Origin of the sequence: Acanthopleuribacter pedis (assembly GCF_017377855.1) — a bacterium.
Lineage (GTDB): Bacteria > Acidobacteriota > Holophagae > Acanthopleuribacterales > Acanthopleuribacteraceae > Acanthopleuribacter > Acanthopleuribacter pedis.
Genome location: NZ_JAFREP010000008.1, coordinates 57,672 through 115,342 on the forward strand (window position 1 = coordinate 57,672; position 57,671 = coordinate 115,342).

General features: G+C 57.6%; 40 protein-coding genes (1 of these 40 only partly in view). 20 read left to right on the forward strand and 20 right to left on the reverse strand.

Annotated features, from left to right (window positions below; translation table 11 throughout):
• The 5 genes from J3U88_RS10965 to J3U88_RS10985 all read left to right on the forward strand — a co-directional run.
• Window positions 1–1,900, forward strand: partial view of a tetratricopeptide repeat protein gene (locus tag J3U88_RS10965; RefSeq protein WP_207858795.1) — the 3' portion only. 365 nt of this gene lie to the left of the window's left edge; 1,900 of the gene's 2,265 nt are visible here — the last part of the coding sequence; its start codon lies beyond the left edge, outside the window; its stop codon occupies window positions 1,898–1,900.
• A gap of 349 nt (window positions 1,901–2,249) precedes the next feature.
• Window positions 2,250–4,178, forward strand: a complete 1,929-nt coding sequence (locus J3U88_RS10970) for a M61 family metallopeptidase (RefSeq protein WP_207858796.1) — start codon at window positions 2,250–2,252, stop codon at window positions 4,176–4,178.
• Window positions 4,166–5,047, forward strand: coding sequence for an S-methyl-5'-thioadenosine phosphorylase (mtnP, locus tag J3U88_RS10975; protein ID WP_207858797.1), 882 nt, complete (start codon window positions 4,166–4,168; stop codon window positions 5,045–5,047). The genes J3U88_RS10970 and mtnP overlap by 13 nt, the downstream gene beginning before the upstream one ends.
• Window positions 5,048–5,061: 14 nt before the next feature.
• Complete coding sequence (locus J3U88_RS10980) at window positions 5,062–5,967, forward strand: PfkB family carbohydrate kinase (protein WP_207858798.1); 906 nt, start codon at window positions 5,062–5,064, stop codon at window positions 5,965–5,967.
• A gap of 23 nt (window positions 5,968–5,990) precedes the next feature.
• The gene (locus J3U88_RS10985; protein ID WP_207858799.1) at window positions 5,991–7,166 is read left to right on the forward strand and encodes a murein hydrolase activator EnvC family protein; all 1,176 of its coding nucleotides are present in this window, start codon (window positions 5,991–5,993) and stop codon (window positions 7,164–7,166) included.
• Window positions 7,167–7,236: 70 nt separating this feature from the next.
• Here J3U88_RS10985 and J3U88_RS10990 read toward each other — a convergent pair whose 3' ends face one another.
• Entirely contained in the window at window positions 7,237–8,109 is an 873-nt protein-coding gene (locus J3U88_RS10990; RefSeq protein WP_207858800.1) for an alpha/beta fold hydrolase, read from the reverse strand.
• A 453-nt stretch (window positions 8,110–8,562) separates the two neighbouring features.
• Here J3U88_RS10990 and J3U88_RS10995 point away from each other — a divergent pair, with 453 nt between their 5' ends.
• On the forward strand, window positions 8,563–10,407 hold the full coding sequence (locus J3U88_RS10995; protein WP_207858801.1) for a tetratricopeptide repeat protein: 1,845 nt from the start codon (window positions 8,563–8,565) through the stop codon (window positions 10,405–10,407).
• Between the two features lie 308 nt (window positions 10,408–10,715).
• Here the strand turns inward: J3U88_RS10995 and J3U88_RS11000 are convergent, their stop codons facing one another.
• The 6 genes from J3U88_RS11000 to J3U88_RS11025 all read right to left on the reverse strand — a co-directional run bounded on the left by J3U88_RS11000 (window position 10,716) and on the right by J3U88_RS11025 (window position 24,070).
• The gene (locus tag J3U88_RS11000) at window positions 10,716–12,026 is read right to left on the reverse strand and encodes a DUF3667 domain-containing protein (RefSeq protein WP_207858802.1); all 1,311 of its coding nucleotides are present in this window, start codon (window positions 12,024–12,026) and stop codon (window positions 10,716–10,718) included.
• An 841-nt stretch (window positions 12,027–12,867) separates the two neighbouring features.
• A complete protein-coding gene (locus J3U88_RS11005; RefSeq protein WP_207858803.1) occupies window positions 12,868–15,003 on the reverse strand; it encodes a hypothetical protein in 2,136 nt (711 codons plus the stop codon).
• 758 nt (window positions 15,004–15,761) lie between these two features.
• Window positions 15,762–18,854: a serine/threonine-protein kinase gene (locus J3U88_RS11010; RefSeq protein ID WP_207858804.1), complete on the reverse strand. Its 3,093-nt coding sequence runs from the start codon at window positions 18,852–18,854 to the stop codon at window positions 15,762–15,764.
• Window positions 18,855–19,400: 546 nt separating this feature from the next.
• Window positions 19,401–21,401: an FHA domain-containing protein gene (locus J3U88_RS11015; protein ID WP_207858805.1), complete on the reverse strand. Its 2,001-nt coding sequence runs from the start codon at window positions 21,399–21,401 to the stop codon at window positions 19,401–19,403.
• 328 nt (window positions 21,402–21,729) lie between these two features.
• Window positions 21,730–23,394 (reverse strand): response regulator, encoded by a 1,665-nt coding sequence (locus J3U88_RS11020; protein WP_207858806.1) that lies wholly within the window; start codon window positions 23,392–23,394, stop codon window positions 21,730–21,732.
• A gap of 70 nt (window positions 23,395–23,464) precedes the next feature.
• The gene (locus J3U88_RS11025; protein WP_207858807.1) at window positions 23,465–24,070 is read right to left on the reverse strand and encodes an ATP-binding protein; all 606 of its coding nucleotides are present in this window, start codon (window positions 24,068–24,070) and stop codon (window positions 23,465–23,467) included.
• Between the two features lie 206 nt (window positions 24,071–24,276).
• Between J3U88_RS11025 and J3U88_RS11030 the strand changes: the two genes are divergently transcribed.
• Complete coding sequence (locus J3U88_RS11030) at window positions 24,277–25,575, forward strand: radical SAM protein (protein WP_207858808.1); 1,299 nt, start codon at window positions 24,277–24,279, stop codon at window positions 25,573–25,575.
• Window positions 25,576–25,933: 358 nt separating this feature from the next.
• Here J3U88_RS11030 and rsmI read toward each other — a convergent pair whose 3' ends face one another.
• Together rsmI and J3U88_RS11040 are read right to left on the reverse strand one after the other, a co-directional pair.
• Window positions 25,934–26,746: a 16S rRNA (cytidine(1402)-2'-O)-methyltransferase gene (rsmI, locus tag J3U88_RS11035; protein ID WP_207858809.1), complete on the reverse strand. Its 813-nt coding sequence runs from the start codon at window positions 26,744–26,746 to the stop codon at window positions 25,934–25,936.
• Window positions 26,740–27,678 carry an RluA family pseudouridine synthase gene (locus J3U88_RS11040; RefSeq protein WP_207858810.1) on the reverse strand — a complete coding sequence of 313 codons (939 nt, stop codon included), beginning with the start codon at window positions 27,676–27,678 and terminating at the stop codon, window positions 26,740–26,742. The genes rsmI and J3U88_RS11040 overlap by 7 nt, the downstream gene beginning before the upstream one ends.
• Window positions 27,679–28,000: 322 nt before the next feature.
• Here J3U88_RS11040 and J3U88_RS11045 point away from each other — a divergent pair, with 322 nt between their 5' ends.
• Window positions 28,001–28,615 carry a hypothetical protein gene (locus J3U88_RS11045; protein ID WP_207858811.1) on the forward strand — a complete coding sequence of 205 codons (615 nt, stop codon included), beginning with the start codon at window positions 28,001–28,003 and terminating at the stop codon, window positions 28,613–28,615.
• Here the strand turns inward: J3U88_RS11045 and J3U88_RS11050 are convergent.
• Window positions 28,605–29,297, reverse strand: a complete 693-nt coding sequence (locus J3U88_RS11050; protein ID WP_207858812.1) for a hypothetical protein — start codon at window positions 29,295–29,297, stop codon at window positions 28,605–28,607. The two genes, J3U88_RS11045 and J3U88_RS11050, sit on opposite strands and share 11 nt — an antisense overlap.
• Before the next feature lie 124 nt (window positions 29,298–29,421).
• On the opposite strand from J3U88_RS11050, the gene J3U88_RS11055 reads away from it, so the two are divergent.
• The 7 genes from J3U88_RS11055 to J3U88_RS11085 all read left to right on the forward strand — a co-directional run bounded on the left by J3U88_RS11055 (window position 29,422) and on the right by J3U88_RS11085 (window position 39,918).
• Window positions 29,422–30,123 carry a cyclic di-GMP-binding domain-containing protein, MshE-related gene (locus tag J3U88_RS11055; protein ID WP_207858813.1) on the forward strand — a complete coding sequence of 234 codons (702 nt, stop codon included), beginning with the start codon at window positions 29,422–29,424 and terminating at the stop codon, window positions 30,121–30,123.
• Window positions 30,120–30,332, forward strand: coding sequence for a hypothetical protein (locus J3U88_RS11060; RefSeq protein WP_207858814.1), 213 nt, complete (start codon window positions 30,120–30,122; stop codon window positions 30,330–30,332). Before J3U88_RS11055 ends, J3U88_RS11060 begins: the two co-directional genes overlap by 4 nt.
• Before the next feature lie 330 nt (window positions 30,333–30,662).
• Entirely contained in the window at window positions 30,663–31,616 is a 954-nt protein-coding gene (locus J3U88_RS11065) for a DUF6662 family protein (RefSeq protein WP_207858815.1), read from the forward strand.
• A gap of 8 nt (window positions 31,617–31,624) precedes the next feature.
• Complete coding sequence (locus J3U88_RS11070; RefSeq protein ID WP_207858816.1) at window positions 31,625–32,170, forward strand: FMN-binding protein; 546 nt, start codon at window positions 31,625–31,627, stop codon at window positions 32,168–32,170.
• Between the two features lie 7 nt (window positions 32,171–32,177).
• Window positions 32,178–32,981, forward strand: a complete 804-nt coding sequence (locus J3U88_RS11075; RefSeq protein ID WP_207858817.1) for an FAD:protein FMN transferase — start codon at window positions 32,178–32,180, stop codon at window positions 32,979–32,981.
• Window positions 32,982–32,997: 16 nt separating this feature from the next.
• Entirely contained in the window at window positions 32,998–33,456 is a 459-nt protein-coding gene (locus J3U88_RS11080) for a hypothetical protein (RefSeq protein ID WP_207858818.1), read from the forward strand.
• Window positions 33,457–33,783: 327 nt separating this feature from the next.
• Window positions 33,784–39,918 (forward strand): nSTAND1 domain-containing NTPase, encoded by a 6,135-nt coding sequence (locus J3U88_RS11085; protein ID WP_207858819.1) that lies wholly within the window; start codon window positions 33,784–33,786, stop codon window positions 39,916–39,918.
• Between the two features lie 27 nt (window positions 39,919–39,945).
• On the opposite strand, the gene J3U88_RS11090 is transcribed toward J3U88_RS11085, so the two are convergent.
• The 3 genes from J3U88_RS11090 to J3U88_RS11100 all read right to left on the reverse strand — a co-directional run bounded on the left by J3U88_RS11090 (window position 39,946) and on the right by J3U88_RS11100 (window position 45,072).
• The gene (locus J3U88_RS11090; RefSeq protein ID WP_207858820.1) at window positions 39,946–41,157 is read right to left on the reverse strand and encodes a DUF790 family protein; all 1,212 of its coding nucleotides are present in this window, start codon (window positions 41,155–41,157) and stop codon (window positions 39,946–39,948) included.
• On the reverse strand, window positions 41,108–42,535 hold the full coding sequence (locus J3U88_RS11095; RefSeq protein WP_207858821.1) for a DEAD/DEAH box helicase family protein: 1,428 nt from the start codon (window positions 42,533–42,535) through the stop codon (window positions 41,108–41,110). The genes J3U88_RS11090 and J3U88_RS11095 overlap by 50 nt, the downstream gene beginning before the upstream one ends.
• 227 nt (window positions 42,536–42,762) lie before the next feature.
• Complete coding sequence (locus J3U88_RS11100) at window positions 42,763–45,072, reverse strand: PAS domain-containing sensor histidine kinase (RefSeq protein ID WP_207858822.1); 2,310 nt, start codon at window positions 45,070–45,072, stop codon at window positions 42,763–42,765.
• 510 nt (window positions 45,073–45,582) lie between these two features.
• Here J3U88_RS11100 and tadA point away from each other — a divergent pair.
• Window positions 45,583–46,083, forward strand: coding sequence for a tRNA adenosine(34) deaminase TadA (tadA, locus tag J3U88_RS11105; RefSeq protein WP_207858823.1), 501 nt, complete (start codon window positions 45,583–45,585; stop codon window positions 46,081–46,083).
• A 117-nt stretch (window positions 46,084–46,200) separates the two neighbouring features.
• A complete protein-coding gene (locus J3U88_RS11110) occupies window positions 46,201–46,680 on the forward strand; it encodes a GNAT family N-acetyltransferase (RefSeq protein ID WP_207858824.1) in 480 nt (159 codons plus the stop codon).
• 55 nt (window positions 46,681–46,735) lie between these two features.
• Here J3U88_RS11110 and J3U88_RS11115 read toward each other — a convergent pair whose 3' ends face one another.
• Window positions 46,736–48,133, reverse strand: coding sequence for a leucyl aminopeptidase family protein (locus J3U88_RS11115; protein ID WP_207858825.1), 1,398 nt, complete (start codon window positions 48,131–48,133; stop codon window positions 46,736–46,738).
• Window positions 48,134–48,545: 412 nt separating this feature from the next.
• Here J3U88_RS11115 and J3U88_RS11120 point away from each other — a divergent pair, with 412 nt between their 5' ends.
• Together J3U88_RS11120 and J3U88_RS11125 are read left to right on the forward strand one after the other, a co-directional pair.
• On the forward strand, window positions 48,546–48,707 hold the full coding sequence (locus J3U88_RS11120) for an Rdx family protein (protein ID WP_207858826.1): 162 nt from the start codon (window positions 48,546–48,548) through the stop codon (window positions 48,705–48,707).
• Window positions 48,697–49,224 (forward strand): NUDIX domain-containing protein, encoded by a 528-nt coding sequence (locus J3U88_RS11125; protein WP_207858827.1) that lies wholly within the window; start codon window positions 48,697–48,699, stop codon window positions 49,222–49,224. The genes J3U88_RS11120 and J3U88_RS11125 overlap by 11 nt, the downstream gene beginning before the upstream one ends.
• On the opposite strand, the gene J3U88_RS11130 is transcribed toward J3U88_RS11125, so the two are convergent.
• The 5 genes from J3U88_RS11130 to J3U88_RS11150 all read right to left on the reverse strand — a co-directional run bounded on the left by J3U88_RS11130 (window position 49,221) and on the right by J3U88_RS11150 (window position 54,977).
• On the reverse strand, window positions 49,221–49,709 hold the full coding sequence (locus tag J3U88_RS11130; protein WP_207858828.1) for a hypothetical protein: 489 nt from the start codon (window positions 49,707–49,709) through the stop codon (window positions 49,221–49,223). The genes J3U88_RS11125 and J3U88_RS11130 overlap by 4 nt on opposite strands.
• 323 nt (window positions 49,710–50,032) lie before the next feature.
• Window positions 50,033–50,392: a PilZ domain-containing protein gene (locus tag J3U88_RS11135; protein WP_207858829.1), complete on the reverse strand. Its 360-nt coding sequence runs from the start codon at window positions 50,390–50,392 to the stop codon at window positions 50,033–50,035.
• A 272-nt stretch (window positions 50,393–50,664) separates the two neighbouring features.
• On the reverse strand, window positions 50,665–51,159 hold the full coding sequence (gene rraA / locus J3U88_RS11140) for a ribonuclease E activity regulator RraA (protein WP_207858830.1): 495 nt from the start codon (window positions 51,157–51,159) through the stop codon (window positions 50,665–50,667).
• A gap of 81 nt (window positions 51,160–51,240) precedes the next feature.
• Window positions 51,241–53,256 (reverse strand): penicillin-binding transpeptidase domain-containing protein, encoded by a 2,016-nt coding sequence (locus J3U88_RS11145; protein ID WP_207858831.1) that lies wholly within the window; start codon window positions 53,254–53,256, stop codon window positions 51,241–51,243.
• Window positions 53,253–54,977 carry an FtsW/RodA/SpoVE family cell cycle protein gene (locus tag J3U88_RS11150; protein WP_207858832.1) on the reverse strand — a complete coding sequence of 575 codons (1,725 nt, stop codon included), beginning with the start codon at window positions 54,975–54,977 and terminating at the stop codon, window positions 53,253–53,255. Before J3U88_RS11150 ends, J3U88_RS11145 begins: the two co-directional genes overlap by 4 nt.
• Window positions 54,978–55,416: 439 nt before the next feature.
• Between J3U88_RS11150 and J3U88_RS11155 the strand changes: the two genes are divergently transcribed.
• Window positions 55,417–55,647, forward strand: a complete 231-nt coding sequence (locus J3U88_RS11155) for a hypothetical protein (protein ID WP_207858833.1) — start codon at window positions 55,417–55,419, stop codon at window positions 55,645–55,647.
• Between the two features lie 75 nt (window positions 55,648–55,722).
• Here the strand turns inward: J3U88_RS11155 and J3U88_RS11160 are convergent, their stop codons facing one another.
• Window positions 55,723–57,186, reverse strand: a complete 1,464-nt coding sequence (locus J3U88_RS11160; RefSeq protein ID WP_207858834.1) for a protein kinase domain-containing protein — start codon at window positions 57,184–57,186, stop codon at window positions 55,723–55,725.
• Window positions 57,187–57,671: the final 485 nt, after the last annotated feature.

The following is a 57,671-nucleotide window of genomic DNA, read 5'->3' on the forward strand; positions in this document are numbered from 1 at the left end:
GCGTTTTGAGCCGGGTTTTGTGGATGCGCAAGCCAATTTGGGTTATTGCCTGCTGCGCGCGGGCCGTCTCGGTCAAAGCAAAACCGCGCTGGAAAAAGCGCTCGCCGCCAACCGAGACCATTTCGATGCACTCAGCCATTACGGTCGCTACCACATGACCTTGGGCGATTATGATGCCGCCGGCAAATACTACGAACGGGCCCACGCGGTGGCCCCCAACCATGCCATGGCCCACGGTAACCTGGGCCTGATTGAGGCCTTAAAAGGGCGCTTGTCCGAGGCCTTGGTCCATTACCAAAAGTCACTTTCGCTGGAGCCCCGCGCCGAGGTGCACAACAACACCGGCAACTGTTTAAAAGAACTGAAGCGTTATGACGAGGCTGCCGCGCAGTTTCGCCTCGCGGTGACCCTGGACCCGAGCTACGTGAAGGCCCGCGCCAACCTCGGTGATCTGTTACAGGATCAAGGTGATTGGCAGGCCGCGCGCGCCGAGTATCAGGCGGCCTTCGAACAAAGCGGCGCCGCGTGGTATCTCTTCAAAGCGGTAACCGTCCTGCCGGTCATTGCGGCCGACGCGGCCGAGATCGAAAGCGCCCACGCGGCCATGCGCGCGGGCCTGTCTCAGCTCGAAACCATGGACCTGAACTTCCCGGAACCGCTTGGGAACCTTAACCGCACCTTGTTTTTTCTGGCTTACGGGGGCGCGCCCGTGCGCGATCTTCAGTGCCAAGCCGCGCGGGTCCTGCGCCGCGCCTGTCCGGCGCTTTCCTACCGAGCCGAACACGTGGCCGCGCCGACCCCGCGTCAGGACGGTCGTATCGCGGTCGGTTTTATTTCGCGCTACCTGCGCAACCACACCATCGGTCGTCTGTACCGCCATCTGATCAGTGGGTTACCCCGTGACCGGTTCCATGTCACCCTTTTTGTCCACGAGCAGTCCCACGACGATTTGGTGCAGGGTTTGGCGGCCGAGGTCGACCAGACCCTGTCCTTTCCTTCGCATTTGGCGCGGGCGCGGGATGTGGTCGCCGGTGCCCGCTGCGATCTGTTGTTTTACCTGGATATCGGCATGGACATCGGCACCTACCTGCTGGCGTTTATGCGTTTGGCGCCGATCCAATTGGCGACCATCGGGCACCCCGTGACCAGCGGCATCGAAACCATCGATTACTTTGTTTCTAGTCGCGGTATGGAACCGGAAAATGCCGCCGAACACTACAGTGAGGAACTGTTGCTGACCGAGGTACCGGCGATGGTGATCGAGCCACCGCGGTTTCAAACCAAAACCCGCGCCGATTTCGGTTTGGACCCGGCGGGCCGTTACTTCGTGTGTCCCCAGAGCTTGTTTAAGTTCCATCCCGATTACGATCCCATCCTGCGCGATCTGTTGGCCGCCGACGAAAAGGCCGAGCTGCTGCTGATCGAGGGCGCTTTCCCGCGCTGGCGCACGCTGCTGATGCAGCGTTGGGCACGCACCCTCGGCGACTTAACCGCGCGCATTCGGTGGTTGCCGCGTATGTCGCAGTCGGATTTTGTGAGCCTGATCCAGTTGGCCGACGTGATGTTGGATCCCCACCACTTTGGCGGCGGCATGACCTCTTACGAAGCCTTGTCCGTCGGAACCCCCGTGGTGACGCGGCCGGGTAGCATGATGTGTGGTCGCGTGACCGACGCCATGTACCGACGCATCGGGTTGACCGGATTGACCGTCGCCGATGACGCGGCCTATGTGGCGCGGGCGACGACACTTGCCGCGGATCCGGGGGCGCGCGAGGCCGTGGTCGCCGAGATGACCCGCTTGAAAGACGCGGCTTTCATGGATGGGGAGGCCGTGGCGCAAGTGGCTGAATTGTTGCGATCTGTCTACGAACGGGGACCGCGACCGCGTGAGCTTTGGTAGCCCGTGTTTTCGGATCAACACCTTTAACAGCAGGCGCTTGTCTTTGTGTTAACGCTGTGTTTTCGCCGCCGCGCGGCTTGATCCCGTTGAGCAAACCCGGTCTGCGCGGGAAAAACGTCTACACGGGGTGCGCTTTTTAGGTAGAATCGTGGGTTGTATGAAATCGAGTAGAGGACCGACGTTCGTGGAATTGAGGCCCTTTTGATCGTTAAGTGTCTGAAGTTTTTCAAGTTTGGCTTACGTGGGAATGGGTTGCCCGCATGGGTTCCCCCGTCGTTGCGCCGCGCTTTTCAGGCACCCATCGTCGACGCGTCCGACTCGGTTTGGGATCTCACAGGGAGGCATCCCTTTGTTGTTTAGGACTTTTTTTTGTTGGTTGATGATCGGCTTTGCGACCCTTTCGCTCATGAGCGCGGCGCCTCTTTCCCTTCCCGTCGCACCCTTTGCGGCCGGTGTGGCGGCGCAAAACCAAGCGGCCCCGGTCATTCAGGCCAAAATCGCCATGCCTTTGGCGACCCAGCATTACTTCGATCTTGAAATCACCTTTCCGCCGCAAAACGAGGCGGGCACCCGACGTTTGCAAATGCCGGTCTGGACACCGGGCTCCTACAAGGTACGCGATTACGCCAAAAACGTCGAAGCCTTTGCCGCGCGCGACCCCAAGGGGGAACCCCTGCCGTGGCGCAAGGGTGATAAGTCCACCTGGTTGGTGGATGTTCCCGCCAAAACACCGCTCACCGTTTCCTACCAGTTGTTTGCCTACACTTTTTCCGTCCGCACCAGCTACATCGATTCGTTCTACGGGTTTATCAATCCGGCCTCGGCTTTTCTTTACGAACCGGGCCGCGAGAAAGTCAGTTACCAGATCGCCGTGACCACCCCCGAGAACTGGACCGTTGCGACTGCCATGCCGCGCATCGCCGAGCAGGTGTTTTTGGCCGATAACCTCGATGTTTTGGTCGACACCCCGATGGTGTTCGGCCCCTTGCGCCGCCACGAGTTTGAGGTCGCCGGGATTCCCCACTACTGGGTGATCGCCGGCGACGTGAACATGAACGAGGCGGGCATGACCGAGGCGCTTAAGAAGATCGGTGAGGTTGTGGGCGATCTTTTCGGTGGTTATCCTTTTGATCGCTACTACTATCTTTCCCAGTTTCGTTTGGACGGTGCCCGCGGCGGTTTGGAACACGCCAACAGCACCATGGTCCAAGCGTCTTCTGATTATTTCCGTACCGACAAAGGTTGGGACTACTTTCTTGGTTTGTTAATTCACGAGTACTATCACGCCTGGAACGTCAAAGCCTTCCGCGATAAGGCGCTGGAAACCTTTGATTACCAAAACGAGCAGTACACCGACATGTTGTGGCTCCACGAGGGCTGGACTTCCTACTACGACAACCTGCTCATGGGTCGTGCCGGATTTTGGGACGAAAAGCAATTGCTCAAGGCTTTTTCTAAGGAACTCAACCGTTATTACCAAACGCCGGGCAACACCCGCCAGAGCTTGACCGAGGCCTCCTTCGACGCCTGGATTCACCTTTATCAGCGCGACGAATCCTTCAAAAACGCGCGGAGCCATTATTACGCCACCGGCGCCTTGGCCGCGTTTGCCCTGGACCTGGTGATTCGCCACCGTTCCAAAAACGAGGCGAGCCTGGACACCGTCAACCGTCGTCTCTACCAGGACTACGGTGCCAAGGGGCTGCCGATTGATTGGGATATCGTGCATGCCCTGGTGAGTGAAGTCGGCACCAAAGCCGCCGGCACCTTTCTCGACCGGCATGTGCGCCGCGCTGAAGCCATTCCCTTCGACAAAATTCTCGGTTACGCCGGCATGACCTTCACCGTGCCGGAAGAAACCGACAAAGCCGCGGAAAAGGCCTACAAACCGCCGCCCGAGGTGAGTCTGGGGATCGACACCGAAACCCGTACCGAGGGTTTGTTTATCCGCCACGTCTACCGAGAGCGCAACGGTTGGAGCGCCGGTCTCGATTTCGGCGATGAACTCTTGGCCTTGAACGGCCGCCGCGTGACGCCCGACAACTTCCAAAAGTTGTTACAGTGGTCCCATCCCGGTGATGTGGTTGAGGTTTTGGTGTCGCGTTCCAACAAGATTTTGACCATTCCGGTGAAGTTGGTTGCAAAAGAGAAAGCCAAAGTGCTTGTCTTTGACGAGGAAAACGCAACCGCTTCCCAAAAAAGTATTTACCGAGCTCTGTTCCCTGAAGATCCCGAATTGGACAAAACCAAACAACAGGAGAAGTCATGGCAACCCTAGAGAAAATTGATATCGGTATTGTCGGCGGCAGCGGTTTCTACAATATGGAAGAACTGACCGACCGCCGCGAGGTTGAGGTTGAGACCCCCTATGGGAAACCCAGCGATTCTTTTTTGGTTGGTCGCTTGGGTGGCAAAACCGTCGCCTTTTTGGCCCGCCACAACCGCAAGCACCATATCCTGCCCACCGAACTGAATTTCCGCGCCAACATTTACGCCTTCAAGCAACTTGGCGCGCGTTACCTGATCTCGGCCAGTGCCGTCGGCTCTTTGAAAGAAGCCTATGCGCCGACCCATTTTGTGTTTCCCGATCAGTTCATTGACCGCACCCGTCATCGTGTCGATACCTTCTTCGGCGAAGGCATTGTGGCCCACGTCTCCCTGGCGGAGCCGATCTGCACCTACCTGCAGAAAACGCTGTACAACGCGGCTCGTGAAATCGGGGTGAATACCCACCTTGGCGGCACCTACGTCAACATGGAAGGCCCGCAATTTTCGACCCGTGCCGAATCTTTTATGTACCGTTCTTGGGATGCCGACGTGATTGGTATGACCAACCTCCAGGAAGCCAAGTTGGCGCGTGAAGCCGAAATTCCCTACGCCACCATTGCGATGGTGACCGATTACGATTGCTGGCATGAGGAAGAAGAACACGTAACCGTCGACATGGTGGTCAAGATTTTGCGCCAGAACGCGGAGGCCGCCGCGGCAACCATCGCCAAGGCCGTGACCTTGATCGATCTCGATCACGTCAACCCCATCCACGAGGCGCTCAAATTTTCCATCCTGACCCAAGCCGAAAACGTACCCGCCGAACGCAAACAGGCGCTCGCCGCCATCATCGGCAAATACATGGACACTGATTCCTAAAACAAGGTGATGTTATGAACATTTTAACCGTTGGTTCTGTTGCATATGACGAGGTCATTACCCCGTTCGACCGCCGCGAGCGCGCCCTGGGCGGCTCCGCCACCTTTTTCTCCATTGCCGCGCGTCACTTTGCGCCGGTTTCCATCGTTGCCGTGATCGGCAGTGATTTCAATTTGGCCGACGAGCAATTACTCGAACACAAAGGCATTGATCTGACGGGTCTCGAAAAGGTCGACGGTAAGTGTTTCTTCTGGAAAGGCGAGTACCTGGCCAACTGGAACGACCGCATTACCCATGACACCCAGCTCAACGCGTTTGAGCACTTCAAGCCAAAGGTGCCCACCGCGCAACGCAACAGCGACGTCGTGTTTTTGGGGAACATCCACCCGACCCTGCAACGCGACGTGTTGAATCAGGTCGACAAACCCAAAATCGTCGCGCTCGACACCATGAACCTGTGGATCAAAGAAACCCGTGCCGACTTGATCGATACCCTCAAACACGTGGACTTTCTGCTCATCAACGATTCCGAGGCCGCCATGTTAAGCGGCAAACGGCAGTTGGTGGAAGCCGCCAAAACCATCGCCGAAATGGGCCCCAAAACGCTGTGCATCAAACAAGGTGAACACGGTGCGATTCTGATCCAGGGCGATCAGATCTTCATTGCACCTGCTTACCCTTTGTGCAACGTGGTTGATCCCACCGGCGCGGGTGATTCCTTCGCCGGCGGGTTCATCGGTTATTTGGCCGCCCAGCAAGATTTCAACTTTGAAACCCTCAAAAAAGCCGTTATTTACGGCAGTGTGATGGGTTCTTTTACCGTTGAATCTTTTTCGGTTGACCGATTGGCTTCGATTTCCGATGCGGATATTGAGGCGCGCTACCGCGAATTCATTAAATTCACCCATTTCGAGGGTTAACCCGTTTCTCGAACAGGACCGCCATGCTCCGTTTCTCCCGCATCATCTTCCTTTTCTGCATGATCGGCTGCACCTTGCTTGTGGCCGAAGGGGTCACGCCGACCGAGCAGCCGGAGGAACTGGAGCAGGTCCGTTCCAAAATGAGCCGAATCGACGCCAATGTGACGCGCCTCCAGGCGCAACTGGCGTCGATTCGTCAGGACTCGTCGAAGGTTTCCGAGGAGATTTCCGCGTTGGAACTGGAGCGCGCCCTGATTTCGGCCAAGGTCCAAAAACACGAGCTGCAACTGGCGCAGACCCAGGTGCGTTTGGACGAAACCGAGTCCCATCACCAGGTGCTCGACCAGCGGGCCGTCCGTCAGAAAGAGCAAATCAGCAATCGGCTGCGGCGTCTCTACAAACGCGGCAACTTGGGTTACGCGCAATTGCTGCTCAAGGAATCGCGTCGCGCCGACCTCATTACCGCCTACCATTACGCCAAGATGCTGACCGAGCGTGACGTGAACCTGCTGGCCGATTTTCGCCGTACCCAGGCCGAGCTGCAGGAAACGGCCGCCTCCTTGCGGGAATTTCGCGATTCCGCCGCCAAAACCCGCGAGGAACTGGCCGCCAAACGCGGCGAGCTGGACGATTTACTCAAAAAACGCGCGCGCCGTTTGCGGCAAATCCGACGTACCTCAAAACAGAAGATCAAGCTGTTGCAAGAGTTGGAACTGGAAAAAGAAGAGCTTGAGTTGATGGTGCGGCGGTTAACCGAGGAAGATGCCGACCCGATGGCCTTACGCGTCCCCATCTCCCGTTACAAAGGCCGACTCGACTGGCCCGCCTTGGGCAAGGTCCTGCGCCGCTTCGGCGTGTACGTGGATCCCGAGTACGCCACCAAACGCCGTCAAAACGGCGTGACCCTGCGCATCGACAAGGGGACACCGGTCAAGGCGATTTACAGCGGCAAGGTCCTTTACGCGGACTGGTTCAAGAACTACGGGAACTTGATCATCATCGACCACAGCGAGCGGATTACGACCTTTTACGCCCACTGCGATCAAATCCTGGTCCAAAAAGGCGACTTCGTGGAACGCGACCAAGAGATCGGGACCAGCGGCGATTCGGCGTCCTTGGAGGGCCCGGTACTCCACTTTGAAATTAGGAACCGAACCAAACCGGAAAACCCCAAAGCGTGGCTGAAACGCCGCCGATAGCCGGCGCTCATTCAAGGACCTGGGCATTGCAGAAAAGGGGTATGGCTAAATCCGGCAACGTTTGGTTACCTCAATTTTCACCGCGTATCGTTGCCAACAAATGATCGCGGATCAGGACGTGGTGGGACCACAGAATAAAATGGTTTTGATCCTCGAGTTTGATGATGTTTACCGGGGCCGACGTCATCATTCGCTTTGCAAATTCGGCGTTTTCGTAGGGGACCAGCTTGTCCGCCGTGCCGTGGAACACCGTGGTCGGCGCCTGGATCGCGGGCCACATCGGGATCATGTGTTCCAGTTCGCCTTTGAGGGGGAGGATCTCGCGGTTGGTGGTGAGCAGATCGATGGGGATCATCCAATTGAGGACGCGCCATGTAGCCGGGTATTGGAACCACTTGATTTTTTCCAGCTCGGGATCGATGGAGGGCGCGACCATGACGAGGTGCCCGACCAGGTCCGGGTAATCCATGGCGACCCGGGCGATGACCGGCCCGCCCAGCGAGTGGCCCACCAAGATGGCTTTCCGAGGTGAGGGATAACGTTTGATGACGGCGGCGACGGCGGCGGCCTGCACGGCCTGGCTGGGTTGGACGGCGCCGCGGTCGGAAAGACCGAAGCCGGGTCGGTCGATGGCAACCATGTGGGCCTCGGCGAGGAGTTGTTCGTCGGTGAGGTAGGCGAGGTTGTTGTGCCATCCGCCCGGCGAGCCGTGGACGAAGATGACCAGCGGTTTGTCCGCGCTGCCGGTGGCGACGGTGTGGACCTTGCCGGAAGCATAGGTCAGGGTCTCCCTGACCGGGGTCACGCCGGCTTGATCGAAGGTGGTCTGAATTTTTTTAGCCGATGGTCCGAACGACATGCAGTTCACCATGATCAGTGGGCTGAGCAGCAGGAGCAATCCCGCGACCACCCCTATTTTTACCCATTTACGGCGAAACACCATCGTCATATCCTCCCGCGTGGGTTCTTATCGGCGCGACCCGGCACCCGTTGTGCGGCCGACGCATGGACCTTGCGCCGAGTTCCCATGGGGATGCATCGGCATTCAACCTAAGAAGCACTGAAGCGAGGGGTTTTGGCTAAAGATCTGGAGCGAAATGGTTTGGAGAAAGCGGGCCCGGGTCGCGCACGACCGCACCCCGTGGGTGCGGTGAGCATTTTTACAGGCCGTTGCAGCCCAGAGATTTAGCTAAAGTTACCGCGAGTTATCGCGCTTCTTAGGTTCAATGCTAGAATAACCCATCAATCCTATGCCGAACTTCTCGGCTTTCCCAAAAGACTGCTCACCTCCCCCGGGATCCTGTTTTTGGCCGTCCTTTTTTAATGAATCGGATGGATACCCAACGTTTTGCGCCTACACCGCGATGCCCGGTATTTGGTTTTGTTGGATGGTTTTGTGACGCTCGAAAAGACAATGTTCCGTTTCCGCGATTTGCTCCAGTTTCCCACCTTGGTCGATCACATGCGCGCCCGCGCCGAGCAGGGCTTTTTTGTCATTGTTTGCAGTGAGACTGAGGCGTTGGAGCATGTAATTGTGCGCCGCTTAGAGGCCGATTTGGCCGACGAATTTACCTTGGACCGCGTGTCGATGTGTGGTTCCGGTTACAACCCTTTGTACCGAACCTGGGATGAGGACCGGCCCGACCACCGCATTCATTTATTACGGGGTTTTCCCTACGAACGTTTCCAGGCCAATCCCGAGGGCATGGAAGAGGAAATGGGTCTGCTGTTTTCCCACATGGAAAGCGAGTACGAAACCGTCACCGGGAAAAAGCAATGCTGGGTCCTGTTTTGCCCGAAAGCGATTGAATCGCAACTGTCTTACGCGGCGCCCAACTTCTACCGCACCGTGTGTTACACGGCTGGTTTTATTGATTTCTCCCGCTACGAGCGGTTGTTTGAAATGCAGCCGCAAAAAGCCGAGGGTGCGATGAAACGCGCCCAAAACGCGGTGGCCGACGCCAAGGAACGGCGCCGACGGGGCGACGCCTTGTACCGACTTAGCCGCATCGCCGCCAAATACGACCACCTGGAGGCGGCCAAAAAGCAATTGGCCTCTGCCGCCGAGGTGACCTTTGATCCCGCGGAACGGCTGCGCATTACGTTGCAACAGGCGCGGGTTGCACGTTGGCAAGGTGAACGGGCGCGGGCCCAGGTATTTTTGGAAGAAGCCTCCCAGGTTTTGGCGGCGGTCAAAAGTGGTGCAGAAAAAGCGGCCTTGGCCTTGGAATGGGGCTGGTTTGCCTTAGGCGGGGGTTCCCCCGACCAAGCCAACTTCTGTTTAACCGAAGTCATTGAAGCCGGTGCAACCCTGCATGATACCGGCCTGGATCGCGCGATCCACCGCCTGCGCGCCGCGATTTACGAGCGGCAGGGTTATTGGCGCGAGGCACGCAACGAGTTGTTGGGCACCCAGCAAGTCGACGAAGAGAGCCTGATGATGCAGGCGCGTTCCCTGTTTAAGTTGGGGGAAACCAGCGCGGCGCTGGACGCCTTGGGTGCGTTGTTCGGCAGCCACGGTAACCGTCTGAGCCAGGTGGTGCGCGGGCGTTGTTTGGGTTTGGTTGGCCAGGTGTTGTCGCGCCTGGGTCATGTGACCAGTGCCTATGAGCACGCCCTTAATGGTCGTAACTTGTTAGAAGATAGCGGCTACCGCGAATATTTGCCCGAAGCCTACCTCGGTTTAGGTAGTTTGGTGCGTGATGAACGCGCCGCCGAATATTTTCAGAAGGCCTTCCAACATGCGGGCGAAGTGGAAGATCACTACATCCAAACCAAGTCACTGGTGCGTTTGGCGGAATGCGCCGTGGATCGCAACGACATGGACGAAGCCAAGGATTTGGCCGAACAAGCGATGAGCTTGGCGCAGGTCGGCGGGTTCCGTGAGGCGGAAGGCATGGCGCGATCCATCCAGTGTCATGTGTTGACCCAATCCGGGCAATGGGCACTGGCCTTGGGGCAAGGATCGATGGCCTTGGATATTTTTGACAAATCGGGTGTGGCTTCCCCGATGGCGCGTTTGTTGTTGCGTCTTGCCAAGGTTCACGCCTTTTTACGCAACAAACAACAGTCGATCAAATTCCTGAGCATGAGCTTGGAGACCTACCGAAAGATGGAACACTTGCCCGGCGAAGCGCGGACCTTAGAGGCCCTGGCCACCTTCTACAAGGAACAAGGGCGGGCGAGCCAGGCCGATTCTTATGCGACACGCGCGGCGCGTGCCGGCGCGCTGGTTGGCTAGCTCGCATTTCTCACCAGAATTCGTCTCGAGGCTTTGAAATATCTGTGAGTACACAGGTTACGGCCGAGGGAAAACCTGGTGGGGCCGACCTTTCGCGGGGCCGACCTTTCGCGGGGCCGACCTTTCGCGGGGCCGACCTTTCGCGGGGCCGACCTTTCGCGGGGCCGACCTTTCGCGGGGCCGACCTTTCGGCGTAGCAGCGCTACGTCGAGGCTGTTGCACCGTTGCTTTGCAACGGTGCGACCAAGTAACCTAAGTAATCGCAGTTGTTTCAGCGCTGGATCAGAACTTCTGGTGAGAAATGCGGGCTAGATCATAAAGATGCTGCTGATTAAAGCCGTGCCCATGGCCAGGTTCAAGGTCATCCCATAGATCAGCCAGAGCAGAATGAACTTGAGCAAGGTTTTTAGGTGGGATTGACCGTAAATGCACTTGAGCATCAGATAGAGATAGAGATGGATCGCCCCTAGCGCACCAAGCAGGCCGAACACATTGAGGACCAGGTTGTCGAAGACGGCTAGCCCGAGAATCACCAGGGATAAGAAACAAAAAACGAAGGCGTGGAAGTGGAATGCTGTGATCAGGTGATCAATGTACAAGGGGTCGCGGCGAAGGTAAACCACCTTGAGGAAAAAGGCGAACAGGGGCATGAGCACAAACATCACGTTGGGTAACAATTTGAAGAAGGTGTCGATCAGGGTGGCGTAGAAGGTGTCGGGGTCCATGTGTTTGAGGCGGGCGACTTGGTCGTCGACTTTGTCTTCCAGCCACTTTTTCCAGGCATCCTCGCTTTTTTCAAAGCCACGGGTGATCCGAATATGGCTATTCAATTTAAACGTACCGTCGCGCAATGCCGCGACCCGTTCCATGCGCTCCTCGTAGCGTTCGAAGGCGATCTCGTATGTTTCGGCCGCCTCGTTTGCTTCCGGTTCCGTTTCTTGCTCCGCGAGGATGTTGGGATCGGTTCCCAGTTCAATGGGGTTGAGGCCCAGGGCGGCCCTGGTTTGGTTAAATTCGGCGTGGGCTTGCTGTTCAACCATTACCGCGGCTTGGTTGGCGTTGGTCTTGCGCAAATCGGACGGCAGTTCTTCATAGCCGGTAACGATCATTAACGCTTTGGCGGCGGGCGCATCCGCGTGGGGGTCGATATTGCTGTCGCGGGTGAGGTTAATTGTCAAAAAGAAAAGGATGCTGAAAAACAGGTACATCCGCAGTGGTGGGATGTATTGCGCGCGGCGTCCCCGCATGAATTCGCGGGTGAGGAAGCCGGGTTTGAGAAAGAGGGGGCGCATGCTGCGAAACAGCTTGGAATCGAAGGTAAAGGCGTCGCCGAGAAAATCCATCACCAGGCTGCTGATGGAAACCCGCACGTCGCGCAAGCTTTGACCGCAATTCGGGCAATACAGCAGCGCCACGGGGTGGCCGCAATTCAAGCAATCGGGGACCGCGGGCGGTTGATCCGGCAAAACCACCGCGTTCGGTTGGTGCTCCGGTTGCGGTGTCGGAGGTGCCGCGTCGTTGCCTTGCCCCGCCGCGGGGTCCACCGCGGCGACGGCGGTTGATGCGGGGCTGTCGGCGGCGGGTGAGGATTTGGGTTGTGGCTCGCTTGCTTCCGTCATGGTCGTTCTCGGTCATTGCGTGTTACTTGGGGTACATCGGGTGGATGTCTATTTTTGGTTAACGGATGTTGCGGTGCAACGTTTATTGGGATTTTTTCTGTTACCCGCTGCTTTCGGCGGGAGGTGGGTGGTGATTTTCCCCGCGGGTGGTGAGTAAAACCGATGGAATCGGTTCCAAAGGCGTGGTGAAGGGTGGGCGGTTGCCGCCGTTTCTCCAGGGTGATGAGAGAAAACCAGGAGGAATTGGTCCCATGGGCCTGTAGTTCCAACCAATTCTTGGGGCTCTTTTGGAATAAAAGTAGGTGTTTTGCAGCTAGGAAGGATTTATAACAATGTTATGAATTGCTTTGATGTATTTAAGTATCTATTTTTTCTAAGTCTGCGTTATTTAGGTGTGAAAAGATTGTGCAAGTTGAGCAAAAAGAGGTTCTTGCAAAAAATTAACATTTATTGGCCCCTTTTCTTGACTTTGGGTTCCTCAGAAACCATATTGGGTAGTGCAAGGTTCCAAAGAAGGAGGTTGGGATTAACCCGCCAGATAAGGAAATACATTGCTATGTTCAGAGATGTGGAGGCGACACTGAGCCCTCCATTTAAAGTACTTGCTACTTACCTGCCTAAGGTACTCAAACAGAAAAAGAGCCGGCCGTCGTCCTGACCGCCTGGCTCTTTTTAGTTTTGGGGCTTCTTTTTTTCGGGTGTTTTCTGATGTTTTCTTTTTTAACCTAACCCGCATTTCCCAACGAAAAATGCACCGGCCGCCAGGCGACCGGTGCGTTGAAACCTGAATGACTTCCTTCCAGGTTGCATTTCCCGAGGATCGGGTGCTTAGGTGAAGGCTTTACTCTTCGATTTGGCCGACGTTGGCGACTTCACCGGAATACTGAAAGGTCCAGGTTGCGACGCTGCCGACGCCTACTTGGGCGCGGTCCAGATCAACCCGGGCACGGGTGTCGGCTGCTTGGGGCAGGCCGTTGGCATCGTTGATTTTCATGTTGGCGGGCAAGTTGGCCAAGCCCGCGTTGTACTTGCGCAGGAAGCTGCGCAGGGAACCGGAGGCGGAGTTACCCAGAACCATGCGGACTTGGTTTTGCTCGGAAGGCGCAACCAATTGGCCGTTCAAGCGCAGCCACTCGTCGGATTTTTGGTTAACATCCAGAATAATGAATGTTTCACCGGCAACCCAGCGGGTGATGGTGACCGCGTTTTCAGCCGCAACCATCTCGATACCGGCCTCGGCACCGTTGCGTACTTTCAGTGCCACGTTGATGGGGGCGTCGCCCTCGCCAACCAAGGTTTTGCTCAAGGAGAAACCGGGAGGCAGGGAAAGGGGGAATTCACCCTCGGTGTTGCGGAAGATATCACCAGTGAAATCTGCTTTAACCGCGCCCAGACGCTGGTTGTTTTTGTCGTAGTCAAGCGCCCGAGAATTACCGCTCAGGGTCATGTTGCTACCGAAATGGGAAGCAAAAGCGCGGGCAATCACACGATCATCGGAGAAAGGAATGGGTTGGAGTTGGCCAAGGTTGATGCCGGTAGAAGCGTCTTCTTGTTCAACGCCCTCGGTTTGGCTGTCGAAAGCGATGGGGTCGAAGCCCAACGCGGACACGTCTTGAGGCGCGGGCAGGGGTTCGAGGTAGGCTTCGCGCAGGTCAACGGTGAAGGACAAATCGGAAGGCAGGTTACGCGTGCCTTTGGTGGTTTGGAACGGCAGGTTGGCGTGGCCTTGCTGGAATGCGTCTTGGGCGTCGTCCATGGAACGCGAAGCGCTCAGGCCGATGTTGAAGAACACGGGGTTGTCGTAGCTGGGGGATTCGAGTTGGCCGGTGCTAGAATTGCGCAACCAAGAGCTGGTCGCCTCGGTGATTTTAAGCCAAACCTCATGTTCACCGGCTTTCCAGCGAACCACGGAAACGGCGGTAGCGGGAGCGGCGACCGTGTAACCCTCGGGGCCGTCCAAAATGATCGGCAGGTAGATGGGGGCGTGATCGGCGCCGGGCTCGACACGATCATCGGCCAAGGTGGCACCACGTTCCAAGCGCATGCGGATGTAGATGGGGTTCTCGGGAGAAGCTTCGGCGAATTCGTCGGCGTCAAGGTAGAACTGAACCATGCCGGTGGTTTGGTTGTCGTTTTGGATATGGACTTCGCGAATGGTGGTGCGCAATTCGACGTCGATGTCGCCGGTCGGGGGTGGATCAATCACGTCATCGTTAAAGGCACGCGCGATGGTGCGGTCGTCGCTAAAAGCCACGGAAGTCAACTGGCCGAGGGTGATGTCACGGAAGCTCGCGCTGCTCTCAACGTTGCTGGTTTGGCTGTCGAACGTGATCGGGTCGAAGTTCAGCGCGGAATCTTCCAGGGGTGCGGGCCGGGGCTCGAGGTTGGAATTGCTCAGGTCAACGTTTAACAGGGTGTCGGCAACCGCGTTGTTTTGCAGGCTGGCGGCCAAGTTGGCGCGTTGCATTTGGAACAACATTTCGTTGGTGGCTTGTGAGGTTGCGCCGTCAATGCCGATGGTGAAAGAGATAACGCGCTCGGGAGAAGGCGGTAACAGTTGGTCGCCGGAACGGATCCAGTCGTTGGAGTCGTCGGTTATCTTGATCCAGATTTCGGGTTCGCCTTGAACCCAGCGAACGATGGATACGCCGTCTGGAGCAATGTTTACGGTGTCACCTTCTGAACCGTAGCCCAGTTCCAGGGCGGCGGGCAGGTGGATGGGGGCTTGGCCGCCGTTTTCAGAGACCAAGGTTTGGCAGAGTACCGCGCCGTGGTCCAAGCGGAGGCGCATGTAAACGGGATCGGTTTCGGAGGCTTCGGCGAATTCATTGCCGTCAACGTTGAAGTTGATGACGCCGGCGCGTTCGCACGCGCCGCGATATTGAACATCGGTGATGGTGGTGCGCAAATCAACATCGGCAAATGCACTAAGGGAACTCAAGGCAAATACAGTGGATAAAACGAGCTTACGGAACATGTGATAGTACCTCTCTATGATGGTGGTATGTGATTGAAATGCCCACACGGGGTCCTTGCGTCCCGGCAGACGTCGGTAATCAACGTGGCCGTCGGTACGATTCACGATCGCTGTGAGCTGGTAAGTTGGCGCTTAGGGGTATGGTTGGGGAGTCTAAGTGCTTTGTTTACCGTTGTCTGAGTCGAAGGTGGTCGTTGTCTGAGCGGTTGCGGAGGGTCCGGCGCCTGCCGGGACGTGGCGTGCTAAGCACCCCGTAACGCTTGATGATTCAAACGCTGGGTGGTTTTCTATGATTCAAACGCTGGGTGGTTTTCTATGATTCAAAAGGTAGGTTTCGTTATAGTGGTTAAACCGGAAACTTTGGGTTCAGGTTGAGAAGGACGGGGTTTTGTGAAAACAAAACCGGGTGAAACCTATCCGAGGTGAAACGACGCTTTTGGATGCTGTGGCTGACGTTTTGACGATGATGATCATCATCATGAGTGTCGGTTAATGGAACCCTTGGCGGCTTCCTGATCCGCGATGCGTTATTTCGTGTCGACCGGTGGGGCCTTGCCTCACCCGTGCTGACAAAAGCGATTCTAAGCGAGGCGTGGTTTTCCCTCAATAGAGCCAAAGTCATGTTTTTGGGTCATGACTTTTTGGGACCTCAAGCCTGTTGTTTTATGTAAGCGTCTTTAGATATTGCCCTTATGGGTGGTTGGAAAAGGGAAAGGCTCCCGTGTTCGGGAGCCTTTGTGTCATAAATTGGGTTTTTACTAGCGACAGGTCGTCTTGAAGACCTTGTTTACCAGGCTGTAAGGGTTGTCGTAGTTGTCGGCAAGTACCACAAAGTAGCTCAACTGACCCGGTGCCAAGTCCGCGTGGGCAATGGCCGTTTTCAGGGTGTTGCCGCTCACGGTAAGCGGCACCGTGCGCGTGGTCCCGCCGTTGGTGAAATGCAGCTCGGCTTTGGTGATCGGGAAGGGTGTGCCGTTGGGATATTGGAAGGTCAAATCAAGCGAGCGACGTCGGCGTAGCTTGACCCGTTTTTCCGGGGTGTGCTGCAGCGTCTCGGATGCGGTACGTTCCCGTTGGTCCATCAGCTTGACCAGGGCGGCGCGAACGCGTCGGGTCCGCGTGGCGTTTTTGTTGCCCCACTTTTCCAGGAAGGCCTGGAGGCGGTCGAAATCACCCGCGTTGAGAATGGTTTCAAAACTGGAGGAGGACAAGTGCAAGCCCTGCATGTCGGCGAAACGTCCCTCCGCCCAGCGGACATAACGGCGACTGATTTTGTCGGTGTTGTCCAGCATGGTTTGGGCGCGGTCAATGTCACTCGAGTCAAAGGCCTGTTGGAAACGATCCTGAAACTCCATGTCCCGCAAGGCTGTTTTGGCTTTTTGGGTATTTTTCAAGGAGGGATGTTGTTCCAACACCTTTTCCAGCTGGCTGAGTTTGCCGCTGGAAATGGCGGCTTCCAGTTTGTCGTCGATGCGCAGATCCTGAATGCGTTTGTTGGCTTCCGCGGTTTTATTACTTTGCGGGAAGGCGCGCAGGAAGCGGTTGTAACCGCGAATGGAGTTGGTGCGGCGGGCGGCGGCCCAGGCTGAATCTTCGTCGGCCTTGGGATCCGGCTCGGATGATTCCAGCAAACTTTGGTCGCCGGTCCAGTTCGGGTCTTGGAACAGCAGTTGTGGATCGGTTTTGTCCGGTGAAAGTTCAAGGGTCTTGTAGCCCGCGTCCCAACTGTAAGCGGGCAAGATTAAGGTATCGGCGTCGTAACCGGGACAGTAGACGGTGACATTGATGTCCTGGTCGCCCCAATCGTGGGGGAAGAGGAACAGGGGTTCGGTACCGATATATTCGTCATTGACCCAAACGACCGCATCTTCCGGGGATACGCTGATCACCAGGGGTTCGTCCGCGTGGTCGAAGTAGGGATCGTGGTCTTCCCAGTAACGGGCCGGCTTGCCGGGTTTCAGTTCGGGTGTTTGTTGGGCGGGTGTTTCGGCGTCAAGCGTGATGGACTGGGCTTGGAAGCCGGAGCAGAACAGGGTGACGACCAAGTCGTCCGCTTCCGTGGCATCTCTTTTGACCGTCATCGGCATGGTGCCGACAAAATTGCCGTCTATATATACGGATGCCCCGTCAAAGGCGCCGGAGAGGGTCCACTCACTTTGTGAGGCGGGTGGCGGGGTCGGCGGGGTTTCCGGTCCTTCCTCCGGCTCCGAGCCCGTGAAGAGCAGGGCAACAACCACAAGAACGAGCAGAACCACGGCCCCCGCGGCGGCGGGAATCAGCCAAGGCGGTTTGCCGCCGGACGCCGGTTTGTTCGCGGGCGGCGGCGGTGGTGCCGGTTCCTGGGTCGGGGTTGGTGTCGGGGGCGGCGGTGGTTCCGGTTGGGGGACCGGTAAGGGCTGTTCCGCGGGTTTGCTTTCCGGCATGGGCAGCGGCAAGGGTTCGGACTTGCTCGGTTGCGGCCGTTCTTCCAACTCGGGGATCTCGTCCAAACCCAGCTCGCTAAAATTCATGCGGACCGTACCCGGAACCGGGGCTTCCGGCGGGGGTTCCGGCTGTTTCTGATCCGCCTGGAATTGATCGAAGGCGTCTTGATCAAAGACCGGCATTTTAACGGTGCTGCCAACTACCGGTTTGTTATCCCCGGGTTGGGTGTCCTCCCACATGGTGTCGTCGATGACGTCCGGGTTGGAACTTAAGGTGCGTTGTTGGGCGCCCGGCGGGATGGTGTCGCTTAAATTGGGAAGCTCCGGTGGGTTAGGATCGGGCATCGCCGTCATTTGTACGGTTGGCGAGAGGTGGTCGTCCTCATCGAAGGCGTTGGGGTTGGTGTCCTCGAGCGGGTCCGGCTCCGATTTGACTTCCGGCTCTGGTGCCTTGCGTCCCGGTGGCGCGGTGGGCCCACCAAACAACATTTCCTTCATGTCGTCGGTGAACTCCAGTTTGACCGTGCCGGTCATGTCGGGCGGCGTGCCGGCACCGACCGGGGTCTCGGGTGCCTCAAAATGGTCAAAGGCGTCCTGGTCCCAGGCATCGAAGGCATCGTAGATATCGGCACAAAATTCATTGCCGCTTTGGAAGCGTTCGCCGGGCTCTTTGCTCAGGGCGCGTTGGAAAAAGGTTTTGAGGCGTTCCTGCTTGTCGGGAGCCAGGCCTGGCACATCTTGGATTTGGGCGTCGCTTTCGGCGATTTGGTAAATCATGGTAACGGCGCTGGTGGCGGCAAACGGGGAAGCGCCCGTCAGTACCTCGTGCGCCAAGATACCCAAGGAGAACAGGTCGGAACGCGCGTCAACCTCTTTGCCTTTGACCTTTTCGGGGCTGGCATAGGCGGGCGGCAACATGTGGTTGCCCAGTTTGGCCATTTCCTCTTCGCTAATGCGGTTGAGGGCAAAGTCGATGAGTTGGACGTCGGCTTGGTCGTTGACCAAGATTTGGCCGGGATTCAAGGCGCCGTGAATAAGGCCTTGTTGGTGGGCGTGGTCCAAAGCTTGGGCCACCTCGGCCAGGACCTTGATTTTGGCGTTGAGATCAAGCGTTCCCTCACGCAGGCGACGCGTGAGCGGCTGCCCTTCCCGGGCGACCAGGGCCATGTAGGGTTTTTTATCGGCGATGTCGATGTCGTAGACGGCGGAAATACGCTCGTCCTTTAGGCCGGCACAGACCCGCGCCTCCTCTTTCAGGCTGGATAAAAAGGCCTGGCGAGCGGCTTGATCGGCGAAGTTAATTTCGATGAGTTGAAGGGCAACCAGTTGTCCGTTGACCGAGTCACGTGCGAGGTAAGAGGAGCCAATCGGCCCGTCTTCCAAGAATGCGGAAACCGTGTATTTACCGATTCTTTCAGGATGATCCATATCTGTCAGCGCAACCTCACGACACAAGAATAAAGGAATTCCGTATAGACGGTCTGTACGACCAAAGCGACTTCACAATATCGGGCCTGACACAAGGGTGACATCTAGACTAGCAAAAACTAGGCTGAGAAGCACGCACACAAATCAATCGATTGGAAGAAGAGCGCGAATGCAGGGGTCGGCGTGAACCCCGACGGTCCGTTCGGGTGACGTCCCCTTCATCAAGATAGGTGGCGTTATTGGGTACACGCGTTGCGATTCCGGCGTCAAAATATTCGCAACAAGGGGCTTACCTATGCGCACAGCATAGCAAATATCCGCGGGCCGTGGGGCGCCGCGGTCCAAGAGAAACGGGATTTGTGGGATTCGCTCCTCTTGAGCGAATGAATCGCCCCGGAGGAGCGAAGGGATCGCCCCGGAGGAGCGAAGGGATCGCCCCGGAGGAGCGAAGGGATCGCCTGGGGAAGGCGAAGGGATCATCCTGTTTTTGTCCGTGCTATCGCAGGATCGCCGACTTGGGGATGTCGTGGGTTCAGGGGATGCCCGTTAGGAGGGTTCCTGGGCGCCGACCCGTTGTGAGCGCCACGCTTCCAAAAATTTCTGGCCGAAGAATTCGTGGAAATGATCCTCGGCGTAGTCGGCGTCAATGGTTCGGGCGTGGTTTTCGAATTCGCTCCACAGGCGACGGGGGTTACCGGAACCCGATTCCTTGCGCAGGGTTTCGGGATCGACGCGTCTCCAGAACTGCTCGAACCATTTGCGGAAGCTGGACTCGTAAGTCGACAGCAGGTTGACCAGGTGGAACTTGAGTTCGCCGAGTTTTTCTTCGCGACTGAGGCGGCCGGCCTCGTAGAAGTGGCGGGTTTGGTCGCCGTAATTGATGTGCACTTTGAGGATGTGTTTTGCGAAGTTGTGAACCAGGTTTTCTACCTGTTTGAGCACTTCCTCTTCCACGCCGCCGCCCTCGGCGCCTTTGGTCAAGAAGTTGCCGTGGTTCTCCGCGATGTTGCGCAGGAACCCTTCGCCAATTTCTTTTTGGGTGCCGCCGGTTTTGACCGGGAAGGCGTTTAACTCTTCTACCTCGAGTTGGCAAAGCATCAGGAAGGAACGGAAGCGGCCGATATCGGTGTTTTCGCCGGCGATGTGTTCGGTGAGGAAGGCACGTGCTTGGCGGGACAGGGTTTTGTTGGTTTTTTTCTCAAAACCGTTGACGAGGCTGTCGTAAATGCGTGGTAACACGGACTCGAGATGGCGGTCCATGTCGATCACCCGCAGGTTGTCGACCGCGGAGGTGACCATGTCGAGGTTTTCTTTCTTAACCGAAAAAACCAGGGTTCCCTCGGGTTCCCGCAAGGCGGCCAGGAAATCTTTGGCGTGTTCTTCGCCTTCACCCAGGTGCATGAGCAAGGCGTCGACGTGGTCGATACCAATCACGCCGCCGCCGCGAATCGACGCGGCGATGCCCGAGACGTAATCGTCAAAAACGTCTTTGCCTTCCATCGACAAAAACAGCAGTGGGTCGAACAGCAGTTTGTCTTCGACCTTAAACGCCTCAGGCAAGGCGGGTGACGAACTTTTTTCGCCGAAACAAAAACGCAACACGCTGGACTTACCACAGCCGCGGCTGCCCGAGATGGCGACAACGGTGTGCTGTTTGCAAGCGCTTTCCAGGGTGACCCAAAACTCGAGCGGGAGTTGGAGATGGGAGGCGAAACCCACCAAGCTGGATTTTTTGCGGGGGCGGTTGACCTTGCCGGCAATTTTTTGGGAGAAAACGGAAAAGCCCCGTTGCCAGGCGTCTTGCGTGCGTTGCCAATCGAGCATCGGGTAAATCAAACTGAACTCGTCGCTCAGCATGGTTTTCAGCAGGCGAATCGGATCGGGGGTGCGGCTCTGCTGGACGTCGGCCATGAACTGGCGCACTTTCGGGGTGACCTGCTGGGCACGGCCTTTGACCAACTTGTGGTGAAAAATCAGGAAGTTGTTAATCCACTGGTAATCGCCGTTAAAAACTTGGTGGGAACGCACGCCCTCGGCGAGGCGTTCGATGTCCATGTCGTAACCAATGTCTTGCCAAAAGGGGGCGAGTTCGTCTTTGAAATTTTCGATTAAAGCCAAAAACAGGTGGATCGACTTGATAAAGGGATCGTCGTCGGCAATTTGTAACGCGGTGGCAAATAGCGGTTGCGGCATCCAGGAGTGGGCCAGCTCGGAAGAAACCGGCAGGGGTTCGCCCATGTTGCGAACCGGGTTGTCGGCGATGCGCATAATGGTGCTGCCGACCACGAAAAAGTCGCGAATTTCTTTGTAGACACCCGGCTCAATCCGCACCCGACCGACAAAAGAACCGTTCGACGACTTCAAATCGTTGAGGTAGGCCTTGCCTTTCTCCAGCTTCAGCAAGGCGTGGCATCCCGAAACACAAGGATCGTAGGCCAAGATCATGTCGTTAAAGGGGTCACGCCCAATACGAATCTCCATGCCTTCCTTGAGATCGTAGGTTTTGCCTTCAAAAATGCCGGAAACAATCAAAATGGTGCGTGACATTAGCAGCCTTTCTTCAGAGGTGAAAAGGACCGGGGATTGCTGGAGACAGATGATGAATCCGCTGAGCGGAATGGATGTCTAAGAAGAATCAGTGATGCGGCGTGAGGGCCTCGGCTTACTCCGAAGGGATTGCGCTTGAAACCGATGTTGCATGGCGGCGAAGCCTTCGTCGCGGGAGGTAACGCGCGCGGTGCTCAGAAACACAGGTTCTTGTTTGCAATGAATGTCGGAGAGAAAACGGGCCGGCCCCCAAGATTGTACCTCTTTGCGGCAACCTTGACCAGTTTCGTGCGGCGATTTTTCGCGGGAAATCAGTGACAGACGCGGATTACGCTTGGGCTTTCGGCAAAGCGAGGTGGAAGGCGGCGCCCTGTCCATGGTTTTCGGCCCATAGTCGGCCGCTGAGTTTGGCAACCGTTTGGGCGCAAAAGGCCAAGCCGACGCCGTGGCCGTCGGGTTTGGTGGTGAATCCCTCTTCAAAAATGGTGTCCATCGCGGCTGATGGAATGCCCGGCCCGTTGTCTTTGATGGTGGCGATCACCTGGCTTTCCCCATGGGTAGCGACGCTTAATTTGAAGGCCGGCGCGGCGGTTTCCTGCATGGCTTCCACCCCGTTTTTGAGCAGGTTTACCAGAACATGGACCAGCGAAATCGGATCGACGAGCACGGCCGTGTTGTCGCGGGTACCCCAGGCAACGGCTACGTCGTGATCGGCCAGAATTGGCTGAACCACGGCCAAAGCTTGGTCCATCAACTGGACAAGCGGCACTTCCTGGCGGCGTTGTTTGAGGGTGTTTTGGTTTTGCTGGGCGATGACGACGTCGCGCGTCAGGTTCAGCTTTTTGCGCAGTTCCTCGACTTCCTCGACCAATTGGCGGCGTTCGTCGCGAATTTGTTCGCCGGCGGCGTGGAAGTACATGGGCAGTCTCTTACCCTTGGGGGATTCGGTGAAAAATTCGGCGAGGGAATCCTTGTTTTGTTCGATCAATTCCAGGCCCAGCAACAGTTGTGGCAGGCGGGAGCTGGTCAACAGCCCCTCCAGTTGGGCCACACTCACGGAAATCGAGTTGATCACGTTGTTGACGTTGTGGAGCACGGTGTTGGCGTTTTTCCCTTTTTTGATTTCGGTCTCGCGGGCCTGGACCAATTCCCGCTGTTGGGCCAGGCGAATTTCGGCTTGGCGCCGTTCCGAGACCTCGCGGGCCAAGGTCGCGTACATCTCGCGCATCACGCGTAAGCGGGCGATCAGTTCTTCTTTGACAAAAGGTTTGACCAAATAATCATTGGCGCCGGCTTTGAACAAATCGATGAGCACGCGGCGATCCGGCACCGCGGTGAGAAAGATGACCGGTAACTCTTTGAGGTTAAGTTCGCTGCGAATTTTTCGGCAAAAGACGTCGCCGTTCATGATCGGCATTTCCAGGTCGGTAATCACCATGTCGATCCGGTCGCTTTCCCGTGCCAAAACCTCGTAGCCTTCCTTGCCGTCGTTGGCGGTGATCACGTCCATGCTTTGTTCCAGCAACATTTTGGTGACGAGCTCACGCACCAACTGGCTGTCGTCGACGAGGAGCGCGGTGAGGCCTTCGAGCGCATTGCCCGGCCGCAGGAATCGGTTAACCGTGGCCAGCAATTCCCCCGGCTTAAAACCCTTCAAGATGAAATCGGTGGCACCGGCGCGAAAGCCTTTTAGGCGACTTTCCTTAGAATCATCCGAGGTAATAAAAATGATCGGTAGGTAGTTCTTTTCCTGCTCGTGGATTTGCTGGTTGAACTGTTCGCCCCGCAGCCAAGAGCACACCTGGTAGCCGTCCATGTCCGGCATGTCGATATCGAGGGTGACCAAATCGATCTGGTGGTTGTGAATGAGGTGGAGCGCTTGAAAGCCGTCGGAAGCCTCAAGTGTCTCGTAGCCGCCCTTCTGTAGTTCGCGCTTAAACATGGCGCGGGAAACGCGTTCGTCGTCGACAATCAGTACCTTCATGGGTTTCATCGGTTCCTCGCTGTGGCGGGTATTCCGTGGTGGGCGTGATGTGATCGCAAAGGGAGCCGGTGAAATCTATTTAATCATTCTTTCCGGGTTCTTCGTCAATTTCATTTGCCTTGAAAAGCCGATTTCTCGGTTGTGTCGTTGCTTTCTGGGGAAGCGAATCGGTTTGGGGAAGGGCTTTTCGCCGGGGGGACGGGTACGCTTCGGTGGTGTGGCTCAAGAAATAGAGGCGGGTAAAAGGTTCGCGATGCAAGGCCGGGCGGTCCGCGGTCCACTGGGCGAATTGTTCCGTCAGCACGTCCGCGGGAACCTGGCGGGACCGCGTGCTGTTGCGCATGCGGCAGGTAGCCAAATCAGTGGTAAAGACGAGGCCGTAGCAGGGACGCCGCCGGCGCGCGGCGAGCGCGAACCAGGGCGCGCGATAGATGGGGTTCAAGTTGGTGGCGTCGATTACGGTCAACAAACCATGGGCCAGCCGGTGATCCGCGATTTGCGCCAGCAGCGCAAAAACCGCGGGGCTGCAATCCTGGTTGGCGGCGTCGTTGCGCAGCATCAGCCGAAGGTGATCGGAAGACAAAATTTCGTAGTGGGGGAACCAACGCGCCAACGCGGTCGATTTACCGGCGCCGGCGCAACCGATGGCGAGAATCAAAGCGTCAGGGGCAAAAAACAACTGCATCGTCGGTTTGGTGCTCCTTTTTGTTGATAGAGGTGAAGATTTTGGGGTTGGGCGCTGTTTCTGATTTTAGCCTGAACTTCTCTGGAAAATGACGCGCGGGTCGTGCTCGGCTCGGGTAACATGGGATCACCTGTTCCAACCATGCCCTGCGCGACCTTAACGACACCCTTTTCCCCACCGCCGGTGGGTTTGCTTGAGGTGGTACCATGCTGTCACTCGTTCGCAATGTGCTGAATCCTTATGATACGACGCGCCGCGACGCCCTGGCCAGGCGTTGGCGGGACATGCCGGGTGCGCTCAAAACCGAAACCCAAGTGATCGGTCGTTACGTCTGGGGCTGCGGGGCGACCCACGGCATCCACGAACGCTGCAACTTTGGCTGTACCGCCTGCTATTTAGGAAAAACCGCGAACCACCAGCCGCCCTTGCCTTTTGCGGCGGTGGCGCGCCAGATGGATGTGTTGGCGGAGAATTTGGGTGCCGGTGGGAATATTCAAATTACCTCGGGTGAAGTGACCTTGTTGCCGGCGGAGGAATTGGTTCGCATCTTGTTGTATGCGCGCGAAAAGAAGTTGGTGCCGATGGTGATGAGCCACGGCGATGTGTTGTTGCACCAGCCGGACTATTTGGATCGCTTAATTACGGAAGGCCGGCTCACCAAAATCAGCATCCATGTGGACATTACCCAGCGCGGTCGCAAGAACTACAGCCGGGTCGACGAGGAGAAGGCACTAAACCCGCTGCGCGACCAAATGGCGGAGTTGCTGCGGGGGGCGCGGCAACGCACCGGACGCAAGCTCAAAGCGGCCACCACCATGACGGTGAACCGTCAGAACATTGGGCAGTTGGGTGATGTGGTGCATTGGTTCTTGGATAACGCGGATACCTTTCGCATTCTCAGTTTCCAGCCCCAGGCGGAAACGGGGCGAACGGATACGGGGGACGGCGTCGACGGCGCGGCGGTTTGGACGGCGTTGGAAGCGGCGCTTGGGATGAAGTTGACGCGTCATCCCGCGATGTTTGGTCACCCGGACTGTACCTGGTTCAATTTGATCCTGATGTTTGATTTCGGCGACAAACGCGCCTTGTTGCCCGCGGTGCGGCTCAATAAGGCGCAGGACCAGCGTTTGATGGTGCGTCTGCTGGAGGCGTTGGGTGGCGTGAACCTCAATGATCAGAAAGCGGGTGTGAGTGTCGGCCGGGTGCTGGGGATATTGTTGCGATCACCGGTGTTGTTGATGCGGACCTTGGCGTACGCGGTGCGGCGTTCGTGGGACGAGCGGCGCTGGATTCCCGCCACCATCTGGGCGGCATTGCGGCTGAAGCTACGCCTGCGGCCGACGGCTTTTGTGGTGCACAACTTCATGGATCGCGAGACCCTGGATACGGAGGTCGGCCGCGAGCGGGTGGCGGCGTGCGCGTTTAAATTACCGGTCAACGGGCGCATGGTTAGCATGTGCGAAATGAACGGCACGGAGCTGCGCGAACAGACTTATGTGGTTTGATGCAAACATGTTTTGGGTTGAGAGGTAGGTTTTGTCTCTTTTGGCGTGTTGGTAGGTGAAAATGAAGCATCGTCCTGTTTTTCGTTTTGAAGTAACCCTTTTGGTTGGGGATTTATGCGAACGATTTGTGGTGTCGGCCCTGTCAGGGCCTTCCCTTTCGTGAACCCCATGGACCCAGGGTACGACCATTTTCAATGGTCGTACCCTGGGCTAAATTATTGCATCCCTGTGGGATGCGTCCAAAGTGGCCGGGCTGCGCCCGGCGTTTCATCAAAGCATGGTCCTTGGATGGGGTGGTGCGACCCGCTTCGGGGTTCGCCGGGTCCATTGTCGGCCCTCGTGTTGGGTTTAAATTTTGTTAGCGCCCGCCGTCCAATTGCAGGCGGCGGTACAGCTCTCGTTTTTGGATGCGGTGGGCTTTGGCCAATTCGCGCACGGCTTGGGACGGTGATTTGCCGCCTTCGAGCAATTGCTGGTACTGCTCCTCCAGGGAGCGTTCTTGCACCGTATCCTCGGCGAAGGGGCCGACCACCAGCACCATTTCACCCTTGGCGACAGTCAGGGCGGCGTCGACCTCGGACGGGGTGCCGCGCAGCACCTGTTGGTGCAGCTTGGTGAGCTCGCGGCAGAGGGCGACTTGGACCTCGGGTGCCGTCTCCGCCAGCCAGGCCAGGCTGTAGTGAATGCGGGTTGGGGCCTCGAAAAAAACGGCCGTCATTTGCAGGGTGGCCAGGCGTGCCGCCAAACGACGCCGTTTTTCGTCGGTGCTGGGCAGGAATCCCAAAAAACAAAATTCGTGGCTGGGGAGGCCGGAAAGAACCAGCGCATTCAGCACCGCGGAAGGGCCGGGGATGACGTCGATATCGACCGATTCGGCCAAGGCCAGTCGGACCAGTTCGTAGCCGGGATCGCTGACCGCGGGCATGCCCGCGTCGCTGACGTACACCACTTTTTTTCCGTCGGCCAACAGGCGACGAATCCCTTCCAGGGCGCGTTCGTCCGAGAACTCGTGAAAGGCGCGCAGCGGACGCTCTAGGTCGAAGTGTTGTAGGAGCTTGCGGGTTTGGCGGGTGTCCTCGGCGAACAGCAGGTCGGCATCGGCGAGCACGGAACCCAGCCGCGGTGAGGCGTCCTGTAAGTTACCAATTGGGGTGGCGGCTAGGATTAACATCGCGGTTCCTCCGGGTCGGGATCGGGTTGGGCGGCGCGGGCCGCGTCTCGCAAAGGGTTTGGCAGCGTGTCCCAGGCGGGGCTGTTGGGCGCCGACCACGGCGCCCCGGCCGGCACGCGGCCGGTCTTGGGCCATCGCAATCCGGCGCAGTGTAACAGAAAGGATCCGCCGTCACGGGGGGCGCCGTACAAGCCGTCGCCCCACAGCGGAAGGCCGAGGTGGGCGGCGTGGACGCGAATTTGGTGGGTGCGGCCGGTGATGGGTTTGGCGCGGAGCAGGAGCAGGCCCTCACGCTGGGCCAGCAGGGTGAACTCGGTTTGCGCGGGTTTGCCGGCGGGTGCGACGACCTGGCAGGTGCCGGTTGCGGTGCGTTTGCCGAGGATGGGGGCGTCGACGCGAAGCCTGGGGCCCGCGTCTTTCGGCCAGACGCCTTGCGCCACCGCCAGGTAGGTTTTGTGGATGCGTTGCTCGCTGAACAGGCGACCCACGTCCTTGTTCCAGCTTTTATCGCGGGTGAACAGCATCAAGCCCGAGGTGTCTTGGTCGAGGCGGTGGTGCAGGCCCACGTAGCCGCCGCAATAGGTTTTGAGGCATTCGTAAAAAGCCAGGTAATCCGCGTCGCGTCGACCCTGGGTGGGCAGGCCCGCCGGTTTGTCGGCCACGATCAGGCCTTTCTCGCGACGGTGGATCCAAGCGGACTCAAAGGCAATGGGTTCGTAGACCAGTGGCAGGCGGAAGTAGATCTGGACCGCTTGGCCGGCGCGGATCGCGCGTTCGGGATCCTTGCAGCGGTGTTTGCCGAGGTAGGCCCCGCCCATGGTGATAATCAGACGGGCCTGGTCGTTGCTCAGGCCCGTCAGCGTGGTGACCACCTGGTGGAAGGGTTGCGGGGCGCCGCGAAAAACGCGTTGGATGTGGTGTAACCGAGACAATCATTCCTCATTTAGGATGGGTGGATGGGGTGGGGTCCGCTGGGCTGGGGTTTGTTTACGATTTCTTAGGATAGCAGGATGGTTTGAGGATGCGGCCTGTGATTCGCACCCTCTTTGGCGCATCCCCGCCGCGGATGATGCCGTTGCTTCGACGGGGTTTTTACCTAAGAAACGCAAGTTTTCGCGCTTCTTGGGTTTTATAATACGCTGCCGCGGTTTTATTTGCGTTCCGTGCCTGCCTCGATTGACAGGGCGCCTTGATCCGTGGTCAGGTTGGGGCCTGTTAACGGACCGTCTGGATGACGGCGAAGGGATGTGCCGGATGACGCGTGATGGTTTCCGCTGGGTGGTTTTTTTGGTGTGTTTGGGCATGTTTGCCTGTGGGCGGCCTGCACCCAATGCCGCGGCCGAAACGGAACCAAGCGCACAGACCGAGCCGGTTGCGGCCAAAGCCACCCCTTTTCTGCTGAATCCCAAGGTTTTGGAGAAGGCACCCCACGCCCAGCGCGACCTCAACGAACTCCTACTGTATGTGAGCGAGCGTTTTCAAATTAAACCCGAGTTCGCCTTTATCGACGAAACCCCGGAGGCCAAACACCTGGGACGCATGAGCTCGCTGACGCAATGGTTGCAGTTCTACCACCTGAGTTATTACCAGGGGGAGACCCTGGTTTGGAGCGGGTCGGTGGTGTTAGGCGAAGGTAAAAGCGTGGGCCTCACGGCCAAGCGCGGTTTCCAGTGGGAACTGACCGCGCTCGAAGGCGATCGCACGGCGCTTCGTTTTCGCGACGGTTCGCAGGAATGGCGGCACACCTTTCAGCCCGGCACCTCGGCCGATATCATGCTCGGCCTCGGTGAAAAGCGGGTGTACCTGGTGCATCACTACCTGTCGCAGGCCGAAATCACCGGGCGTACCTTGACCGCGCCTAATCCGTAGTGGGCAGAAACTCGATTTTCCCAAACGCCATTTTGATGACCTTGCCGTTTTGGGGGTTGAGGTAATAATCCTGGTAATCGTCGCTGTCGGCACCCATTTGGACCTGGTAATGGCGGGCCGGGACGGCGATGCTTTTGACGTACGCTTTGGTTTCGCCGATGTAGCGCACCTTGATCGGGGCGACCTTTTCATCAACCTCGAAGTAAATGTTGTATGCGATCTCGTCGCCTTTGTTGCGCAGGTCGCGGTAAAACATCAGCGGAAACACATTGCTGTAGACCGGGCCTTCCACGGGTATTTTGACCTCGCGGGTTTCGCCGCCTTTTTTGGTTTCGGTGGTGACAATAAAACCGTCCTCAATTTTGGAGTCCCAGGTCGTTTGGCCGGGGCCGCGAATTTCAACCGCGTTGGTATGGACCATGTGGTAATCGGCGTTCACCAGGGTGGTTCGTTTCTTGGACCGACGTACTTTGGTGCCTTGAGAAAATTGAAACAGGTAATCAATTCTCATGGAGGCGCCCTCTTGGGACGATGCCTTGGTTAGGTTGTAGGTCAGCTTCATGGTGCGTTTGCCGTTATCAAAGCCGTCCAAGCGGGTTTCGTACAGGTTGGCGTTGCCGCCGCAGGCGACGGCCAACAGGGCGAGGGCCGCAATAAGCAGGATCTTCAATTGAGGTTTCAAGGCTTCTCCTTGATCGCGTTTTGTGTGTGCGCTTAGAATTTGAGGTAGGTGTGAAGATGGGCGGTGTGTTTTTTTACCCGGGTCGGGTGCCGCTTTAGGTCACAACGCTGAGAGGGGTGTCCTTGTGGTGGAACGACAAAAACGATTGGGTGAGATGTTGCTGGAAGCGGGAACCATCTCTTCCTCGCAATTGGAACGGGCCTTGGCGCGCCAGCGGGATTGGGGTGGCCGATTGGGTTCCAACCTGGTGATGACCGGCGCGGTCTGCGAATCCGAGCTACTGCGGTTCCTGGCGGAACAGACGGGGATCGAGGAAGTCGACCTCTTCGAAACCAGAATCCTGCCACATATCCTTAAAAAAATGCCACAAAAACTCGCGGAACAGTACAATCTGATCCCGCTTGATTTGGTTGGGAACCGCCTGTTGGTGGCTTGTGCCGACCCAACCGACGATGAAGGGCTGAGCGCCGTCGCGCGGATAACCGGCCATGTTCCCAAACCTTACCTCACCACCTATTCGTCGATTCTGCGGGCGATCCACCAGTTCTACCTGGGGATTCCCGTACCGGAACGTTCGGCCGGCATGCCGGGCAAGGTCGACGCCTTCGATCCCTTCATCACCGTTACCGTCCACGATTCCACCCAGCCCAGCCGCGGCTTGGTGAACCGCTTTAACAACGCCCCGCCCGGAGATCGCTTGACCGCTTTATTTAACATTCTTATTCGCAAAGGCCTGATCACCGAAAACGAATTAGCCCATGAGCTGGGCGCTCTTGCCGCCCAACGCCACGCGCTTCAAGTCGAACAAACCGAGGCAGGCACGTGAGCCCTACCCCGCGCTACGACGCCATTTTGCAGGATGGCACTTATTTAATTGATGTACCGGTCTCCGAGCTGAGTGGGGTCGTTGTTCACCACCGTCTCAAGCTGGGCCCGTTCGAACGACTGCCCTGGCTGGGAAAAATTCGCCGCAACATGTGGGCCAAAAAACGCGGCGGTCGCGTGGATCACACCATCAAATACAAGCGCTTATGATCGGAAAACATGAGGTGGGGATGCCGGCATGTGCGCCGCGCTTGTTGCCGCCTTAATCGCGACCCTGCGTGGGTGGGGAGGCCTTTGACGGCAGTGCCTGCCGAGGCACCCCTGCGTGCTTTTGTCTTGGACGCTTGTGTCATCTCGACGACGTCCCCGGGTGCTGTCTGTCTCTGGTTTCGTTTTCATTTTAAGAAGAGCCGACACAAAAAAAGACTTTGTTCTTGACGGTTGACAAAGGGGGTTCGGTCCGAGATAATGGCGCGAAAAATGAGAATCAGTATCAATATTGATTTCTTGTAACAATATAATCGCGCTTTTGGAGGCCTTATGCTTAGGCACTCGGCTCGGATTGGTTCCCTTGCCTTCCTCGTTTTTTTCTTTTTCTCCGGCTCCGTTTTTGCGGGAGAAGGACTCTGGATCTACGCCCAGGGCACCGATACCCGACCCAAGGGAACCCTGGAACTCAAACTCGCCAACATTTCACGGTTGGGCAAAGATCGGGGTGATTACGCCTTTCACGATCTTCGCCCCGAGGTTGAATACGGCGTCACCAACCGCTTGACGCTGAGTTTTGAGGCGATTCTGTTCAGCCATGATTATTCAGTGGACGACGACACCCTTAATCCGATGTTTGAGAGCCAGGGCGGCGAAGGCGGTTCCTTCAAAAGCAGCCAAATCGGCGGCTTTGAAACCTCCTTGAAATACAACCTGTTAAGCCCTTACAAAGATCCGGTCGGTCTGTCCGTCGGTTTTTCCTACGAGTACCGCCAACGCTACCGTTTGGACGGCGCCGAAATCAGCCAAAACAGCTATGTCCCCACCTTGTACCTGCAAAAAAACTTTTTGGACGATACCCTGACCCTTGCTCTGAAAAGTAAGTTGGAGTTTGAGCTGCGCAAATCGCCGGGTGTGCGCGAGGAAGAAATCGCCCCGGACATCGCGCTTGGTCTTTCCTACCGTTTCAAACCCCGCTGGACGGTGGGTTTTGAGTCGCGTTACCAATCGGACTACTTGGAACCGGAGGAGGAAGGCGAACCCGCCCCCGAGGATCCTTCCGAGTTCACCTCGTTGGGGAACTTTCGCTTTGGCTTGCGTTACCAATACGGCCTTTACGCCGGTCCCTCGATTCACTATGCCCAAAGGGGTTGGTGGGTCACCTTGGGTTCCGTGTTCCAGGTGAGCGGCGGCGGCGATGCGTCGAACCCGTCGGTACGGGACGGTCGCTCGTGGGACGAACACGAGCGCGCGCACGTGGGCCTTACCTTTGGTTTTGAATTCTGAGGTGATCCATGCATCGACGTTCTTTTCTCGGAAACGCCGCCGTGGCGGCCGCGGGCGCTTTTTGTTTAAACGGTCAGGTCGTTTGGGCCGAGACCTTCCTCACCGTGGAACAAGCCCAAAAGGTGCTGTGGGGGTCGGCAAACACCTTCACGCCCAGTCATATCCAGTTAACCAAAGACGAGATGAAAGCTATCGCCAAGGCATCGAAGGTGCGCGTGCGGCGGTCGCGGCTTCAGGTATGGCGAACCGCCGAAAAGGGTTGGTTTATCGTGGACCAAGTGATCGGCAAACACGAAAACATCGACCTTGCCGTGGCCATCGATGTGAATGGGAAAGTTAAAGGTTTGGAGGTGCTTACCTACCGAGAAACCTACGGTCACGAGATTCGCAACGACCAATGGCGCGCTCAGTTCCACGGCAAAGGCACCGAGGCGGATCTGCGGCTCAACAAAGAAATTCGCAACATCTCCGGGGCGACCCTGTCCTGCCGCCATGTTACCGACGGTGTGAACCGTTTGCTGCATACCTGGCATCACGTCTTGCGGCATCTGTGAGGCGGCTTTGAAGACGCTTTCCCGTTGCAAACCTGCCTTGGGCACTTATGTCAAACTGCACCTCGCCCAAGAAACCGACGACGACAGCCTGCTCCAACTCAGTGAAGCCGTGTTTGCCGAAATCGAGCGCATTGAAGCGATCATGAGTTTTCACCGGTCCGAAAGCGAATTGTCGCGGGTGAATCGCGATGCGTTTCGGCAACCGGTTGTGCTTTCATCGGAGATGAACGAACTCTTGTCTTTCTGCGCCGAACTCTACGACCGGAGCGGTGGTACCTTCGACGTAACCGTCGGTGGCGACATGGTCAAACGCGGCGCGCTCCCCGGGCAGAACGGCTTTGCCGAACCGAGGGGGCGTTGGGATGCGGTGCGTCTGGAAGCCGGGCGGATTTTCTTTGGGCAGCCGGTGTTGCTGGATCTGGGTGGTGTGGCCAAGGGTTATGCGGTAGACAAAGCAATGGCCGTGTTACCGCCGGATTGTCAGGCCGTCCTCAACGCGGGTGGCGATTTGAAAATGCGGCCTTGGCGGCATCGGACGGTGGGTGTTCGCGAACCCTCGGGCGGCGCGTTGCACCATCTGGACATGCAAGCCGCCGCGCTGGCCACCAGCAGCGCTGAATTTCACGAGCAGGGCCATCCCGTTACCAATCCCAAGTCGGGCCGGCCCCTCGAGGACGCCCGTGTCATTTCGGTGTTTGCCTCGAGCTGTATGGTGGCGGACGCCCTCACCAAATGTGCTTTCCTGCAAGAGGATACCCACCATTTAACAATGATGTATGACGCGGAATGCGTTTGCCTCGGTTCACCGTAAAGGGGAGTGTGTTTGCGTGGCAAAATCAGTCAAAGTTCCAAAGAAAACGCGATGGTTTTTTTATGCGGTGTTGGCGACCAGTTTCATCTCGGGTTTGACCTTTTTTATCCTGAACCGTTGGGTTACGGTTGAGGGCGAATTCGGACCGGAGAAACATCCCTGGCAAATGAATGTCCTGCGGTTACACGGCGCGGGCGCTTTTTTGATGATGGTGTTTTTTGGTTACTTCTTGGCGAGCCACGTTCAGGTAAGCTGGCCGGTGAAGCCGATGCGCCCGCTCGGGATCGCCCTAACCGCGGCCGTGAGCCTGATGATTCTCTCCGCCTACAGCCTTTATTACCTTGGTGATATGGATGTGCGGGCCGTGGTTGCTTATGTTCATACCGGATTGGGTGTTACCCTGCCGTTTTTTTTAATCGCCCATCTTGTTCAGGGATCGCGCCGCCGCAACAGCCGCAAAGTGAAACACGCCTAACCCGCATTTCTCACAAGGAATTCTGCTACGAAGCAGAAACCCATGCGATTACTTCGCTTACTCGGTCGAGCCGTCTTCGCCGTAGCGCTGCTACGCCGAAAGGTCGGACCCCTGTGCCGTCTCTCGGTCGTAATCTTCGTACTCACAAGGCTTTCTGCTTCTCGCGACGAATCCTTGTGAGAAATCCGGGCTAACCCGCCTCGCGGGAGGGAAAACCGCGTAATTGCAAGGGTTTCAGCGTTGCATTGGTTTCATGGCGGCCTCTTAATTGATGCCTATTTTTTGTGTTATGCTGGTTTTTTCGAAAAAACATAATCAGGTATTAATATGGAACCACGGGATCGAGGCGAAACGCCGGTCATCGGCGCGCGGTTTGGGGCTTATCGTGTTTTGCGTGAGTTGGGTTCAGGCGGCATGGGTTCCGTCTATTTAGCCGAGCGTGAAGATGACGACTTGCGCATGAAAGTTTGCGTGAAGCTGCTTCACGCCGACCTGGATTCACCGGAAATCTTGGCGCGGTTCCATCGCGAACGCCAGCTTTTGGCCGACCTCCGCCATCCCCACATCGCCACCTTGTTAGACGCAGGCCAAACCGAAACCGCCCGGCCCTACTTCATCATGGAGTACCTTGACGGGCAGCACATCGATACCTGGTACGACCAAACCCAGCCCGACTTACCCAACTTGCTGGAGACCCTTATCAAAATGGTGCAGGCCGCGGCCCATGCGCATCGCCGCGGAGTGGTTCACCGCGATATCAAACCCGGCAACATCCTGGTAAACAGTCAGAATACGCCGACCCTACTTGATTTCGGGATCGCGCATATCACGGAACCCGGCGGCATCGATGCGCCGGCGCGCGCCGGGCGAGGTCCCATGACCCCGGTTTGGGCCGCGCCCGAACAACAATTTGGTTTCGAGATTACCCCCGCGACCGATGTTTATGCACTTGGTTTGGTGTTGCTTAAGCTTTTTAGCGGACGGATGCCGAACCGCTTGGGATGCAGTCCGCGCGAAGCCGTGGGTTTTTTGGTGCAGGGCAAGCCGCTTCCCACCGCTTGGACCTTGGCGATGGACGTGGAAACCGTGGAATCACCCGGGCCGGCGACCGCGGCGCCGGTCGTCCCCGTTGCCGAAGCAGCGCCGGCGCCGTCCGCGCCTCTGCCCGAGGCCTTGGGTTACGTTTTGCGACGCTGTCTGGCCGACGAACCGGGGGAACGTTTTGCCGATGGCTCCGAATTGGTCGCGGCCTTTAAACGTTTGCAAGAGCAAGGTTTTCAAACGACCGATCCCGTGAAGGACGAACCCAAATCGCTGGACGCCGTTTTTTGGTTTCACGAGTTGGATCGAATCCGAGCGCGCGCTTTAATGACGGATCTCGCGGCCCAATCGGTTTTGCGGATGTGGCCCGACGAATCGCTTTCCGACACCGTTCGCCTCGTCGACGCGGAATTTGAAAATGCGTTGACCCAAAGCCGCACCTTGGTGGTGTGTTTCGCCAGCTTTGAACGCGCGCCTTGGAAGACCCACCCGGCACGTCGCGACGCCGCCGCCTTTTTTACACGTGATCTCGCCGTTATTCCGGTTCTGCTCGACGACACGCCTTATCCCGAACGCCAAAGCGCGTTGCCGGGATTCTTGCGGGGCCGGAGTTGGTTGCGGGTCGGCGGCGCGGGTGATGCGGGCTTGCAAAAACTGGCCGCCGCGGTAACCGGTTCACCCATTGACGAGGCGGATCGCCCACAACCGACCGGTTTGTGTCCGTTTCGTGGCTTGGAAGTGTTTCGCGAGGCGGACCAACATCTGTTTTTCGGCCGCGAGGCCGTGAGCCGGCAGATTTTTGAGCACCAACAACGTTTCTATTTTTCCGCCGTGATGGGACCGTCCGGCAGTGGCAAATCTTCCATCGTGCAGGCCGGTGTGATGCCTCGATTGCGCAAGCGCGGCACCGCCGTGGTACAGCTGACGCCGACGGCACAACCCCTTGCCGAGCTTGCCTTTACCTTGGGAATGTTGCGCAAAGAACAAGGTGGCGGCGCGCCGGTGGCGCAGCTTCATCAGCGTTTGCGCGCCGCGCCGGAAGGGCTGTATTTTATTGTGCGCGAGCTGCTGTCGCCGGGAGATGCGACCCAAATCTGTCTGGTCATCGATCAATTCGAGGAGTTATTTACCCTGGCCTCCGCCGATGAAGCGGCCACCTTTGCCGAGGCCTTGTGTTTGGCCGTTGAGCGCCTGGATGGTCAATGTCGGGTTTTGCTCACCATGCGCTCCGACTTTTTGGGAAAATGTGTCGCTTTTCCGAACCTCAATAAATATGTGGTTGACCACCTGATCCAGGTGGAACCCATGACCCGTGAGGACTTGGCACGTGCCATTGAAGCCCCGACCCATTGGGGCGGGCTGCGTTTGGAAAACGGGTTGCTGGAACGCCTCTTGGACGACGTTACCGGGGCCGCCGGTGAGTTACCGCTTTTGGAACACGCCCTGATGGAGCTTTACGAGCGACGCGAGGAGGGTTTTTTAACCCTGGCCGCTTACAACCGGATCGGGGGGATCGCGGGTGCCCTGGCCCAACGGGCCGAGCACGAATTTTCCCGCCTCAGCGCCGCCGAGCAACAGGCGCTGCGCAAAATGTTCACCTTGTGTTTGGTGCAACCCGGCGAAGGGGCCGAGGACACCCGGCGCCGCGCCACCAAGGCCGAGCTGCTCGCCGTCGGCGGCGATCCGGCCGAATCCCTCTTGGCCCATTGGACCGGTGCACGTTTGCTCTCCGGCTCCCACGATCCCGCCCGCGATGTGACCTTCCTCGACGTGGCCCACGAGGCGTTGATTCGCAACTGGGAGCGCATCGGCGAATGGATGGCCGAGGATCGAGAAACCGCGCGACGGTTCAATCGGTTGCGCCGTGCCGCAACCGAATGGGACGACGCCGACCGTGACCAGGACCGTTTGTTGCGCGGCGGTCCGCTCCTGCAAATGATGGAATTGCGTGAATCCCACGGCGACATGTTCGGCTCACTCGAAACGGCGTACCTCAACCGCGCGGTTGAACTGATGGAACGCGAGGCGCGCTGGAAACGGCGCCGTTTGGCCTTTATGACCGTCTTGGGTTTGGTCAGTACCCTGCTCGCGATAATCTCCTGGGTGTTATCCGTTCAATCACAAGAGCATGCTGAAGAAGCGGTTGCCGCCAAGGAACGCGCGGAGGCGGAAGAGTCCCGTGCCAAAGCGCAAACCCTCGCCGCCAATTACAACCTCGCCCTGGCTTTCAACGAAAAAGCGGGCATCGCTCTGGATGATGGAAAACCCAAGGATGCCTGGCTTTACACCTTGGCGGCATTGAGCCGGGAAATTCCTCCGAATCAGGTCCTTCCTGAACCCGTTGGTCGTTTTGCAGATCCGCGCATGGAAGCCAAAACGGATCTTTTGTGGACTTCTCCCGTCGCGGTGCCCGCGACTTTATTAACGGCCACACCCGATGGCAAAATCTTGGCTTTGGTCGGTCGGGACGGGGGCATTCGCATTTTGAATACCGAGACCGGTGTTCAAGTTTCAACATTCGGCCCCTTGCGCCAGAGTATTTCGGATGTCGCGATCCGTTCGGATGGAAAATGGCTGGCGGCAGGCACCCGCCAGGGAGAGGTTGTGGTCTGGAACCTCTTGGATTCAAGTTTTTACCAATTGGATGGTAATCATAAAGATCGAGTTGTTGCTTTGGCGTTTTCCGAGGTGGCGCCCTGGCTGGCCTCGGCAGGTAACCAAGGGATTGTTAAGTTGCATCATCTGGATTCCGGGGACGTGATTCCCATATTGGATTTGCAAGAGCCCGCCCATCTTGCCTATCAAGGCGGAACCTTGTTTATGTTGAATCGCGCTGGTGAACTTTATCGTTTGGTGATGGAAGCTGGGCGCCCAAAACCCGCTCACCTCATAAAACGAGAGGCGCGTGGTGCGCCTGTTGGATTGGTAAGTCTGGGCGAAGCTAGGTTGGTGACCGCCGATAAGCATGGGATCTTGGATTTTTATGACGAGCAGGGCCGCTTCCTTGAACACCAAGATTTGGGGCGAACGATTTCAAGTATGGCGGCCGGCAGTCATCCGTATCAGCTTCTTGTTGGTGGTGAGAAAAAGCGCCCACTTGTTTGGGATAGCCGTCGGCAAAAAATGCAGCCTCGGGGTTATTCAAAGGGATTGCGTTCGATGGTTTTTCACGGTGATTCCTTGAGTGGGCTTGATCGGTCTGGTTCTCTCCAGCGTTTCCAAAGGCCAAGTGGAGAACGTATGTCTCAACCCTTGGGCCATGGGCGGGAGATGCTGAATCTGGCCTTTTCTCCAGATGGAAATACGCTGGCGGGAGCGGCTAGAGACGGTGGGGTAACCCTTTGGGATCTTCAGACAGGCAAGGCGAAGGTCATTCAGGTGCCCCAAGCAATCCATGTTTGGAGTGTTTCTTTCTCCCCTGACGGGGATTTCTTAGCCATTGGGATTGCCGACGGCGCGATTCATCTCTGGGACCTGCGGGGGGCTGCACCTCAGGAATATGCTTTGTTGATGGGACATGAGGGTGCGACTCGGTCGCTCGCCTTTGCGTCTGATGGCTCATGGTTGGCCTCGGGATCCAGCGACAAAACACTGCGCATATGGGATCTGCGTGGTATTTCTTCCCGTGGAGGGACCGTTGAGAACAGCAGGGTGCTGCGGGGCCATACCGGAATCGTATACGGGGTTGATGTCTCACTGGATGGGACCTGGATGGCTTCTGCCTCAATGGATGGAACCGTCCGACTTTGGGATTTAACTGGTGGTGTCGAAAACCTCACCGACGAACAAGCCGTGGTGTTGCGTGGCCATGGCGGCGATATCTGGGGATTGGCTTTTTCACCTGATGGACGGTTGTTGGCTTCAGGTTCAACGGACTTTACCATTCGTTTGTGGGACTTATCTTTAGGGCGTGAAAAGGTTGCGGCTTCCCAGCCGTGGATCCTAGAAACGCCCGGCGGGTATGTGTCGAAGGTAGCCTTTTCGCCGGACGGTCATTGGCTGGCGTCTGCCCATGGCGACAATCGAGCGCGACTTTGGTCGCTTCGGGATGGGCCGCGGGCGGCGGTGTCCCGGAAGCCGCGTATCTTTGAGGGGCATAACGATTCGCTTTCAGGAGTAGTCTTCTCCCCTGATGGGCGCCGAATTGCGACTTGTTCCAATGACCTTACTGTTCGTTTGTGGGATGTGAAGGCTGCTGAGTCGAATGTTGGACTGCTCGATCAAAGTCATGAATTACGTGGTCACTCCTCGGTTGTTGTCTCCGTGGCTTTTTCGCCGAACGGTTCGCTCCTTGCCTCTACCTCCGCCGATAAAACCATTCGTTTATGGCGAAATGCGCGTAAGGAGGGGCGTCCCTTTTTTTCCGAACATAGCGTGCTGCAGGGCCATTCGGGTGTGGTCATTGGGGTTGCTTTTTCTCCCGATGGATCGCGTTTGGCTTCAGGCTCATTCGATTCAACCGTGCGTTTGTGGGACCTGGCGGAAAACGTGCTGACAAAGGAAGCTCTTATACTGCGAGGCCATAGGCGGTTTGTCCATGGGGTTGCCTTTTCACCGGATGGTTCTTTACTTGCCTCGGCGAGTATGGATCAGACAGTACGCCTCTGGTCACTTGATGAGGAGACCTTGGGGGAATCCGTGGTTTTGCAGCGGGATGAGATGCATTCTTTTGGTGTGGCCTTTTCTCCCGATGGGACGCGGCTTGTGTCGACCAGTCTTGAAAATAAGACGCGGATTTGGGATTTGCGTGAAGGATGGAAAAAGGCCTCATCCAAACCGGAAATCGTTTTGCGGGGTCATTCAGCGATTGTGATTGGTGTTTCCTTTTCGCCGGACGGGCGGCTTTTAGCCACCGCTTCGGGAGACCACACGGTGCGTTTATGGACCTTAGGTGACGACATTGACTCAGCACGTACCATTCGCAGCATGGTTTTGCGTGGACATTCGGAGGTCGTCTACGGGGTTAACTTTTCGCCGGATGGTACGCTCCTGGTGTCTACCTCTCAAGATAAAACCGTGCGTATTTGGGACCCTCGAGACGGGCGACCTTTAGCGGTTTTTTACGGTCACACCGCTTCCGTTAATCAAACACCGGCTTTTCATCCCTCCGGCCGCCTTTTGGCCACGGCGTCCGACGATCACACCATTCGCCTTTGGCACATGGATCGCCTGCTTTTTCCGCCGGATGGCGTTCAACCCCATGGGTGGTACCGCACCCTACTGGACCGCTCGCTCTACCAAATGGGACGGCATTTGGATGGGTTGTCTCTGATCCACCGGCCCCACCTCCGTTTGCAAGGTGTAGATATGCAGCTCAAACCCTCACCCTTGGACCATTTGGACCGGCCTTATCAGCCGGGGACCGATTACGCGCGCTGGTTGCTTGGCGAAGTGGATCAAGGCGCCGATCAGCCGCGCTGATGCGTCCATTGATGAGGCTGGGTTTGCTTACTCAGCCAGGCGTTTGAGGATGGGTTTGAGTTTGGTGACCGTGGGGATGTCGCGGAAGCTGAAGCCGAACGACTGGAAATAAGCATTGGCCGCCAGCTCTTTTGCCATTTCTTTGTCGCGGGTGAGGTGGGTGTCGACGCCGAGAATCAGGCATTCCCCGCTCTCGGCCAGGTTCGCCTTGAGGCGGTTGCGCAGTGCGCCCCGGTGCCAGCGGTGGAAGAGTTCCAAGTACACGCGCATGTCGCCATGGGTCAGCACGAAGTCGGGGAACACGAAATCACCGTTGGGGAGTTGCAGCGACTTGGTGCCCGCCTCCGCCTGCCAGCCCGGCACCTTTTCCTGTACCGATTGGATCAGCAGCTCGAAGCTTTCCGGCACGTAGGCACCGGTCGCTTGAGTGTAGGGCTGCAATTTGTGGCTTTGGTCCACCAGCAACACGCCGGGTTTTTTGCCGCGGATGCGGATCTCCGCCGCCAGCGACCACTTCTTTTGGTGCAGCAGTGCCGGAAAAAACCGGGCCAGGTTCATGCCGTAGCGTTTGGTTTGCTGGAACAGGCTGAGCGGGCCGTCCAAGGTGAGTTGGTAACCCTCCGCCGTGTCTTTGACCGCCACCATCAGTTGGTGGAACTTCAGGTGGCGGAACAGGTCGCGCAAAACCGCTAAATCTTTGACCGGCAAGGTGATGGTTACCGATTCAGCTTGGAGTAGCAGACTTTGAACCAGTGCCGCGTTGTACCGGGCGATCAGTTTATCACCCGTAATTTCGCGGACCGCTTCCAGGGGTTGATACATCTCCAGGTCGCTGTAAAGCTGTTGGTCCAGTTCAGCCGGCTTGGTTTGCTGTTGTGCCGCCACCGCTTCGCGGTAGGCTTCCAAGCTTGGCCAGGGTCCTTGCGCCATCAGCGCGTTGGCTGATTCGAATACCTGGTCGCGCTGGGCGATCATGTCCTCGTTGGCCGGCTCCGCGAATCGGCAGCGGTCCCACATCAACTTGGTCAAACCTTTGGCGACCTGGTTGTTGAGCGGGCAGTTTTCCAGCAGGCGCCCCGTCTGTTCCTGGAGCGCGCGTTTGGTGCTGCCGATGTGCTGCTCAAACAGGGTCACCAAGCAGTCGGCGAGGGAAAAGGCCGTGTCGTCGTTTTTTTTGATCCAGGTCGGTTTAATCGTGCCCTTGAGGTTGCGGAAGCGGATCAGGTCCTTGGTAAGCATGGTGTTTTTTCCTACGTTGGTTGACGAAATACTCGCGTGTATCCTTGGCGATCAACTCGTACAGTTTCGCGGTTTTACCGGGGCGGGCGCGCAAGATGCGGCCCAGCCGTTGCACGTGTTCGCGCACGCTGCCGCTGCCTGAAACCACCACCGCCACGTTGGCCTCGGGGACGTCGACGCCCTCGTTGAGCACTTTTGAGGTCACCAACACGCGGAAACGGCCCGAGCGGAAGGCGTCCAGAAAGGCGACCCGCTCCTTGGGTTTGGTTTGGTGGGTCAGCACCGGCAGCACAAACAGGCGACCCAGATCGTACGCGCTTTCGTTGTCCTGGGTGAACACGATGATGCGGTCCTCCACGTGGCGTTGCAGGATGGCCCACAGGGCCGCGCGTTTGGCGTGGGAGGCCAAGCTCAGTTTTTTCTGGGTTTGGTAGGCGCGCAGGGCCGCCCGCCCGTGGGGCGTTTTGCTCGCCTGCCAAATGAATTTGGCCCAGCCGTTGGGTTGGCGGAAATCAATGCCCGAGCCGCGCAGGAAACTAATGTATTCCGTGTAGGCCGCCTCGTAGGCCTCGCGCTCGTCGCTGTCCATTTCGACCTCAACCGTTTCCACCTCATAAGGCGCCAAGGTGTAGCCGGTCAAATCGTGAATGTACGCACGGTAGACCTGGCCGCCGCACAAATCGTAAAGCTGTTCCTCGCGGCCGTCGCTGCGTTCCGGGGTCGCCGTCAGTCCAAGCCGAAACGGGGCCAAGCTGCCGATTGCCAGGAATTGGTATTGGTCGCCCGGTAGCCGGTGGCATTCGTCGAAAATGATCGTGCCGAAACGGTTGCCGATCCGTTCCAGGTGGATCAGCATGCTGTCGTAGGTACTGACCGTGATCGGTTCGATCTCGCTGTAGCCGCCACCCAGTCGTCCGATCGGCATGTTGAAGAATTTTTCAAGGACCTGGTGCCATTGGATCAACAGGTCGATGGTGGGCACGTGAATCAGCGTGGGCCGTTGCGCGACCGCCATCGCCATCACCGCGAGGATGGTTTTGCCCGCGCCGGTCGGCAGCACCACCACCCCTTGGTTGCCGTTCTCGCGCCAAGCCGCCAGCGCTTCCGCTTGGTAGGGGCGGGGTGTGATCGCCTCGCGCTGTTGGAAGGGGAGCGGGCCGTAATCGCGGGCCTCGTCGCGGTAGTTCACGCCGGCCTGGCGCAGGGCCGTGACCAGTTCGCGGTAACGGCGGGCCGGCGCACGCCAACACAAGGCGCGTTTGTCCCATTTCAATTCGGGACAGACCAACTCGTGTTGCGGCGATAAACCTTTAAGCGTCAGGGTGGCGCGGTGGTAGGCGAGGATCGCCGTCGCGCCCTCGGTGGGTGTGGCCGACATATGGTGGGGACTCCCGTGCAAAGGTAGCCCATCCTAACACGACGGGCCTCGCCCGCATTTCGGCTTCCAGCAGAATTCCTTGCGATTACTTTGCTTACTCGGTCGAGCCGCCTTCACCGTAGCGCTGCTACGCCGAAAGGTCGGACCCTTGTGCCGTCTCTCGGTCGTAATCTTCGTACTCACAAGGGTTTCGGCTTCTCGCGACGAATCCTTGTAAGCAATGCGGGCTAGTTGGGGATTTGGATCAGGAAGGTGGTGCCCACGTCGGGTTTGGAGGAAACCTCAATGCCGCCTTTAATCAGGTCGAGGTACCCTTTGGCCGTGGCCAGCCCGAGACCGAGGTGGCCGTTGTTACCGCGATCCGTCGGGCTTTGGTAAAAGGGCTCGAATAACTTGGACAACTCGCTGACATCCAAGCCGGGGCCGCTGTCCTGGAAGGTCATCGCCAGGCCCTGTTCCGTGAGCGTTGCCCGCACGCGGACCTTGCCGCGGCCGGAGAAACGGACCGCGTTGTCGAGCAGGTGGCACGACAGACTCTCCAGCAGGTGGATGTCCACGCTGATTTGCGCCTCGCGCGAGGTCACGTCGTTCACCCATTCGCACTGGGCCGAGGTTTCGCCGGTACGTTCCTTCAGGCGGGAGAACAGTTCGTCGACCATCACCCGTACGTTGCACAACTCGGGTAGCGCCAGAATTTTGCCGCCTTTGATTTGCAGGAATTCAATCGCCGTTTCCAGCATGCCCAGCGTGAAATTGATCTGCTCTTCGACGATTTTGACGTCTTGTTTCTGTTCGTCGCTGAGCACGTTTTCCAAATCGCGGCGCAGCAGGCCCGCGTAACCCATGATGACGTGGATCGGGATTTTGAGGCGTTTGGCCAGCGTTTCGGCAAAACCGCGTTGGTCACGGGTTTCGCGGATCAGGGTGGCCAGGTCCGTTTGGAGTTGCAGATTGGTTTTGCGGAAGTACTGCAGTGAGTCTTGCAACGCGGGTGTGTCCACCGGGGCAAGGTTCTCTGTGTCGCCGAAACGCGGCGTGAGGAATGCCAGAAAACCCGCTTTATCGTCGTCGTCGAAGTGGTAGGTCGCCGTGTGGAGGAAAAACGACAAGGCGCTCCCGTCCTTGGCGCGCAACTCAATTTCTTGGTTGGCCACGTGGTTGCCGCGTAGGAAGCGGCGAATGTACTTGTTGAATTTGAGCCGTTGTTCCTCGCGCATGAACAACTCGTTGATAAAGGAAACCCGTCGCAAATTGCGGTTGGAGTAACCCATTTTTTCGAGGAGGAAACGGTTCACCAGTGCCACCGATCCGTCGGCCCGGAAGCCGAGCACGCCGAGCGGGGCCACGTCGAGCGTGTGTTTGAGGTTCTGGTGCATGCGGTCCAGGCCTTTTTTGAGGCGGGCCTGATCCTCGCGGTCGATGATTTCGATAAACAACACCGGCCCTTGATCGTCGCCGAAGTCCACAATCGAAAGGTCGGCCGGGAAAATCTCCTCCGTGGCGCTTTTGCATTGGGTGCGCACGATGTGGAAGTGGTTGCGGTTCAGCGAGGTAGAGATCTGGTCGAACACCTCGATCCACTCCTCCGGGGGGAAAAGGTCGCGCAGGCTGAGCTCGGGGCGCTGACGTTTCAGGAAACGCAGGCGTTTGGTGAAGGCGTTGTTCCAGTCGATTAAGGCCAGCGAGGTGGGTTCCACCAGAACCACCGGATGGTCGTAGGCTTGCAGCAACAGATCGCAGCGTTGGCGCAACACCTTGGCCTTGAGTTGGGCGTCCATCACGCTTTTTTCCAGCAGCTTGACGAAGTCGTCCGATCGTTGCGCCGCCTCTTTTTCAGCCGTGATATCTACCATCACGCCGACGATGAAGCGTCGCCCACCCGGTACATCCACCCGATAGCAGGATTCCAGCGCCGTTTTCACCGTGCCGTCCGCCGAGTTAAAGGCAAACTCGTGGTGGTCGAAGAACCCGTCTCGTTCCAGGTGGTCCAGCATTACGCGGCGCTCCCGGCTTTCCACGTACAAATCGTGTTCAATGTCCAGTTCCAGCAAGGCTTCCACCGACTGATAACCCAGCATTTCTACCAGGGCCTCGTTGCACTGGATGAAGCGGCCTTCCAGCGAGGAAATGTACATCCCGTCGCGGGCGTTAAAAAAAATGGTTTCGTAGGGTTCGATGAGGCTGTGGTTTTTGGCTACCTTGCCGGACACCTTTTCGGTGAGGACCACAATCGACTGATCAAACCAGGTGAGCAGCTTGGGGAGATCTTCCGTGTCGCCCGCGTCCAGCATGCGCGCCACAATCGCGTTTTTGAGACGCTGGAGTTGGAAGATGATGTCGGCTGGTGTATCATCCGTGTTTTCAATCATCCAGAGCATTTGTTGGTCGATGGGGGTTTCGTTGGAGAGGTAGTCGGCAAGCGCCTCGTAAATAATGAGCCAGGGTTTCGGGACCCCGCATAAGTCGCTGTTGGCAAATCCTTCAATCGCTTCGGCAATCCACTTTTTCACGTTATGCATACTGAGCGTTGCCACCATGGTCATGCCTCGTTCATTGTCGCGCGCCGTACCAGGGAACGGCCGCGGATCGTCTGTCGCGCGCAACCACCTGCCGACTGAGAAACAGGCGATGGGTTTTCTGATATTCCATAACGAGGGACGGCCCTCCACCCAGGTATGTCGAAAAAAGACCCGTGAAGGTTTGCGGTAATTGTTTAAAAGCGTTCATGAGACCGTCCGATTGCCTTTCATTCTATGCCTGGCCGAGGTCGATTTCAATGGTGGCAATGTAAAAGAACGGATAACCGGACGACTTGGGAACGCTAAGTCGAGGACTGATTGTTAACATGAATATTTGATGGTGTTTAGCTGGTTTGTGTAGCTGCCGTCACCCTGTCTTTTTTTCGAGGGAGCCGCCCTTTTCGCGGCTTGACCGCGGCGGCGGTCAAGGACACCCTTTTTCGTGTCGTGGATCGGGTATAATCGCGCACACGGCGCACCCCGGGGGCCTGCCGCTCACAGGGGGCGCCGTCTTTTGAGGAGCACACCATGGATCACCAGGACTACATGCGGGCCGCTTTCCGTTTGGCCGCGGATGCCGCCGCGGTTGACGAGGTGCCGGTCGGCGCGTTGTGCGTCCGGGACGGGGTGCGGTTGGGCGAAGGTTTTAACCAAAACATCAGCTGCCGGGATCCCTCGGCCCACGCCGAGATTTTGGCCCTGCGCGACGCCTGCGCCTACATTGACAACTACCGCCTGCTCGATACCACCCTGTATGTCACCCTGGAACCCTGTCTGATGTGTTTTACCGCTTGTGTCCACGCCCGTGTGAAACGCATTGTGTTCGGCGCCTACGATCCCAAGCAGGGTTTTACCCACATCCTTGGGGAATCCCAACGCGCCTCGCTCAACCATCAAATCGAGGTCGTCCCCGGCGTCTTGGAAGCCGAGGCACAGGAACAAATTCGCGCCTTTTTTCGCGAGAAGCGCGCGCGTGGGAAACGGAAGTGGATGAGAAAGGCCGGCCTTGAACCGCCGACCGAAAGCTAGCGATACGGGTGGACGGCAGGGTGTGCGTTGTAACGCAACCGAAGACGCACCTGCACCGCCGTGAATCGTCCCATGTGGGTTCCCTAAAAAACGAGACACATTCGCAAGGAGCAGCAGATGCCCGAAATGAAATTACGTATGGCCGCGCCCGAAGACGCCGCGGTGATTCTCGACCTTGTCAAACAATTGGCCGAATACGAAAAAGCGTTGCATGAGGTGGTTTGCACCGAGGCCGACATCCTGCGTGACGGATTTGGCGCGCGCCCGATTTGGGAATGTGTGCTGGCCGAATTAGACGGGGTTCCCGTCGGCATGGCGCTGTTTTTTCCGACTTGGTCGACCTGGACCGGACACGCGCGCCTCTACCTGGAAGACCTCTTTGTGACCCCGGCCGCGCGCGGTCGCGGCGTCGGCATGGCGCTGTTCCGAAAATTGGCCGAAATCGCCTTGGCGCGCCAATACGCGTGCATCGATTGGCAGGTGTTGGACTGGAACGAACCCGCGATTGAGTTTTACAAAAATTTGGGCGCTGAGTTTCGCCGCGAATGGTTTAACTACCGTTTGCAAGGCGATGCGCTTAAGGAACTCGCCGGCTAAACCCGGCTAGCCGGGCACAAAAAAGCGCGGCGGGAATGCCACCGCGCTTGGTCCCTTAGTCGCGGTAGCGTTTTTCCAGGAAGCGGAACACCGCGCGTAAGGCCGAGGCTTCACCGCCCTTGGGCGAGCCTGGCTGGGCGTCGTTGCGCCAGGCGAAAACATCGAAATGAATCCAATTGGCGAAGGGTTTGACAAATTCGTGAAGGTATAAAGCGGCCGTGATCGCGCCGCCCAGCGGGCCGGTCGCGCAATTGCTGATGTCGGCGATGGTGCTGTTCAGCATTTTGCGATACGGACGCCACAGCGGCATGCGCCACACCGGGTCGGCCACCTCGTCGGCGGCGTCTTCCAAGGCCCGGGCCAGCTCGGTTTCTTGGGTCCAGAAGCCCGGCAGATCTTGGCCCAGCGCCACGCGGGCGGCACCGGTCAGGGTCGCCATGTTGATCAGCAGGTCCGGTGATTCGGTCAGGGCCTCGGCTAAAGCGTCGCACATGACGATCCGGCCCTCGGCGTCGGTATTGTGGATTTCAACCGAAATCCCTTTTCGGGTTTGGATCACGTCGCCGGGTCGGTAGGCCTCGGGACCCGCCGCGTTTTCGACCGCGGGAATTAACAGGCGCAAACGGACCGGCAGCTTTTCCGCCATGATCAGTTTGGCAAGGGCCAGGGTGATCGCACCGCCGCCCATGTCTTTTTTCATCCAGCGCATACTGGTGGCGCCTTTGAGGTCCAGGCCGCCCGCGTCAAAAACCACGCCTTTACCGACCAAGGAGAGCTTGGGGTGATCGGGGTTGCCCCAGCGTAAATCGATGAGGGTCGGTGGGCGGTGGCTGCCCTTGCCGACCGCGTAAATCGCGGGATAGTTGGCTTCCAGCAGTTCCTTGCCGCGGGTGAGTTGGACCTCGGCCCCGAATTCCTCCGCGATTTCCATCGCTTGGCCGGCCAGTTCGGCGGGTCCCATGTCCTCGGCCGGGGTGTTCACCAGGTCGCGCGCCAAAAAGACCGCCTCCAACTGGTTCTTGAGCGCGGCGCGGTTGACCGTTTCCGGTACATAAATTGCCGCTTTGGGTTTGGCTTCTTTGCTGAGGTAGCGGCCGAAACGGTAACTCGCCAAACCCCAGCCGAGGTAGAACTGAAGTTGCTCCTGTGCTTCCATGTCCTTGTCGTCGAGGTGCAGCGCCGGCGTTGGGGAACAACCCGCCCCCGCTTTGGCGCCGAGCAAAACCCAGCCGCGCGGATCTTCCGGCCAACCTTGGGTTCCCAGCAACACTTTTTCGACGGCGCCGTCTCGGTTGGGAATGATGAGGGTTTGTCCGAAGGAGGCTTCGAACCGGTTATGCGCCATAAAGTTTTGGAGAAAGGGGTCGCTGCCTTCTACCAGCGCTTCGTAGTCGTTTTTGTCCACCAACTGAAGGGGAACTGTTTGGTTTGGGTCGTCTCTAAAGCAATCCATCGAAACCTCCTGCGTTGTAACTGAAAAGTGTATTGCCTATTCTGTCCCAACCTACGGTGTTGGTGCGGATTATTTTTCAAGCGCGGTGGGGCCGGTACCGGGATAGGTTGTCGGCACCCCGGCGTCGTTCTGTATCCAGGACGAATCGCTGTGTCGGCGGCCGATGTGTGGTTGTCAAAGGGCGCTTTCTTACGAAAATTCACCTGGCAGATGGGGATTTTCGGATTGTGCGTAAGTTTTGTTGATTCCTTGTTTCGTGTCGGGGTGCGATTGCTAGAATAGACGGGCACCGCTCGCTTCGGTTGCGTCAGAAGGCTGCCGATCGAGCGGGATTTTGATACCGGAGGTTTTTATGAAGAAATTGTTCATCAAATACTGCGGCATGTGAAACTACAAACCGAAAGCAACCAGTTTGGTTGCCTATTTGGAATCCCTGGATTCCTTTGAGACCGAGCTCGAAGTAGGTTCCGCCGGTGTGTTCGATGTGTACGTCGACGGCCGCTTGATTTTTTCCAAACACAAGGAGAACCGCTTTCCCGAACATGATGAAATCCGCCAAACCCTTGGAATTTAGAGAACCACGTGTCGCCGATAGGGTGGAACCCCTGTGTCGTGGTGTCGGACCATTCCGGCCCAACGCCGCCGCATTGATTGTCCGCCGTATCGACGGCCGTATTGAAACCCTGATGGGAGAACGCCTGGGGATGCCGGGTGTGTTGCACTGGCCGCAAGGCGGCATTGAAGAAGGCGAAACCCCGGAAGAAGCCTTGCAGCGCGAGGTGGCCGAGGAAATCGGCGTGGCCGGTGTCGATCTGTTGTACCGGTTTCCCTTTGGGTTGCGCTACCGTTTCCCTGAGAGCATGGGCGAAAAGTTTTATCCGCGCGTCGGCCAAGAGCAGACCTATTTTATTGTGACCTTGCGCGACGGGGATCCACCTTGCCTGGAACGGGTTGCCGAACCGGAGTTCCGTTACGTAGCATGGTTGCCCTTAAGCGATGCGGCCGAGGCGGCCGTTTGGTTCAAACGACCGCTCTACGAAACCGTGATTGACCACGCGTTGTCGGTGTTGCCGGACCTGTTGTCGCGCTAAAAATTGGCGCGAAGTTTTTCGATTTGTTTGTCTAGCCAGGCCTCGAGTTCGGCCACTTTCTTTTGGAAGGATTCCCAACTAAAGTCGCCGTTTTGGAATTGTTTCTCCAGCTTGTCGTATTTCTTTTGGGCGGCGTGGCGCAGGTCGGCGAGTTTCTCTTTGGCCTTGGCGGAGAGGTCGTCCATGTCTTGACCTTCAAAGGCTTCGTCCATGGTTTTCTGTAATTTTTGCCATTGTGCTTGGGCGCGGTCACCAAACTTTTCCCATTCAATTTTGGCGAGTTTTTTAGAGATATCGGTATTTTTAAGGTAATCGACCGCGTTCCAATCGCGGGTGTCGACCCAGGTTTTGTCGAAGCCCCAATCGTCTTTTTGAACGATGTGGAAGCCGGAGTCGGTTTGAATCACTTGGTAAGCCAGCAAAAAAACGGCGGTGCCGACCAACAAAGTCATCAGGACGGCAAGGCGCACGGCAAGTTTAATCATGATGTCTCCCGGAAGAAATTGAATCGATACGCGGCGGCGCAAAAAGAGGGCGCCCTCCGACGATGAACCAAAGATCCTTCAGCTTACATCAAGGATGGGTTGGTGAGGGGCTGGACCAGCCCGCATTTCTCACAAGGAATTCTGCTACGAAGCCGAAAGCCATGCGATTACGAGGGGGCGGCCTTCCGCATTACTCGGTCGAGCCGCCTTCGCCGTAGCGTTACTACGCCGAATGGTCGGACCCCTGTGCCGTCTCTCGGTCGTAATCTTCGTACTCACAAGGCTTTCAGCTTCTCGCTACGAATCCTTGTGAGAAATGCGGGCTAGAATTTGGCGTGATCAAATCCTAGTTCTTCGATGACGTGGCGGATCGCTTCCAGTTGCTCCTTCGTGCAGTCGAGCAGTTTGAAGCCGGTGTCGTAGATCTCCTCGGTTGGGCCTTGGCGGCTCCAAATACTCTGGGCCTCAAACGAAAAACTTTCGCCGTATTCGCCGGAGCCGGGCAAGGTGACCTTTAATCGGAATACCTCACCGATTTCAATCGATTGGTTGCTCATCAACATGATGCCGCCCTCGGATATGTCGACGATGTAACCTAGCTGCTGTTTGCTGTCGAGGTCCAGGACACCGAGGTAAAAAATTAGGTGGCGACGCTCTAAAATTCGACGATTGCTGGCGATCATGCTTGCTGCTCCTACTCAAAAACAACCCTCAATGGGGGTAATCCCTGCCGATGGCTCCCTCGATGGGGAACCGGGTTTGGGATGTTGGCCGGCGGGAGGTGTGTTGACGGGGGCGAGGAAACCATGAGTGCGACCAGGTAGCAGGTCGCCCTTCAGCCCATCCATCCATCTGATTCGGAAAAGTTTGGTCACGAGGTGGGACCTGTTTGATCCTGGGTAAAAACCCCTTTGGCAAGCGAATGGAAGCGGTGTTGGTCCGACGTTGGTGTGAGTTAAGCGGATGGTTGCGGGTGTTCCAGGGCTTGGGGTGAAACGAGGATGCCGTTGTTGTCGGCATACACAAAATCACCGGGTTTAAAGGATACGCCGGCAAAGGTGACGGTTAGGTTGCGTTCGCCAATGCCTTTTTTGAGGGTTTTGCGGGGATGGGCCGCCAATGCCTGGAGGCCGATATCGATTTGGGCGATCTCGTCTACATCGCGGATACATCCGTAAACGATGATCCCCTGCCAAAGGTTCTCGGCCGCAAGCGCCGCCAAGCGGTCGCCGACCAAGGCGCGTCGTTTGGAGCCGCCGCCGTCGACCACCAAGACCTTGCCTTCTCCCGGCTCACCCAAAACCTCGCGTACCAACGAATTGTCCTCGTGGCATTTGATGGTTTCGATGCAACCGCCGAAGCTGTTACGGCGACCAAAGCCGCGAAACACGGGGTCGGCAACCGCAACTAGGTCGTCAAAGGCATCGCAGAGGTCGGGCGTACAAATCATGGTGCAAGCTCCGAGGTTGGTGGGTGAAAAAGAACGTCCCACCATTATGCGGGGTTCTCGGGCCGGCGCCAACCCCTGAAATCAAAAATCTGGCGAGGATTCGGCGGCGACTTGCTCGGTTTCCCCCGCCAGGCTGTGCGGTTCTTGGTTGAGGCTGTTCAATCCGCCCGCCAGCGCTTCCATCCCAATCGGCAAGGCGTACAAGCTGCCGTAACCCGCGTATTCCACCACCACGGCCACCGCCACCTTGGGATTGTCGGCGGGCGCGTAGCCGATAAACCACGAATGCGGCGGCTTGCCTTTTTGGCCGTGTTGGGCCGTGCCGGTTTTGCCCGCGCTGGGGATCAGCACGAACTCGGCCGCTTTGCTTCCCCGCTTGGCGCTACTGTAGATCGGTTGGCCGTCAACGGTGCCGCGGTAGATTTGCGGACCGTAAAACCCGGTGCCGCGTTCCATATTCATGGTGCCGCGACAGGCCTGGCGCAAATAGCGGGCGGTGGTGCTGTCCAACACACGACGCGTTTCGCCGTATTGCAGTTGGGAAAAGGCGGCGGGGTTGTGGGTTTCGGTGACCAAGGTGCCGCGGCGACGGCCTTTGATCAGGCGCGGGTCCACGAACACACCGTCGTTGGCGACGGTGGCGATCAGGGTCGCCATATGCAGCGGGTGGCTTTTAATTTGGTTCTGGCCCAGCGAGAATTGGGCGACAAGGCGGTGGTCGCCGCGTTTGTCAAAACGCACCTGTTGTTGGCCGCGATAGGCGCTCGAAGTCGCGGTGATCCAAGGTTTTGCGTCCTTAACGCCGAGCGTCAAGTCGCAGGCGCTGTTAAAGCCGAGACGCCCGGCCATGTCGGCCGTGTGGTGGCCCAACAAAACGCCTTTTTCGGCGAAGTAGGTGTTGGAAGAAACCGCGAAGGCCGTGCGCATGTCAATCGGTTTTTTGCGGACTTTGTTGCGGTTGTTGCGAATCTTGAGGTAGGTACGTTTCTCCTGGACCCTCTTAAAGGGTTGGGTCAGCGCCTCCTGTTCCAACATCGCCGCCGCCACAACCGTTTTGTAGGTGGAGCCGGGGAAGTGCAATTCGTCCCAGGCGCGGTTGAGCAGGGGTTTGTGTTTGCGGTCGCGCACCAGCGCGTCGTAATTGCCGCGCACCGTTTCGCCGTGGGGCGCGTTGCTGCTCACCGAGGCGAGCAGGTGACCCGATTCGATGTCCATCAAAACCACCGCCCCTTTTAGCCGCCCTTTCTTTTCAAAGTCAAACATGTCGTAGAGCTTGGCCGAGAGTTCGCTGTCGACCGTGAGCTGAAGATCGTCACCGCGTCGGTCACGGCCGCGCAGTCCGGCCAAATCGTGCAAACCGCGGTGGGGTTTGGGGGCCAGGGCTTTTTCCATTTTCTGTTCGATGCCGGAGCGGTAGGGCAGGCCGACCACGTGGAACACGCCCTCGTGAAGGCCGCTCCGTTCGCGACGGCCTTTGTCCCAGCCGACAATGAGCTGGTTGTGGCGGTCGTAGACGGCGCCGCGCGGCAGGACGCGGGTCACCGAGAATACGTTGGTTTCGCGGAAGTAAAATTCGTCCGCCGAGATGCGCCCCGCTTGGTTGATCAGGCGATGGGTGTTGTTGGCCGCCATCAGGAAATGGCGCCCGAAAGTGGTTTTTAGCATGCGCTGGTGGTAGGCCTCGCCGTTTAATACCAGTTGGCCGTCTTGCTCGGAAAGCAACCGTTTTTTGACCAGGGGTTGCCAGGTGCCGGGCAGGGTTTTGAGCGTCACCCCTTGAAGCGCACCCGCCGCCGACGCTTGTTCAAAGGCCGCCACCTGTTGACCTAATTTGAATGCGCTCCGGGTGTAGCGGTAAAATGCGTCCCAATCGGCCTTGACGCCGTTGTGGCCGTTGTCCACCAGCAGCCCTTGTTCGACAAAGGTCTCGAAGTTGCGTTGGTGGGCGAAGTCTTCGATGTAGTTTTGCGAAAAGGGATCGAGCACGCTGTTGCGGAAGGCGCCCGCCAGCAGGAGCAGGGTCACGCCGGTCATGGAAAAAAGCGGGATCAGCCAATGGTAACCGCTTAATTCGCCGCGTTCTTCGTGTGGATTCATGCGTGACCTCCCGGTTTCACCGCCGAGCCGGCGCGGAACGCGCGCCCGCCCAAGACCATTTCATCGTCGCGCACGCTGGGTTCGAATTCGGGTTCGACCCGCGTGGGGTTGGCGGCGGCAATCGGCATCGGAATGCTTTTGACTTGGCCGGTTTCGGTGATTTGTGCCGGTCGGGTATGGCGTGCGACCAGGCCCAGCATTAGGGCCAACACGCCCAGGTTAACCACCAGGCTGGAGCCACCCGCGGAAACAAAGGGCAGGGTTAAGCCGGACAACGGCAGCATGTTGAGGTTGCCCGCCACGATGACAACTTGCTGAACAAAAAGCACCATCACCACGCCCATCATAAAGGTGGCGTCGCGGCTGTGGCCTTTGACCAGGAAACGTGCCAGTTGGATGCCGCGAATGCTGAAGGCCCAAAACACGGTGAGCACCACCGCCGCGCCGATCCAGCCTTTTTCGGCGAGGATCGCCGTGAAGATGTAATCGGATTCGATGACCGGCACCTTGTAGGCGCGGCTCATGCCCAGCGCTGTGCCCCACAGGTCACCGGAGGCTTGGGTCCAGAGGGCATAGGTCATTTGGCTGGAGTACTGGAGCGGATCGACGAAGTCCATGATGCGGTGGTAAACCATCGAGGGTTGTTTGAACCAAAAGGCGAGGCCGATCACCGTGCCGATGGCAAGCAGGGCCGTGGCCAGCAGGTCGATGCGGCCGCTGACCGAAACAAACATCCACAGGCACACGATGACCAGCACCATGATCGGGCCCAAATCTTTTTGCAGCAGGAGCACGAGGAAGAGGGAGAGGCACATCACGCCCAGGGAGATGAGGGAGGAGAGGCGCCTGCTTTTTTGGAAGGTATAGGCTTTTTTTTCGAGGAAGGCGGCGACCACGTAGACGAAGAGGATTTTGGAGATCTCGATGGGTTGGATGGTGAGTGGGCCGACCCGGTACCAGAGTTTGCGACCGCCGGAGAGCGCGGTGCCGAAGAAAAAGGTGCCGCCGATGAGGGCGATGGTAATGATGAGCAGGATGTAGGGATAGCGGTCGGCGAAGTTCATCAGGCGTTCGCGCACCGCGGGAGAGATGATGATGCCGAAGGCGACCGCGCCGATCAGGAAAAAAACCGCTTGGTTCCAGCCGATCATGGCGGTTTTGGTGCGGTCGGGACCCAACCGCACCAAAATCAGGATGCCGGTGAAGATGAGGTGACAGACCAAGGGCAGCAAGACCTCGTCCACATCGGCCCAGCGTTTTTTGACGCCGTAAAGCACGAGCGTGGCGATGCCGCACATCAGCCAAACGGCGAACAGATACCCGCGGAAGCCGGTGATCATGGGGATGACGAGGTGCTGGTAGGGATCAAAGTTCGCGGTGCCGTAGAGGTAGGGATCGCGAATTTCAAAACCCATCGGTACCATGACGCAGAGCCAGAGGCCGAACAAAACCCAAGTCGCGGCGAGGTAGCGGCGTTCGAAGATTTCGGGGGCGGTCGGGCCGGCACGCACGATGCGTTTCACCAGGATAAGGACCAAAATGATTTCAAGCGTTTGCAAAACGGCACGCAATAGGAATGGGCGGTTTTCCGCCGATAAAACCAGCAAGGTGAATAAAGCGATTTGCCAAAGTAAATAAAGCGCGATACCGGTGAGCAAGGTTTTGAACCACAGCGACTTGCGCTGTGAGACGTAGGCAAGGGCCTGCTCAAGACGATTCACGAAGAACTCCCTCTCCACGGATAGCTTTTCAAAGGGCGCGGTCGGATCCCGCGCGGCACGGTGAGAGAGGGCGCCACCCCAAAAACCTTTCACGCTAGGTTTTTTTGGTGAGGCACGCCTCGGGTTTTGGTCTCTTGGTCATTTTTCAAATAGCGACCTGAATGGGTGGTGAAGCGGTTTGGATTGTAATCATGCAGGGTGGAAAATGGGCTGGAAAAAGTATGGCAACAAGCCATCCTTTGAACCTAAGAGGCGCGATAAGAGCCAGGGATTTTGGCTAAAGATCTGGAGCGAAATGGCTTGAAAAAAACGGAGGCGCACCCACTGGGTGCGGTGAGTATTTTTTCAGGCCGTTGCAGCACAGAGGTTTAGCTAAAATCCCCGCGAGTTATCGCGCTTCTTAGGTTGAATGAGACGCTCAAGATTCATGGAGGCCCTAATGCCCGTTCAAGATAATAAGCGACAAAAAGTTATCATGACGCTGACCTCTGGAGATGTTGCCAACGCGAACAAGCTTCAACGCTGGTCTTCATCTCGCAGCAAGGCTGCGGCAGTTAGCAAGGCTTTAAGTCTTTCGACGGCAATTATTGATGAGATTGACGCCGGTAAGGACTTGTATGTCCGAAATAAAAATGGTGATTTTGAGAGATTGATCATCACAAAAAGATGAGCATGTCCAACCCTGATCTGTCCGATCATTCCCTGGAATTAAAGGAGGTTGGTAGAACCGGGCTTTATTTTTGCTTCACATCATGGTGCGGATGAGGCAGCAGATGCGGTAGGGGTTTGCGTTGCCGCGGAATTCGTTTTTCTCGGCGACGCCGCGTGAGTTTTCGACCAAGGTGTAGCGCAGGTCAGTGTGGTCGGCCGGGTGGTTGGTCCAGATTTGCGTCAAGGCGCCGCCTGGCAGTGTGAGGGCGCGCGCCTGTTGGGGGGACGGTAGGTGCAGGTTGAAGAAGCCGGCCAGGAACATGGCTTGGTCCCAGGTAATGGCACCCGCGAGGCGTTCGTCGTCGGGGAAAGGGGCGCGCGGGACCAGCGGGGCTTCCGGCCAGGCCGGGTCTTGGTGTGAGAGCGCGTGGACGATGGATTCCGGGACGAAGCCGAACTGAATGGCCAGGTCCGGTTGGTCGATCCAGGTGAGCACCGGCGCGCCCGAAATCACCGCGTTGGAGGGCGCCGCGTTTTCGAAGTTGGCCGCGCGAATCTGTTGGATGTTGACCTTCATCGAACTGTAGGTTTCGTGGATCTCGGTGATGCGTGAGGTAGGCTGGGACGGGGTTTGTCGGACCGGGGTCGAACGCGCCGGTTTGGCCACCTTGGTGAGGATGTCGTGTAATTCGGCGAAGGAGCCGATGCCGGTGGCAAAGGTCGGGTAAGGCGGGGTTGGGAACAGGAAGGGATCCAGCGCGTGGGTCAAGGTGGGCACGCCTTCGCGCAACCAGTTCCGCGATTTTTGCGCGTTGGGTTCGATGCCTTTGACCCAGCCCATCAGGCAAATGCACAGGGCGTAGACGTCCTGTAAATCGTTGCGCAGGAATTGGCCGCGCACCGGTTTGCGCAGGTTCTGGATGTCGGGGTGTAGGTAACCGGGTTTGCCGCAACCGAGCAGTTGCACAATGGGTTTGTCGACATGGTGGACCAGGCCGAAGTCGCCGAGCTTGAGCCGGTGCTCCGCGGTGAGGAACAAATTGTCGAGGGCGATGTCGCGGTGGTAGAGACCGTCTTCCTGGAGGGCGCTGAGCAATTCGATGACCGGCAGCATGCGGGTGACTTTTTCGCGCCAGTCCAAGTTGCTGTGCAGGTTCTCCTGCAGGGTGCCGTTGGGGATGAACTCCATGACGAAGGCGACAAAACTGCTGTGGAGTTCGAGGGGGGTGACCGCGGCTTCGAAATCGCGGAAGGCCCAGAGCACCGAAGCCTCCTGTTCCAAGAGGCGTTGCCAGGATTTGTGACTGAGATTGTTGAACTTAGCCTCGGGATTGGCGAGGAGCTGGGCGCTGGCGGCGGACAACAGATACTTGAGCACGGCCGGTTTTCGCGACAAGGTCCACAAGATTTTGAGCGTGCGACCACAGCCACCCTCGCCGAGTTTGCCCAGGATTTTGTGGTGGAATCCCGGCCAGATTTGCTGGACTTCCTGGGTCAATTCCTCGAGATGGGCCGCGTTCTGGCTGTCGCGAACATCGGTGATATCGGTGTGGGCCATAAGGGTGACTCGCTTGTGGGTGACGGGTTGGGTGTTTGCCCGGTCGGGAGACAGCGGGCGCCGGCAAGGCCGGGTCCCCATCATGCAGCAAAAATGATGCGCGTTTACCTAAATAAGGTCGTCCATTTGCGGCGGGATGTTGATTTTTCGGACTTTTCCGCCGCAAAACCTGCTGATGAGTATGTGGCGGCGACGGCCTTTCGGTGGCGTATTGGCGAAAGAACATCGGTTTTGGCTTGGTCGCAGGCTAGCACAAACGAGAAAGGACCGGGAAAAACTTTCCCGGCCCCGTTAAAAAGGGATCGTGGCGGCTGCTTTGAGCGGGCTTGCCCGCATTTCTCACGAGGGATTCGTCGCGAGAAGCAGAAAGCCTTGTGAGTACGAAGGTTAGGAGCGAGAGAAGGCGCAGGGGTCCGACCTTTCGGCGTAGCAGCGCTACGGTGAAGGCGGCTCGACCGAGTAAGCGAAGTAATCGCATGGCTTTC

Excerpts from the sequence above, each read along its gene's own strand:
- J3U88_RS11100 (WP_207858822.1), bottom strand. The coding sequence starts at position 45,072 with ATGGTGGCAACGCTCAGTATGCATAACGTGAAAAAGTGGATTGCCGAA.
- J3U88_RS11155 (WP_207858833.1), top strand. The coding sequence starts at position 55,417 with ATGCCCGTTCAAGATAATAAGCGACAAAAAGTTATCATGACGCTGACC.
- J3U88_RS11090 (WP_207858820.1), bottom strand. The coding sequence starts at position 41,157 with ATGCTTACCAAGGACCTGATCCGCTTCCGCAACCTCAAGGGCACGATT.
- J3U88_RS10980 (WP_207858798.1), top strand. The coding sequence starts at position 5,062 with ATGAACATTTTAACCGTTGGTTCTGTTGCATATGACGAGGTCATTACC.
- rsmI (WP_207858809.1), bottom strand. The coding sequence starts at position 26,746 with ATGTTAATCCTAGCCGCCACCCCAATTGGTAACTTACAGGACGCCTCA.
- J3U88_RS11000 (WP_207858802.1), bottom strand. The coding sequence starts at position 12,026 with ATGACGGAAGCAAGCGAGCCACAACCCAAATCCTCACCCGCCGCCGAC.
- J3U88_RS11115 (WP_207858825.1), bottom strand. The coding sequence starts at position 48,133 with ATGGATTGCTTTAGAGACGACCCAAACCAAACAGTTCCCCTTCAGTTG.
- J3U88_RS11135 (WP_207858829.1), bottom strand. The coding sequence starts at position 50,392 with ATGATCGCCAGCAATCGTCGAATTTTAGAGCGTCGCCACCTAATTTTT.
- mtnP (WP_207858797.1), top strand. The coding sequence starts at position 4,166 with ATGGCAACCCTAGAGAAAATTGATATCGGTATTGTCGGCGGCAGCGGT.
- J3U88_RS11045 (WP_207858811.1), top strand. The coding sequence starts at position 28,001 with ATGACGCGTGATGGTTTCCGCTGGGTGGTTTTTTTGGTGTGTTTGGGC.
- J3U88_RS11065 (WP_207858815.1), top strand. The coding sequence starts at position 30,663 with ATGCTTAGGCACTCGGCTCGGATTGGTTCCCTTGCCTTCCTCGTTTTT.
- tadA (WP_207858823.1), top strand. The coding sequence starts at position 45,583 with ATGGATCACCAGGACTACATGCGGGCCGCTTTCCGTTTGGCCGCGGAT.
- J3U88_RS11145 (WP_207858831.1), bottom strand. The coding sequence starts at position 53,256 with ATGAATCCACACGAAGAACGCGGCGAATTAAGCGGTTACCATTGGCTG.
- J3U88_RS11015 (WP_207858805.1), bottom strand. The coding sequence starts at position 21,401 with ATGTCACGCACCATTTTGATTGTTTCCGGCATTTTTGAAGGCAAAACC.
- J3U88_RS11130 (WP_207858828.1), bottom strand. The coding sequence starts at position 49,709 with ATGATTAAACTTGCCGTGCGCCTTGCCGTCCTGATGACTTTGTTGGTC.
- J3U88_RS11025 (WP_207858807.1), bottom strand. The coding sequence starts at position 24,070 with ATGCAGTTGTTTTTTGCCCCTGACGCTTTGATTCTCGCCATCGGTTGC.
- J3U88_RS11005 (WP_207858803.1), bottom strand. The coding sequence starts at position 15,003 with ATGTTCCGTAAGCTCGTTTTATCCACTGTATTTGCCTTGAGTTCCCTT.
- J3U88_RS10985 (WP_207858799.1), top strand. The coding sequence starts at position 5,991 with ATGCTCCGTTTCTCCCGCATCATCTTCCTTTTCTGCATGATCGGCTGC.
- rraA (WP_207858830.1), bottom strand. The coding sequence starts at position 51,159 with ATGATTTGTACGCCCGACCTCTGCGATGCCTTTGACGACCTAGTTGCG.
- J3U88_RS11085 (WP_207858819.1), top strand. The coding sequence starts at position 33,784 with ATGGAACCACGGGATCGAGGCGAAACGCCGGTCATCGGCGCGCGGTTT.
- J3U88_RS11160 (WP_207858834.1), bottom strand. The coding sequence starts at position 57,186 with ATGGCCCACACCGATATCACCGATGTTCGCGACAGCCAGAACGCGGCC.
- J3U88_RS11095 (WP_207858821.1), bottom strand. The coding sequence starts at position 42,535 with ATGTCGGCCACACCCACCGAGGGCGCGACGGCGATCCTCGCCTACCAC.
- J3U88_RS11030 (WP_207858808.1), top strand. The coding sequence starts at position 24,277 with ATGCTGTCACTCGTTCGCAATGTGCTGAATCCTTATGATACGACGCGC.
- J3U88_RS11070 (WP_207858816.1), top strand. The coding sequence starts at position 31,625 with ATGCATCGACGTTCTTTTCTCGGAAACGCCGCCGTGGCGGCCGCGGGC.
- J3U88_RS11020 (WP_207858806.1), bottom strand. The coding sequence starts at position 23,394 with ATGAAACCCATGAAGGTACTGATTGTCGACGACGAACGCGTTTCCCGC.
- J3U88_RS11010 (WP_207858804.1), bottom strand. The coding sequence starts at position 18,854 with ATGGATCATCCTGAAAGAATCGGTAAATACACGGTTTCCGCATTCTTG.
- J3U88_RS11110 (WP_207858824.1), top strand. The coding sequence starts at position 46,201 with ATGCCCGAAATGAAATTACGTATGGCCGCGCCCGAAGACGCCGCGGTG.
- J3U88_RS10990 (WP_207858800.1), bottom strand. The coding sequence starts at position 8,109 with ATGGTGTTTCGCCGTAAATGGGTAAAAATAGGGGTGGTCGCGGGATTG.